Genomic DNA, 50,157 nt, shown 5'->3' on the forward strand with positions numbered 1-50,157 from the left:
TGCTCGCGTGAAAGCCTTTGGCGAAGTACGCCGTGGGCGTTTTATGGCGGAGATTCATCATCCGGAATATCAAATTATTCATGACAATAAACCCCTCGTTTTGGCGGAAACGCTAACGCCTATTTATCCTGCTACAGAAGGATTAAAACAAACGTCGTTGCGTAAATTAATTACGCAAGCTTTGTTGGTCTTAGAGAAAACGCCTTTGGCTGAGTTGTTGCCTGCAGAGTTTAATCCGCACCCTTTTGATTTGAAATCGGCAATTCAGTTTTTACACAATCCGTCGCCGGATGTTTCTTTGGCGATATTGGAAGAAGGTAAACACCCTGCACAACAGCGTCTAATTTTTGAAGAATTGCTGGCATACAATCTCGCGATGCAAAAAGTGCGGTCAGGAATTCAGGAGAATTTTGCGGAACCCTTGTGTGCACAATCAGATTTAAAACAACGCTTTTTAGCACAATTACCTTTCACACCGACCCATGCGCAATTACGTGTTACCCAAGAGATTGAACAGGATTTACAACAAAATTATCCCATGATGCGCTTGGTACAAGGCGATGTAGGATCCGGTAAAACATTGGTCGCGGCACTGGCGGCGTTGACGGCCATTGATAATGGCAAACAAGTGGCATTGATGGCGCCAACGGAGATTTTGGCGGAACAGCATGCCACGAATTTCCGTCGCTGGTTTGAGCCGCTTGGTATTCAAGTCGGTTGGTTGGCAGGAAAAGTCAAAGGAAAGCAACGTATTGCCGAGTTGGAAAAAATAAAAAACGGTGAAGTTCAAATGGTGGTCGGGACACACGCCCTATTCCAAGATGAAGTCGAATTTCATCATCTGAGTTTGGTGATTGTGGATGAGCAACATCGTTTTGGCGTACACCAACGTTTAATGTTGCGTGAAAAAGGTAACCAAGCAGGCGTTTATCCTCACCAACTTATTATGACTGCCACACCGATTCCTCGCACATTAGCCATGACCGTATATGCCGATTTGGACACCTCAATTATTGACGAACTGCCGCCGGGGCGTACACCCATTACGACGATTGCTATCTCTGAAGAGCGTCGCGCAGAAATTATCGAACGGGTCAATGTGGCCTGTACACAAGAAAAACGGCAGGCTTATTGGGTTTGCACCCTAATTGATGAATCGGAAGTGCTAGAAGCGCAGGCAGCAGAAGCTGTCGCAGAAGATCTCCATAAAATCTTACCGCACTTGCGTATTGGCTTAGTCCATGGGCGAATGAAACCCAGTGAAAAACAAGCTGTCATGGAGAAATTCAAGCTTGCCGAGCTAGATTTGTTAGTTGCCACCACGGTAATTGAGGTGGGCGTGGATGTGCCAAATGCCAGTTTAATGATCATTGAAAATGCTGAGCGTTTAGGACTTTCCCAGCTTCATCAGCTTCGCGGACGTGTGGGGCGAGGAAGTACTGCCTCTTTTTGTGTCTTGATGTATAAACCGCCACTTGGCAAAATTTCGCAGAAACGTCTGCAGGTCATGCGTGACACGCAAGATGGCTTTGTGATTTCGGAAAAAGATTTAGAAATTCGTGGCCCGGGTGAAATGCTTGGTACGAAACAAACCGGCATAACCGAATTCAAAGTGGCAAACCTCATGCGTGATCGTAAAATGCTCCCAACCGTCCAATTTTATGCTAAACAATTAGTACAAAAATATCCGCAGCAGGCAGACTTGCTCATTCGCCGCTGGCTGAATAATCGAGAGATTTACGGTAATGTTTAATGCTGAGATGATGGACATATTTTGAAACAACGTATTAAGAGACAAAAGCTGATTTGACAGGTGAATTATGACAGCGTTATCCAAACCTAGAATCCTCTTTTTTGATTCCGGCGTCGGAGGGTTAAGCGTTTACCAAGAAGTCCAAAAACGACTCCCAGATTGTCATTATCTCTATTGTTTTGATAATGCATTTTTCCCCTATTCTGAAAAATCGGAAGCACTCATTATTGAGCGTGTGAATAAAATTTGCACGCACCTTGATCGCTTATATGCCTTAGATCTCATTGTTATTGCTTGTAATACGGCCAGTACCATCGTATTACCCTCATTACGCCAACATTTCTCTATTCCCATTGTTGGCACGGTTCCCGCCATTAAGCCAGCAGCAGAATACTCTTCGACAAAGCATATTGGTTTATTAGCCACAAAAGGAACTGTTAAACGAGAATATATCGATCATTTAATTGAAAAATATGCACAATCTTGTCGAGTTGAAAAAATCGGCAGCACCAAACTTGTCGAACTAGCAGAACGTAAATTACGTGGTTATCCTATTGATTTAAATGAAATAAGAACGGAGTTAAGCGAATGGATAATGATGCCCGATTTAGATGCGATTGTGCTGGGTTGTACACATTTTCCGCTCATAAAATCGGAAATTCAGCAATGCTTACCACAAGTGAGCCATTTCATTGATTCAGGGGAAGCAATCGCTAAACGAATAGCCTTTTTACTAAATGAAGTCAAAGTGCGGTCAAAAAATCATATGATTTCTCAAGTGTTTTATACAAAGCCATTTATCATTGAAGACGACTTATCAGAATGTCTTCATGCGCTTGGCTTTGAACAATTTAGCTTAATCCATATAAACAGTTAAAATTTCGACCGCACTTTTGATTGTGTTATGCCATCACATTATTGGGAGTCAGGTAAAATTTTAGTGGGTGTGACAATTTCACTTGGATAACATCCTAAAATTTTCAACTGGTGGCTAACTTGTTTTAATTCTTCCAATGCAGCCTGCGTGTCAGGATGATGAATATTCGCCTCAATTTCCAAATAAAACATTTCCTGCCATGGTTTCCCATAAATCGGACGGGAAGCTAATTTTGTCATGTTGATATTGTGTTTTTTAAACACCCACAACGCCTCCACCAAAGCACCAGCCTGCTGCCCCGTACTCATTAACAAGAGTGTTTTTGTATGAATTTGTGGCGAAACATTATGCGATTCTTTCGCGATAACAATAAAGCGAGTGATATTGTTTTCTTGGTTGGCAATATTGCGTTTCAGCACAGTCAAACCGTATAACTTTCCCCCTTCTTCGCTGCCCAAGGCGGCAATATTGGGTTTGTTCAATCCGGCAACCAACTGCATAGCATGAGAACTGCTTTCACAATATTCAATATGTACGCGATCTAAACCATGGATAAATTGACTACATTGCTGAATCACCTGAGGATGGCTATATAGGGTATCAATTTGACTTAACTCATGCTGCCCATTGACTAAAACGCAGTGCTGAATAGGATAAGCCAATTCCCCCACCAAAGACAAATCAGTGTGTTGCAACAGATCATAAACTTCGTTAATCGTGCCGGATGTGGTATTTTCCAATGGGAGAACACCATAATCTGCTTCACCGTTTTGCACTTTAGCAAAAACCTGATCAAAACTGGCACAACTTATTTCCACCAATTCTTCTTGGTATCGAGTGGCATAATTTCGTGCTGCCAAATGAGAATAAGATCCTCGCTTGCCGAGAAAGGCAATGTGGATGTTCTCCTCGCGTTGTGAATTCAACTTTTTCTGTAAATAAACTTGTTGCGTCAGCACCGAATCTTCAATAATTTTTTGGAAAATTGCAGTAATATATTGTGGCTCAAGTTGATAATTTTCATTTTCAGAAAATTGCACTAACTCTTGTAACAGCTGTTCTTCACGCACCACATCACGTAATGGCTTCTGTGTCATTTCTTTACTACGCGCCACATCAAACGCAAGACGATGACGCTCGGAAAGTAACTTTAATAAACTGCGGTCAATTTGGGTAATCTGCTGTCGAATTTCACTTAAATCCAATGACATAACTTTTCCTTTATTTGAATACTATTGCGTTTTTCAGTTCAAATTTTTTGGTATCGACGAGGAATTATCAGAAATTTCCTTAACGAATCAGCAACAATAAAGCATTTGCCGGTGCTAAGTTACCATAAAGAAACTGCACCATACTAGGACAATATGCCTAATCTTAGTGCAGTATATAAGACAAGTGGTTTATCAAGCTGGGATTATACTCTAACAACTATTTCGCCCGAGCCGGTGCAAATGTTGAAGAACGTAGAAAACCGTTAGAAACCGTTCCCTTTTGCGCAATCATGCTCTGAAAAAAGCTATTCACTTCTACGCACAATGTAACTTGATAAAGAGGGATCTTCCGTAAATTATTCGTTTCTGAACGAGGAGAAAGATGCTCTAATGTATTCAATGGTTTATATGGCTCACAAGCGGACGAATTACTCACTTTATCATATTGCTTTGAGTCAGGAGAAAAACGTTCCAAAGTCACTTTTGCTTTGTTCGCATTTCGATCGCCAAATAACATCAAGTTTGCTAACTGAATATATTGGTTCAAATCACCATCACTGCTACCAACAACGCTAAAACCGCCGGCAGCACCTTTTGTACCATCCGTTAATACTGCGTTACCGTTGTCACTATACAATTGAACCCTTTCACGTAATATACTCACTAAAGATAGAGAAGTATTATCTAACTTTGCTTGGGTCGAACGCTGAACGACTAAATCGGCTAGGAACGCAAAAACAATAACTAAAATCATCAGCGTAAGCGCAAATTCAATCGTCACTGAGCCTTTTTTACTTTGTCTAAAAGAACTCACTCGATTTAAAAAATTATTATTCATACCGTCTACCATAATTTTGTCGCAAACAAACCTAGCCAACTCTCTGGATGATTAAGGCGTAACAGGAAATTGAGAACGTTGCCATTCCTGCACCATAACAAATTCTCTGGTTAAAACATGTTGAACTAAAGAATTCGGAACAAAGGGCACCGGAACCAAAAACTTATACTTATACACGACCGTATAATAAGCTAATGTCGAACCTTTCCCATCTGTATCATATTGTGTTGCTCCACTCGATGATGGAATTTTTTTGAAGTCTTTATTTAGCAACGCATTGATACAAGATTTCCCTTGAGAACAATTAACATATTTGACATCAACATCATAACCGTTATTTTTATCTAACTGAAGGAAATTTCCTAATGTTGACTTCTCTTGTGCGTTAAGTTGCTTCTGAAGATTATTTTTAAAGACATTCAGATAACTGCCTTTACCATCATATTCATTCTTTGAAATTCTAACACTTTCAGTCACTGCCAAATCCCAATAGCTTGTTGTAATAGCAATCCGACAGAACTCTAGAATCAAACATACGGCAAGGAAATAAAAAGCAATTGTTAACACGAACTCAACAGGGGCTGCACCTCTATTACCTAATACAAACTTCTTTAGTTTCATATCAACGTTCCTGAAAATTATTTTGCAATATAATCTGAAATGCGTTCTGTTTTTCTAAGTGCATCAATTAACGAATCTGGTGAGGTATTCAAATTTTCTTTCAGGATAATATCTTTCGCATAATCAAGTTCATTGTTCTTCACTAAAGCAAAAACTAAATTATGAACCAAACGTTGCTCTCTAATACCATTCAAATATTGCGGCAATAATAAAGAAATTGCATTACGATAATCACCATTAATAATGCTTAACATTGCTAAGTTATTAATTGCAATAACATCATTCAGAAAATACTCGCGAGCTTTATCAAAATTCTCTCTTGCGCTATTTAAATCATTTAAATGCGCATAAGTCACACCGCGTAAATTATAAACTTCACCATTCGTTGGAGAGGATGATAACACCGCATTTTCAACATCCAATGCTTCTCTATAGCGTTTTAGCATATTGAGATTCTTAGCCTGCAAAATCTTTGCCTTTTCAGCCAAAGAACCGCCGGAACTTAAGATAGGCTGCAAATACAATAAAGATGAACTACTATCTCCTTTCTTGTAGTAAGCTTCAGATAATTTATAACGTGTTAATAAATCATCTTCATTTTTTAGAATACTACGATACATTGAAATCAACGCATCATAATTTCGCGTATTTTGATACAAGGTTTCTTTAGTTGTAATGCTTTCATCATCTGTGTAAACTCCAGCATCATCGGTGGAGCCACCCTCAAACATAGATGAACAAGCACTAATAGACAATAAAACACTACAAAATAAAGTTTTTTTGATAAGTTTAAAAGACATTTGGAAATACCCTCAATACGCCAGGAGCTAAAATTAATATAATAATCGGGAACATGATAAAAAGAATCAACGGAACGCTCATTTTAGCAGAAAGAGTCCCTAGTTTTTCTTCTATCGTTAATAACTGTAACTCTCGAATATCACTAGAAAGCTGGATGAGCTGATCATAGATAGACGAACCAAAATTTAAACTTTGTTGCATTACTGTACAAAACATTCTGATTTCAGTAGTCGGTAATGAAATTGCCAAATCTTGTAGTGCCTGCGACATACCTGTCAGCTCAGATTTTCGAATGACTCTCAACATAACATAAGATAAATCCGGATTTAGCTTTTTAAAATCTGTTGCAACCTGTTTTAATGCCGCTTCAATACTCACCCCTGTTTGCACATTAACTGCAACAAGATCAATAAAACTGGTTAAATCATTCATTATTTTTTTAGTTTTGGATTTTAAGACAAAACCGGTAAGAAATCCAGGAACAACGATAATGCCAATAAAAATCAATAAACAACTAATAATTAGGGAAAAACCCTCAGCATCTCGACCAAAAAACAAGTAATATACAAAGAATACTAAAGTCATAATCGCTAATTTTAGCTTAATATTCTTATCAATAATTCCCAAAACCTTTAATAAAGGATTATTATTAATTAATAACAATTCAAGTTCAATTTGCTGCTTTGTCTTATTTTTATTCGCTGCATCAGACTCATTAGCTTCAGAGAATCTACCGGCCAGAATATCTTCATTACGACGAAGGTTCTTACCACCCGAAATTGATATAAATAGTAGAACAAGAGAAAACGCAATAACTAATAGGTAAATTAGAAGTAATTTTACTGTCATGTTGACTTCCTCATTAATCCCCAAATAATCAACATACCAAACGCAACACTACCAAACACATAATATAATATATATCGCCCTGTAGGATCGGTGGTAATAAACTCAAAATTCTCCGGCATTGTAAATTTCATGAAAATAAAGAACCCAATAGGGAAACAAGCCACAATCATTGCTGACATTCTTGCTTCCGATGTCATTGCTTTTTTCTTTTTTTCCATCTTAGTACTATCGGCAATAACGCGTCCTAATCTTGATATAACCTCTTTTATCTGTCCCCCTTTACTCAGATTGGTCCGGATAATCGTAATAAAAAAGTAAAATTCTTTATATGGATAACGTGTATAACTCTCATCAAAAACAGCGATTGGATCCTCACCGATAGCCAAACGTCTATGAATATTTCTGAACTCAGCACCTAACTGCCCTGTCAATTCTTGTCCACAACGTTCCAGCCCTTGTAATAACCCTGCACCGGAAGAAGATGCTGCTATCAAAATCTGAATAACCTCTGGGAATACATTATTAAATACTTTTCTATTACGTCGTTGGCCTAACTTCCATATAAACATAACAAAAGCAAAAACAAAAATAATACTAAAGGTTAGTCTATCAATATGAATATAACTCACATTAATTGCAAAAAAAGCTAAGAATGATAAGACGCTAATTACACTATTCCGCAGAATATTCTTTCGTTGCCCACCTGAAAAATAGAATAACCATAGCGACAACTTAGACTTAATACCTTGAGCAAAGGTTTCTAATTTGTTCTCTGTACTATTATATTCATTAATTTTTTTCTTAGTCACAAACCAACTGGTCAATACATAAATGACTAACAATCCACCGAAGGCTAAAAGAATATAATAAAGTAAAGACATTAGTTCACTTCTCCAAAAATACTTTGCAATTCATTGCTAAGATTAAACACCTGTGCATTTTGGAAAACAACAGAGCGACTTAATAATCCATGATTGATAAACTCACCCATAATTTTCCCATTCGCATCACGGTATCTACTTGCCTTATAACTAAAAATATCCTGTAGAACAACCTGTCCATTTTCCATTCCCATCACTTCTGTGATGTTCATAATTTTTCTTGAACCATCATTGAGTCGGGAAGCTTGCACAATAACATTTACCGCAGATGAAATATTTCTCCGAATAGCCTCTAAAGGTAATGCCGCACTCGACATCATTACCATACTTTCTAGACGTGATATTGCGTCTCTCGGGCTATTCGCATGCAGAGTAGACATTGAGCCATCATGACCGGTATTCATTGCTTGCAACATTTGGAATGCTTCTCCACCACGACATTCCCCTACAATGATACGTTCAGGCCGCATACGCAAAGCATTAATCACCAAATCCTGCATACTCACCTCACCGGTATGCTCCACCCCGGCTAAACGTGTTTCTAGACGTACAACATGAGGTTGCTCTAAACGTAGCTCTGCCGTATCCTCAAGGGTAATAACCCGCTCAGTATGAGAAATATAGTTAGATAACGCATTTAATAACGTTGTTTTACCTGAACCTGTCCCCCCCGATACGATGATATTGACACGAGATCTTGCTGCTATAATTAAAAAGTTCGCCATATCACGCGTCATGGAACCAAAGCTTACCAACTCCTGTAAACTCTTTTTATTCTTACTGAATTTACGAATAGAAATAGACGTACCATCTAATGCAATAGGTGCAATAACGACATTTAAACGGCTACCGTCCGGTAAGCGAGAGTCTACCAGAGGACTACTATCATCAATACGACGACCTACTCGCGCAACCAAACGTTTTGCAATATCTGTCAACTGCTCATTATTGATAAATGTTTTATCTGTTTTTTCAAGAATACCTGCACGTTCCACCCAGATATCATTAGGACCGTTAACTAAAATATCATTTACCGTATCATCTGACATTAATTCTCGTAGTGGACCATAGCCACCGATTTCATCCGCCACCATTTCTGCCATGGCAAGTGCATCAGCAGACGAAATATACACGGAACTTTTATTAGCAACCCGGTTAACAATTTGAATTAACTCATTTACTAATAAGTTTCTGTCAGTTTGAAGCTGATCAATCTTTTCAATATCAAGATTACTTAAAACTTCACTTCTAAAAAATATCTGTTGCTCTTTAGTTAACATTTTTGACTATTCTACTTGTTAATGAGTTTTTCAAGGATTTGAGAAAATAGACTTTTCTTTTCTTTATCACCTAATTTACTATTACGTGAAACGGCACCTATAATTTTCATGGCTAAAGAGTTCATTTCTTTTTTCCCCTCTTTACCAAGATTAATATCTAATACCGTTTTTGTATTGGTATTTTTAATAAATGGTATTACACCATCAATTTGCGTTCCTAATAACACTTGAATATCACTTTTCGCCATTAACTTAGAGGTTTCAAGGCGGCTATCTGATATACAGACAAATGTTCTAATAGGTTTTCCTTGTGAACTACGGATACGCTCGCACTCATCTAAAAACTGTTTGGCTACTCTCAAAGAACTAATTTTTCGTTCTACAACTAATACAACATTGCTGTACTCATTTAAAAAATGAGAAAAATCATCCTTATGCACGTTATAAAGTGCCTGATCGTAAATAATAAAGTTATATTTATCTAACACCGCTTTAGAGAGTTGCTCTAGATTACCATCAAATAAATCAAGATGAGGGGCACCCTCAGTAATACTATTAGACAAACGTTTATCAAATAAAAGGTCAAGATCGTGAGATCCATTTAGCCCTTGAGCTAATAAGGTTGGAACCGCTTTATTTCGTGCGATTTCACTTGCAATATGAGCACTAATTAAGCTTGTACCGATTCCACCTTTACAACCTAAAATAGCAATTTTTACAGTATCTCTTACTCTCGGAATATTGACGCCAGAGACAATTTTATCAGCCATCTGGATTAATTGCGTGTGAGAGTTAAAGTATAAGACACCTTCTCCTAATAATTTTTGAGATAACGAAATAGAATCACTATCACCAACAACACAACACCAAACATTTTGGGGAACAACACTAAAGACATGATCAATAATTGTTTTATTATTTGATTCATTCCCGGCATCAATAATCACGCCTACATAATTTTCCGCAGCAAAAGACAAGCCTTCAGAAGAAACAAAAACATCTCGTTTAACAATTTCGATATTTTCTAAACCTCTCGTACGTAAAACTTGAGCGACTTCGCTTAAGATATTTTCACGTTGAGAAACGACAGCAATAATTCTTGCGTTATCAAACGAAACTGTTTCTTGATCCAGTAATAACATATAAATACCTACTTTAATACTTTAATTGAATACGTTCATTGCTTTTTAGTGCACAAGACGTTTCATTCGGATTCCAAAATACAGACTCTCCATAGCGAGCTCGACAAGTTGCTTTCTTCGCAGCATACTGGCTCACTTCAACATAAAGAGGATAAGTTGTATTTTTATACTTTCCACCCACAATCTGAATAGCATTCTTAGAAATACCGGCTTTAACTAAATCAGTATGTAACGCTTCCGCTTTCGTTTTAGCAGGGGAAGTGTGCCAAATAATTTTTACCTTCTTCTTTTTATTACTACCAATATCACGAATAATGGTATCTAAGAGAATCGTATAATCACGCTCGGTAATCGTTGCTAGAGGATATCGATTAATCAACTCAACCCGATTAAACTCACTATTTTGCGTTGCTTGTGCAACGGAAGCATCTTGAACTAATTCGCTTGATGCAAAAGTATGTAGCGATACAGAAACACCAATCAATGCTAAAAATGTATTAAAAGTTAACTTACTCATTGGATGAACCCACTATTCTTTAAGAAATTGGTTGTTAACGTATTATGGTAGCCATCTTTTAATGGCGTTGTATGGAAATAGCGCTCCATTGTGCCGGTTTGTTCGAATGTTGGATATACGACATCTTTCCCATCAACCGGTCTGACAGTGTTCACTGTCGCCACAATAATCAATTCTTTCTTATCTCGATTTGTTGTTGCGCTGCGGAAGAACGAACCAAGAATTGGAATATCACCTAATACAGGGATTTTATTAATCCCTTCAAGGTCCGTAGCACTAAACAGTCCTCCAATGATGAAACTTTCGCCATCAGCCACTTCAAATAAAGATTTTGATTTTCTCGTATTAAAATAAGGAAGACTGCCATCACTACCAAAATTATAATTGCCGGCAATAGAACTCACGCTTTGATCAAGCACTAAACGAATTCGATTATTTTTCTGCACTTTCGCAGCCACAAATAATTTAACACCGAATTCTTTATATATAATTGTCGCACGGCCATTATTATCACGCTGAACAAATGGTACTTCCCCACCAATTAAAATATCGGCAGTCTCACCTGAAAGCATAGAAATATTTGGTTCAGCCAAAATTTTACCGTTTGATTGATCGTCTAAGGCATTAATAAAGGCCGCAAGTCCCGGTGCAGTAATGGTCAAACCACCTTGTGCACCAGTATATCCACCACCAAAACCAAAGCTTCCGCCAAAGACCGCACTTCCATTTCCACTTAATGGTCCCGTTCCTTGTATATGGCCCCAATTAATCCCCATTGCTTCAGATATTTTTTTATTTACTTCCACAACCGTTAATTTTACATTAACTTGTGTGGCATCACCGACATTAGCATTATCAACCACATTCTCATAGTTGTATTTATCCAAGAATGGGAATGTTTCATCACCTAATTTAGTTTCAATAACTTTTCTTTTTCCGCCCATCGCCTCACCAACAATGCGGTGAACCTCATCACTTTCTTCCTGTGTTTTTGCTTTACCTTCAATCACATAGGCTTTACCGACTTTCTTAACAGAAAGGTTAGAATTCGGGAAACGAGCCTTAAGTTGGTTATTTGTATCATTGATACTACTTACAACCGAATCCACATTTACAGTGTCTGATGTCAAAGGACGACCATCTGCACCAAAAGACGTCACTTCAGCACGCCCTTCATCTTTAGCATAAATAATAAAGGTGTTATCGTCTAAAATTTCATAATCAGCCACATTGGGAGAAGAAACAAAAATGGTGTCTATTTTTTCTTTAGTTTGAACAAGGCGCGTTGCACCTTTTTCCATAGGAAACGTTTGCGCAGAAACTTGAAAAGAAGCAAAAGCACAAAAGATCAACCCTGAAATGATGTGTTTTTTTCTAAAAATAGAATTCAAAGTCGGCATTTTATAGACCTCTTAATTTTCTGATGAATGTGCCACGGGAATCAATATACTGAGACGTATTCTCAGCAGGTAATACGACGAGTTTAGAGTCTTTGTCTAGAGAATAAAAATTCTTTGCCTGTGCGCCTGTAACTTTTAGAGCAATAAATCCGACATATTCCATGTCAGAAGCAAAACCATCATCCGGCTTTCTCAAATTCCCTTCATCATCATCTGTTTTTGGTAATGGGAACGTTTTTGACTGTAACACTAAAACTCTTGGCGCCACCTTAATAAGATTTTTTCGTTCGTTTGAATTTCGAGAATCACTTGCAATCTGCTGGTTAAACACAGACACATAATCCCCTCCACTTACTGTAGTAAGAATATAAGCATCTTCAGGTCGAATATAAACGCGATAGGCCACTTCCTGATTCGGATTTAAACTTGCCGTATAAAAACCAGGGTCATTTGGTGAAAGAAGGGTCTTCGGTGATATGAAAGAGCCGGAAACCAAGTTCTCAGCAACTAAAAAGCCTTGCAGACTATTATTAATCGCTAAATCACGCACATCATTACTGACTAACGGGCTATCAACAGTAACTGTCATTTCGTTGAGTGCATAATCCTCTGCTTGTAACAAGCGACCTTTGTTTACATCGCGTTTCAGCTGAGCAACTAAAATTAGCTTTTCTTCAACTTTCTTTTCTGGCTCTACTTGCTCTGCAACTTGCTGAGCCGGTGTTTCATCGCCGCTAGGCAAAAACATAATACCTGCTATACCCACAAACAGTATGAGCAATGAAATAATTAAGAGAGTTCTATAGTTCATTTTTTTACCCTTTTTGTTTTAATAAAAAGCATTATCAAGCACTAGGCACGCTTGATAATGCCAAATTCGTTAGAAATCCCAGACTAATCGCCACCCCATAAGGCAATCCACGCGCTTTTATTGATTTACGGTAAAAAAGCCAGCCGATAATAATAAGAAATAATCCGGCAATGGCTGTAAAGAAGAAGAAGAAAATTATCTGCTCATAAGGAATCATAAGCATTAACACGGCTATAAGCTTTATATCACCTGCGCCCATCACATGCAACATAAAAAGAACAAACCCGACCACAAGCGCTACAAGTGCTGGAACAAGAAAAATAGATTGGTATTGTAATAAACTGAGGGGAACAACAATAAAAAACAATAGCGCAACAACACGATTACTGATAACTCGGTCTCGGACATCCGTATAACTCAATCTGAGAAGGAGACAAACTAAGACAATGTGTAAAGCAATAATTAGATAATTCATTGTGTCAGGCGCTTACTTTAAGTGAGTAAATAGTGTTCATTACTTCGTTGAAAATATTCAACATCTTCTAATTTAAGAAATTATTAGAATGTCAGCCCCATCACGATGGTCGCCACAGCTATCAGGTCATTTCTAATGGTTGATACTAAACTAGGATACGTATAAAAAGTTGCAACAATCATTGCCGCAACGGCAACCGCAATAAGACCATACTCAGTCGCAGTTACCCCTTTTTCTGAAGACTTAAATTCGTTAAATATACTTTTTAATTTTATAAAAAAAAGATTCACGTTAAAATATCTCCTCACTAAATCAAGTTATTAAAAAGGCCTCTATTAGGAGGCCTTTATATAAACTAAATATGTCTACTAATTAGATTGTAGCACCGCTAACTTTAGTTGTTAAGGTTGAGAATTTAGTTTTTAATGCATCGATGAAGCCGCCTTTGTTGTAGAATACAGCAACGATTAATACTGCGATTGCTACTGCGATTAGACCGTACTCGATTGCAGTTACACCTTCGTTATTTTCTTTGAAAGAACGGATTGCTTCGGTAACTTTAACGTATGCTTTAGTAGTTAATGCGTTTAACATTTTTAATACTCCTAATGTGAGATTTTAGATTTAAAATGAACAAGTCTGTTTGAATTATTAATCAATTCCAGTTCACTTAACCAGCCTACCTAATTAACTGAACGAGGCCTATTATAGTGATTCAAAAATAAAATGCAAACGTTATCGTCAAACCGCAAAATCTCTATAATACATAATAAAATCAAATGGTTAAATGGTATCTTATACACATCAAAACATAACATTTGCCATGTTTTACATAAAATTTACAATTCTAATATTTCATTACGTTTATAGATAAAAAATGATGTTTTTGTGCATAAAAAACCAGCAACTCAAACATAAAAAATCACTGAGTTCTATTCGCGTTCATGCTATATTGGCGCAGCTTTTGGCGGCACACTACGCTTAAATCAAGCTGAACAATCCATATTGCGCCAAAACGCAGAAAGAAAAGTGCGGTCAGAAATCACAATGAATTTAGGAGAGCAGAATGGGTAAGATGATCATTGATTTACAAATCGCTTGCGAACAAGAAACCGGCTTGCCAACCGCAGAACAAATCGAACAATGGGCAACAGCCGCGGTACAACCGCAGAGCGATGAAGTGGAAATGACCGTGCGGATTGTGGATGAAGCGGAAAGCCATGCCTTGAATTTGAATTATCGCGGTAAAGATCGCCCGACCAATGTGTTGTCTTTTCCTTTTGAGTGCCCTGATGAAGTGGAGCTGCCGTTACTCGGCGATTTGGTGATTTGCCGCCAAGTGGTAGAGCGTGAAGCGCAGGAACAAGACAAACCTGTCATGGCGCATTGGGCGCACATGGTAGTACATGGCAGTTTGCATTTACTTGGTTACGATCACATTGAAGATGATGAAGCGGAAGAAATGGAAAGCCTAGAAACTCAAATCATGACGGAGCTGGGCTTTGCAGATCCGTATTTGAGCGAGAAATGAGCCGAGAACTCCTCGTTTTAGTGGGCGAGGATGACTTCCTTGCCCACCAACTAAACCATAACCTTTCGCTTAAAAGTGCGGTCTGGATTGGCGATGTTTCGCCGCACTTTAATTCCCAATCTTATTTTCCTTTTAGCAAAACGAAAAATCTGCTCGGAAGTGAATTGCCTGCCATCATTTATGACGCACGACAAGGCATTCACTTGGATGCCCTTGCTATTGCGGCAGGTACATTGCAGGACGGTGGTCAGCTATTATTGTTGTTTAATCATTGGGCAGATTTAGCCAACCAACCGGACAGTGACAGCCTGCGTTGGTCGGGCGAAAAACACGCCATAAACACACCGCACTTTATCGCCTTTTTGCAGGAAAAAATCGCAAAATACGGTTTTCCTGTTTATCAAAGCACGCCCTTAACGCTTGCCTCGCCGATGCCTCAAAAAGACCGTTCAACCCACTGTCAGCCAACCTTAGAACAAGCCCGTTTATTGCAACAAATGGCGGAAGCCGAGGAAGCGATTTTGATCGTCACGGCAAAACGTGGGCGTGGAAAATCGGCGTTGGCGGGACTCTTTGCCAAACAGCAACTGGCACAAAACCAGCCGGTGATTCTCACAGCCCCGAATAAAAGTGCGGTCAATATTTTCAATGAATTTGCCGGGGTGGACATCACCTTTATGCCGCCTGATGAACTCAGTCAAAACCTCAGCGACGCGCCACAACAATTTACCAACCATTGGTTGTTTGTGGACGAAGCGGCGATGATTCCGCTAGACATCTTATTTCGTCTAACTAAGGCTTTTAAACGCGTTGTGTTGACGACCACCCTTCACAGCTATGAAGGCACGGGCAGAGGCTTCTTATTAAAATTCATGGCGAAAACCGACCGCACTTTGCGTCATTTTGAACTGTTTACGCCGTTACGTTGGCAGGCAGATGACAAACTGGAAGCGTTTATTGACGACCTGCTGCTGTGCGATTGCGAAGATCGTCTGCCACAACCGCCTTATGATGGGGCGCTTACTGAGCAGATCCAAATTTCTCATTGTGAACGGATTCCTCGTGATCAAATGGAATCTGTTTACGGCTTGCTGACCTTGGCGCATTATCGAACCTCGCCTTTGGATTTACGCCGTTTATTGGATGCGCCACAGCAGCAATTTTACCTTGCTCACGCGCAGGATGCCTTGCTTGGTTGCGTATGGGCGGTGCCGGAAGGCGAGTTGGCGGATAAAACGTTAATTCGCCAAATTCGACGTGGCGAACGTCGCCCGCGTGGCAATTTAGTGGCGCAAATGCTGTGTTTCCAAGCAGGGTGGGAAGAGGCGTGTGCATTGCGCTCTCTGCGCATTTCCCGTATCGCCGTGCAACCCAACTGGCAACAGCAGGGGCTTGGACAACGTTTAATTGCCAAGATAAAACAACAGATGAAACAACAGGGCGCAGTGGATTTTCTTTCCGTCAGTTTTGGTTACACGCCGGAACTGTTGGCATTCTGGCAAAAGTGCGGTTTCATTTTGGTACATTTTAGTGAAAGCAAAGAAGCCAGTAGCGGCTGTTATTCGGTGGTGGCGTTGTGTCCCTTGAGTGAGGAAGGGCGAGCATTCGTGCAACAGGCAGAAAAACAATTTCAGCGCAATTTGCCTCTTTCTTTACATCCGTTGGCGACACAGTTTACTCGAACAGAAATAGATTGGACGCTGGATAGCTCGGATTGGCAATTATTAACCGATTTTGCCAATTTTTTCCTTCCGTTATCTTCCGCCTTACCGTCGATTCGGCGTTTAATCAAATCGGCAGGCGAATTGCCTTTCCCGTTGTTAGCGGATTATTGCAAACAGCCGGAAAAAAGACCGAATAAAAAAACGTGGTTAGAAAATTGTCGCTTGGAAGTGAAGAAATGGTTGCAAAAAAATGCCGTCCTTTTATGATAACAATCCCTTAACAATTTAAAAGAAAACAAAAACCAAGGAGACAAAAATGAGCGAAGAAGGCAAAAAAAGTTGGGTGAAACGTGCCTGGGAAGCCTATTCTGATTTCTGTAAAGAAGCCGGTATTGATCAAGGGACTTGCCGTGGCTGCGTGCCTGTGGTGAAGTTTGATGAAGATCCCGAGAAACAGGAAAAGAAGCCGCATGATATTCAACATTCATAATGGGTAGGCTGCGCAAAACGCAGCCTATGGCAATATTATAGGGCTAAAACAAGGACTCCCGATAAAATTAACCCTGCGCCTAGAATTAATTTCATACTGATAGGTTCGCCTAAAACAACCACCCCAAGAATAATCGCAATCACCACACTGAGCTTATCAATCGGCGCCACCCAAGAAGCAGGCGCTAATTGTAAGGCGCGGTAGTAACATAACCATGAAAGCCCTGTTGCCACACCGGACAGAACCAAAAAAACGACCGGTTTGGCGGCAATATGCTGTGGCAGTTGCCATTCATTTCGCATTGTAATAATCGCTATCACAACAAATAAAATGACGACAGTGCGGATAAATGTTGCAAGATTGCTGTTTAACCCTTCTACGCCTAACTTGCCTAAAATTGCCGTTAAACCGGCAAAAAATGCGGAACCGATCGCAAACCCTACCCAATTCATGTTTTTCCTCTAAAGTTTCTATCTATTTTCCAGTATAATGTGCCTGCCTTTTTAACCAGGCTTTTGACCTATAGCCTAGGCATTTTATCACACAATGTTGTACGGCATTGATCCTTTCTTGTGATGTAAACAGGAATTGATCACGCCGTATTCACTACGGATAAACGGATTCATGAATCACAAAATTAAAATTCAAATTGCTTATGCCCTGCCAAATCATTATTATTTAAAAGCCTTTACGGTAGATGACGGCACAATGGTTCAAACAGCAATTTTGCAATCGGGAATCCTAACACAATTCACCGACATTGATTTACGCAACAATAAGGTGGGTATTTTTAGTCGCCCCGTGAAATTGACGGATTTGCTCAAAGAAGGCGATCGTATTGAGATTTATCGCCCACTCCTTGCCGATCCGAAAGAAATTCGGCGTAAACGCGCTGAAGAACAAGGAAAGAAAAATAAATCATCCTGATTGGGAAAGATCGCAAATCTCCCCCAATTTTAAGCGAGTTATTTGGGTGCCATCCTATAAGGTTCAAGTCGCAAGCCCAACCCATAATTATTCAGGCAAACGATTTGACCGCAACCTTGATTCAATTCTTGCTTATCCACGCTTGTCAACGATTCGCCGATGATTAGCCGATGAGCCAGTGAATCAAACCTGTTATTTCACAGCTTAATAAGGGATTCAAAATGAACAAGAACTGCCTTCCATTCGATATTACGCCAGAAATCTTTTTACGTGATTACTGGCAAAAAAAACCGCTCTTAATTCGTAACGGACTACCGGAAATTATCGGTCAACTTCTGCCCGATGATATTTTAGAGCTCGCCCAAACAGATGAAGTTGTTGCACGTTTAGTAAAACAACACGCTGAAGATCACTGGGAACTGCGTAAAGCTCCATTATCCGCACAAGATTTTGAAAATTTGCCTGAGAAATGGTCTGTTTTAGTGCAAAATTTAGAACAATGGTCGCCAACTTTAGGTGCCCTTTGGAATAAATTTAGCTTTATTCCACAATGGCAACGTGATGATATTATGGTGTCTTTCGCGCCACAAGGCGGTTCTGTTGGAAAACACTATGACGAATATGATGTTTTCCTCGTTCAGGCCTATGGTCACCGACGCTGGCAGTTAGGTAAATGGTGTGACCCGACCACCGAATTCAAAGCCGATCAACCGATTCGTATTTTCGATGATATGGGCGACATTATTTTTGATGAAATTTTAGCACCGGGTGATGTGCTTTATGTGCCTTCTCGCTTATCTCATTATGGCGTTGCACAAGATGACTGCTTAACCGTTTCTTTTGGTTTACGCTATCCGAATAGTGCCGATTTGTTTGAAAACATTGAACAAAGCCTTTGCCATACAGATTTGGATGTCAGTGAATTAGCCATTCCGTTCCGACTTGCGCCACCTGTGCAAAACACCGGCGAATTAACCGCTGATTCCGTAAAAGAATTAAAACAGCAATTCTTGCAACAACTTGCACAGTCAACACAATTCGATCACTTATTCCAACACGCCTTGGCGACTACCGTCAGCCGCAGACGTTATGAATTGCTTGCCACGGAAGACATTGCCGATCTTGATGATGTTCGAGAAACCTTTGAGCAAGGCGGAAAATTGCTGCAAGACAATAACTGTAAGTTAGTTTATACCACAAGCCCTCTTCGTCTTTATGCCAATGGCGAATGGTTAGATGAATTAAGCCCTGCTGAAGCGGCAATTTTAAAACATCTCGCCGATGGTAAAGCCGTTGATTATGCTTTCTTGCGTCAATTAGCCGACGCCGATAATACCGTGTCGCTTGACGTATTATTTGACAGCATCTGCAACTGGTTAGATGATGGCTGGGCGTTGTTATACGAATAATCAGTCATGGCCGATAACATTTATTCTGTCAGCCAACTCAATCAATCTGTGCGATTGATGTTGGAAAATCAGCTGGGGACGGTTTGGCTTACCGGCGAAATTTCTAACTTTAGCCAACCGGTTTCCGGTCATTGGTATTTAAGTTTGAAGGACGAAAACGCTCAGGTGCGTTGTGCGATGTTCCGCATGAAAAATCTGCGTGTGAGCTTTCGTCCGACCAATGGAATGCAAGTGTTGGTGCGTGCCAATGTGAGTTTGTATGAGCCTCGTGGCGATTATCAACTGATTATTGAAAGCATGCATTTAGCCGGTGAAGGATTATTAATGCAACAATTTGAAGCATTAAAACTGAAGTTAGCGGCAGAAGGGTTATTTGCCCAACATCTCAAAAAAAACCTACCGCACTTTAGCAAGGCGGTAGGGATTATCACGTCAAAAACCGGCGCGGCATTGCAGGATATATTACACATTTTGCAACGTCGCGATCCCAGCTTAAAAATCATCATTTATCCGACAGCTGTTCAAGGTAAAGACGCCGCCACTGAGATTGCGCAAATGATTGAACTGGCGAATCAACGGCAAGAAGTGGATGTCCTGATTGTCGGCCGTGGTGGCGGTTCCTTAGAAGATTTATGGTGTTTTAATGAAGAAATAGTGGCGCGTGCCATTTTTCATTCTTATCTTCCGGTGATTAGTGCGGTAGGGCATGAAACCGATGTCACCATTGCGGATTTTGTTGCCGATTTACGCGCACCAACGCCCTCTGCCGCCGCAGAATTGGTCAGTCGAAATCAAACGGAATTATTGCAACAACTTCAATACCGCCGGCAACGTCTTGAAATTGCCCTAGATCGTCTCTTTGCAGAAAAGCAACAAAAGCTAAAACAGCTGTCTTTGCGATTACACAATCAACACCCACAGGCACAACTACGTATTCAACAACAGCTCATCACGCAGTTAAGCCATCGGCTGCAACAAAGCTTACGTCATCGTTGGCAAAAAAAGGCGGAAAATCTGACCGCACTTTCAATGCGATTGTATAAAAACCCGCTTCCATTACGCCTACAACAATATGAACAGCAGCTTGCGCAGCTAAAAGTGCGGTTAAATTCTCACATGAATTTAACGCTCAGTCTTCAGCAAAAACAGTTAGCACATTTGTGTGGCAAGCTGGATAGTTTAAGTCCGTTAAAAGTGTTGGCACGCGGCTACTCTATTACACAAAATCAACAAAATTTAACGATTCGTTCGATGAAAGACGTGAATGTCGGTGAACAAATCAAAACCCGACTGCCCGATGGCGATATCATTAGCCAAGTCATCCGATTAGAAGAAAAAGAATGATATTTTGACTTGTCCGCTTGCCAACACCACCACGGAGAGGCATAAATCACGTTTCAAAATAAATGAATCGGATTTTAATTTCATTTCCAACGCAAAGGAAAAATTATGCAACCTACTTTAATTGTAAGAAATCTCGGTATCCAAGATTATCAACATGTATGGCATAACATGCAGGCGTTTACCGATAATCGCACGGCAGATACGCCTGATGAAATTTGGTTAGTGCAACATCCCTCCGTCTTTACTCAAGGTCAAGCCGGCAAACCGGAGCATTTATTGCAACGTACGGAAATTCCGGTGGTACAATCAGATCGTGGCGGGCAAATCACTTATCACGGCTTAGGGCAACAAATTATGTATGTGCTGATTGATATTAAGCGCCATGAGAATTTAAATGTGCGTCAATTAGTGACCGCACTTGAACAATCGGTGGTGAAAACATTGGCGGATTATGGCATTGAAGGCTACCCAAAACCGGATGCGCCCGGTGTGTATATTGATGGCAAAAAAATTTGTTCTCTCGGTTTGCGCATTCGTCATGGTCGTTCTTTTCACGGCTTAGCGTTTAATATCAATATGGATTTAACGCCTTTCCATCAAATTAATCCTTGTGGTTATGCCGGATTAGAAATGTGTCAACTGGCGGATTTCATTGGCAGTGAGCGGGCGGATTGCCACCAAGTTTCCCTCCAATTAGTTAAGCATTTTTCCACGCTGTTAGGGTATAATGTAACAAATCATTAACAGTCTTAGTGAATTACCGTTTAATCTCGTTACCCTTGCCATTTACTCGCAATATAAGGAATTTCAATGGGAACACCTTTTAAGATGGAGCGCGGCGTTAAATATCGTGATGCCGCCAAAACCTCTATTATTCCGGTAAAAAATATCGATCCTAATCAGGAATTACTGAAAAAACCGGAATGGATGAAAATCAAAATTCCCGCCAATGGCGCGCGAATTCAAAGTATTAAATCCGGTATGCGCCGCCACGGATTGCATTCTGTCTGTGAAGAGGCCTCTTGCCCAAACCTGCACGAATGTTTTAATCACGGCACGGCAACCTTTATGATTCTTGGGGCGATTTGTACCCGCCGTTGTCCGTTCTGTGATGTGGCACACGGCAAACCGCTTGCACCGGATCCGGAAGAACCGCGCAAATTAGCGGAAACTATTCAAGATATGAAATTGCGTTATGTGGTGATCACTTCCGTTGACCGCGATGATTTACCTGATCGCGGTGCCGGTCACTTTGCCGATTGCGTACGCGAAATTCGTGCCTTAAATCCGAACATTAAAATTGAGATTTTAGTGCCGGATTTCCGTGGACGCATTGAGTTGGCGTTGGAAAAATTAAAAGACAATCCGCCGGATGTGTTTAACCACAATTTGGAAAATGTGCCACGTTTATATCGTGAAATTCGTCCGGGTGCAGATTATCAATGGTCGTTGCGCTTACTGAAAGAATTTAAAGCCATGTTCCCACATATTCCAACCAAATCCGGACTAATGGTAGGCTTAGGCGAAACCAACGAAGAAATCTTGGAAGTTATGCAGGATTTGCGTGATCACGGTGTTACCATGCTCACTGTCGGTCAATATTTACAACCAAGCCGACACCATTTACCGGTTGCCCGTTATGTGCCTCCGGCAGAATTTGATATGTTCCGCGAAAAAGCACAAGCCATGGGCTTTGAGCACGCTGCTTGCGGCCCGTTCGTCCGTTCTTCCTACCATGCCGACTTGCAAGCCAGTGGCGGATTGGTGAAGTAACGTCCCCATTTAAGAAATAAAACAGATCTGCGCATTAATTCACTCGTCTTAATGCGCAGATTTTTTTATCTATTATCTATGCGTAACAATATAACTCACTGTGTTGACAAAAAATTCTTCCGTCCGGGAATGTCTATTTTCATATTTTTATTTTAGGTTTGGTCGTGCATCAAGATGCACGCTACACACGAAATCGTGAATATCCGAAAGAGTTAAATAAAGTTCCGTAGGCGGTTTGGTCGTGCATCAAGATGCACGCTACGTACGAAATTGTGAATGTCCGAAAGGGTTAAATAATGTTCCGTGCGTGGTTGGTTGTGCATTAAGATGCACGTTACACATGAAATCGTTACGGATCGAAGTTAATAAAAAAGACCGCAAAATTGCGGTCTTTCTAAGTTGGTGCTCTGGGCGAGACTTGAACTCGCACGACCTACGGTCACTACCCCCTCAAGATAGCGTGTCTACCAATTCCACCACCAGAGCTTAATTTGATAAGTTTTATTATTGAGGAATATCGCTATTTTTTGTATCTAACACAGCCGGTGCTTTTTGCTGTTGTTGCTGAATTTCTTCAGCCGTGCCGGATAAATCATCAAATGCACCTTGCTTCACATTATTTTTGTGTGAGTTGATGTTACCAATAACAATACTAATAATAAAGAAAATCGTTGCTAAAACTGCCGTTGTTCTAGAAAGGAAGTTACCTGCACCGGCTGCACCGAACACGGTACCGGATGCGCCACCACCAAAAGATGCACCGGCATCTGCGCCTTTACCTTGTTGTAACAGGATAAAAGCGATAAGGGCAATGGAAACAACCAAATAAAGGATTAACAACGCTGAATACATTTTATCTTCTCTAATTTAGCAAATTCTAATGAAAAATAACGGCGCAGATATTAGCGAATATCTTAGTACTTCGCAAGTTGTTTTATGTATTTTTACGCTATTTGGTGCAAATTCACTCAGTAAAAACATTTTGAAAAACGACCGCACTTTTAACCCTCGTTAACTTTTCTGGGATCTCGGCGCTCGCTTTTTCATATCTTGATTATACCGACTCAACTCGCGTAACGCAGAAAAATTAATATAATGCAATAATTCCGGCAAAAGCTGTGTGAGGTTTTGCATAAATTGCTGATAACTCGCCTGTTTACGGCTAATGCCATCAAGCTGTGACTCCCAATGTGCCGTCATGTCAGGCTGTGTTGCCACATCCGGTAATGCGTTAATTAAGATTCGTCCCGCCTCTGTGCTGTGAATATTACGCCCTTTTTTATAGAGAAAACCACGCTTAAACAGCAATTCAATAATGCCCGCACGCGTCGCTTCCGTGCCTAACCCATCGGTTTCACGCAAGATTTTTTTCAACGCTTTGTCTTGCACGAAGCGGGCAATGCCTGTCATCGCAGAAAGCAAGGTGGCATCTGTAAAGGGTTTCGGCGGTTGCGTTTTTTTACTGACGATTTCGCCCTTTTCACAATGCAGTATTTGCCCTTTTTTGACGACCGGCAGCAGCGTATCTTGCTGTTCATCGTCGCTGTCTTCTTTACCCCAAAGCTGTTTCCAACCGGCAATTTGCAAATTGCGAGCCTGCGCGATAAAAGTCCCTCCGGCAATATTCAAGGTGATTTTACATTTACGATATTCCGCGTCAGGACAGAACTGCATCAAATATTGTCGAGCAATCAGAAAATAAATATTTTGTTCCGCCGGACTCAAACTCACCGGGCGGTTCTTTGCCGTCGGAATGATGGCATGGTGCGCTTCGACTTTTTTATCATTCCAACAACGATTTTTTTGTTCAGGATCAATAATTTCCGGCAAAGGTTGAAATTGCGTTAAATGGGTAGAAATAGCATTCATCACCGCCATGCGATCCGCAAAATGTTCTTTTGGCAAATAACGGCAATCGGAACGCGGATAAGTAATCAATTTATGGGTTTCATACAAACGTTGACAGGTATCCAGCACTTCCTGTGCCGACATACCGAACCGCTTGGCTGCATCAATTTGCAACGCGGATAAGGAATAGGGCAACGGTGCCGTTTCTTTTTCCCGTTTATCCGAATAATCCGTTACTTCCGCCGGTTGGTCGGTAATGCGCTTCACCACATTTTCCGCCAGCGCATGAGATAATACGCGCCCATCCTCGTCTTGATAATCTTCACAGGCTTTGCTCGGCTGCCATAAGGCAGAAAAAAGTGCGGTGGATTTCTTGGGTGTTTTTTCCTCTTTTGAGTCACGCAACCAAGCCAACACTTCAAAGAAATCTTTTGGTTGGAAATGCTCGATTTCTAAGTCACGGCGTACGATAAGGCCAAGTACGGGCGTTTGTACTCGCCCAACAGAAAGCACACCGTTATACCCAGCTTGTCTGCCACGAATGGTGTAAGCACGGGTCATGTTAATACCATAGAGCCAATCGGCGCGAGCGCGCGCTAAAGCGGAGGTGGCAAGAGGAACAAAATCACGATTCGGTTGTAATTTTTTGATAGCTTTTTCTACCGCACTTGGGTTCAAATCGCTGATTAAACAACGCTGAATCGCATTGCGTTTTTCCGGTGGTAAATTGAGATAACTGAACACTTCGTCCACCAGTAATTGCCCTTCACGATCCGGGTCGCCTGCGTTAACGAGGATATCCGCTTGCTGCACCAACTTTTCAACGGTTTTCAGCTGTTTATAGGTTTCTTTTTTCGGAATTAACTGCCACTTTTGCGGCACAATCGGCAAATCCTCTAAGCGCCATTGTTTGAAACGGGCATCATAGGCATTGGGTTCTGCTTGTTCCAGCAAATGCCCTACACACCAGGTCACACAGTCGTTATCACCACATTTGATAAAGCCATCACCGCGTTGGTGCGGTTTCGGCAAAACATCCGCGATAGCGCGTCCAAGGCTTGGTTTTTCTGCTATAAAAAGTCGCATAAACAAGAAAACGCAGAGGAGAGAAAAGATTAGCCGATTTCGCGGCGACCTAAGAAAGAATGGGTCAGCGTGGTGCCATCTACCATTTCCAATTCACCGCCCACCGGAATGCCGTGGGCAATGCGGCTGACTTTGACGTTTTGTTGCAAACACAATTCTGCAATGTAATTCGCCGTAGCATCGCCTTCGACAGTGGGATTTGTCGCCAAAATCACTTCCTTGAAGGATTCTGTTTGTAAGCGGTTCTGCAATAAATCCAAGCCGATCTCTCGTGGGCCAATGCCGTCCAATGGCGACAAATGCCCCATAAGCACAAAATAACGCCCGGAAAATTGCCCGGTTTGCTCAATGGCAAGAATATCTGCCGGCATTTCCACCACACAAAGCAACCCTGAATTTTGACGGCGAGGGTTGTTACAAATAGGACAAACCTCTTCTTCCGTGAATGTACGGCAATGTTCGCAATGCCCAATTTTCGACATGGCTTCCGTCAACCCTTGTGCTAAACGCATACCGCCACTACGGTTACGTTGCAATAAATGATACGCCATACGTTGTGCGGATTTCGGGCCAACGCCCGGTAATACACGTAAGCTTTCGATCAAATTTTCTAACAAGGGACTGGTTTGCATAAGGTTCTCGGTGAATTGACTGAAAAAATAAACCGCACTTTAGTGATAAAGTGCGGTAAGTTTTACGGACGTTTTTTAGAATGGCATTTTGAAGCCCGGCGGCAATGGCATACCGGCGGTGATAGATTCCATTTTTTCTTTTTGCAAATCATCCGCACGACGTACAGCATCGTTGTACGCTGCAGCGATTAAATCCTCTAACATTTCCTTATCGTCTTCCATTAAGGAAGGGTCAATTTCCACACGGCGGCAATTATGCGCCCCGTTAATGGTAATTTTCACAAGGCCGGCACCGGCTTCACCGGTTACTTCTAGTTGTGCGATTTCTTCGCGCATTTTTTGCATTTTTTCTTGCATTTGTTGAGCTTGTTTCATTAAACCGCCCAAACCGCCTTTTCCGAACATAGATTTTCTTCCCTTAATTTACATAAAAAAGTGGTCGCATTTTAGCGAAAAATTTCTGACTTGAAAACGATCAATTTCGGATTAAATTGCGCCCCATGGTGATTCATATTATTATCCGTCCCCTTAAAAATACACAGAAAAATAACCGCACTTTTCAAGGAAAATTATGGAAACCCGACACTACATCACCACGGCCATCGCCATACTGGTCTTACAATTTATGCTGTTCGGTTTTAGCCGTACCCTCGGCTGGCTTTTTAATCTCAACCGCAAGACACGCACCAAGCTAACCATCATCCTATTTTTATTCTTCAATATTTTGGTTTCTACTGCGCCATTGCGTCTGTATGCCGAAAGTTTTCGCGTAAGCGCCTTGCTTCTCACCTTGTTGCTCTTTTCCACGTTTAGCAGTGCCATCGTAGGCATACTGCATCGCTTTTTTAAACCTTGGGATAACGCGCTAAAATTACTCTATCCGATACTCTTTTTAGGGTTTATTGGACTGGGTTTATATAACGCTTACACACCAGTGATACGTCATTATCAAGTCAAGCTGGATAAACCAATGCAACCTTTACGCATTGGTATGGCAAGCGATTTGCATTTAGGGCGTTTGTTTGGTTCAACACAGTTAGATACCTTGGCTGACATCATGCGGCAGGAAAAAGTAGATATTATTTTGCTCCCCGGCGACATTATGGATGATAACGTCAACGCCTATTTAGCAGAAAAAATGCAACCGCACTTTGCCAACCTGCAAGCCCCACTTGGCGTGTATGCCACCCTGGGAAACCATGATTTCTTTGGCGATCAACAACGCATTGAAGCGGAAATGCGCAAAGCGGGGATCATTCCCGTGATGGATGAAAGTGTCGTGATTGATGGACGTTTTACCCTCATTGGGCGCAATGACGACCTCGTTAAAAACAGACCAACGGCGGAGCAATTACTAAAAGGTGTCAATACGGCATTACCGGTGATTTTAATGGATCATCGTCCAACAGAGATTGAACAACACGCCAATTTGCCGATTGATATTCAGCTTTCCGGCCACGCCCATAATGGACAAATTTTCCCGGCAAATTTTATTGTAAAACTGATTTATCGCTTAAGTTACGGCTATGAAAAAATCAATCAAGGGCATTTTTTTGTCACGTCAGGTTATGGCTTTTGGGGCGTGCCGATGCGATTAGGATCACAGTCGGAAGTGATGATTATCGACCTGGTCGGACATTAAAAAAAGAACTATTCTCAATACCGAGTCCTGTGTATAATTTAACCCATTACACTTATGTTTTTATGATGACAGAGGACTCGAAAATGAAAAAATTCGTCAACGCAACTCTTACTTCTCTTTTCCTTATGGCTTCTGTGACGGCAAATGCAGTAACAGTCACCGATGCCAAAGGGGAATTCACTATTGATCAAACCCCAAGCCGCATTGTCGCGTTAGAATATTCTTTCGTTGATGCCCTTGCTCAAGTTGGTGTTAGCCCAGTCGGCGTTGCCGATGACAACGATAAAACCCGCATTTTGCAGGAAGTGCGAGATAAAATACAACCTTGGCAATCTGTCGGTACCCGTTCGCAACCCAGTCTTGAAGCCATTGCCGCATTAAAACCCGATTTAATTATCGCTGATCCTTCTCGTCATACAGCAGTATATGAAGAATTAAAAAAAATCGCCCCGACCATGATGTTTGATTCCCGCCATGAAAGCTATCAGGAGAATCTTGATACGGCACAAAAAATCGGCGATGTTGTCGGTAAAGGCAGTGAAATGAAATTGCAAATTGATAAACACAATAAAATTATCGAAAGCATTGCGCAAAATATCAATGTGAAAGGCAAAAAAGCAATTTTTGGTACTTCCCGCGAAGACAAATTCAATTTACAAAATGACAGTGGTTATGTCGCCAGCTTCCTTGGTGTTCTGGGTTTTAACTCGCCAAAATTACCAAACGCCACTCAAGCCTTTGCTGAAATCAATCTTGAGCAACTAGTGATGGAAAAACCGGACTATATGTTTATAGCCCACTATCGCCAAGAAAGTATCGCCCGCAAATGGGAAGCAGAACCTTTATGGCAAGCCATTCCTGCCGTGAAAGCCAAACATGTATTTAGCGTCAATGCCGATATGTGGGCACGCGGACGCGGCATTACAGCCAGCGAGATCATGGCAAAACAAGTTGAACAATTCGTTAATCAAAAATAATGTTTGGCACAGCTTTTCGTTGGGGCTTGCCCCTACTAGGACTGGCTTTCCTGTTATGGGGAAGCCTGTTTTTATACTACCCTATTGAAATTTCACCATTAGATGCGCTAAACGCCTTTTTCCCCAATGGCGATGAATTGGCCAAGATCACTGTGGTTGATTTACGCTTTCCGCGAGCTTTAGTCGCGATCGCATTAGGCGCCAATTTGGCGGTAGCCGGGGCGTTATTACAAACCATCACCCGCAACCCACTGGCCTCACCAACGCTATTAAGCGTCAATTCCGGCGCAAGTTTGGCTATGGTAACGGCGAGTGCCATTAGCCCGGCCTTATTATCAGGCTATAGCATTGCCTTGGTGGCAAGTATCGGCGGTGGAATCAGCTGGTTGGTTGTAATGTTGATCAGCAACGCGTGGAAAGACAGTAGCGGCGATCGCAGTCGTGTTATTTTGGCGGGGATTGCCGTGTCGTTATTGTGTACTGCCCTCACCAAATTAGTGTTAATTATGTCAGAAGATCATGCCTTTGGCGTAATGAGTTGGCTTGCCGGCGGTATTTCTCATGCCCGTTGGAACGAATGGCACGCTATTTGGCCGTTTCTGCTATCGAGCGCGCTCTTTTGCCTCTTCTTTGCCAGCCGTTTAAATTTACTCAATTTGAGCGACGAATCCGCTCAATCCTTGGGAATTAACCTGTTCCGTCTGCGTTGGTATGCCAATATCATAGCATTATTAATTGTGGGTTCAGCCGTTAGCGTAGCCGGCCCGGTCGCCTTTATCGGTTTGTTAATTCCACACTTAGCACGTTATTGGATCGGCTATGATTTACGAAAATCATTACCCATGTCCATGTTATTAGGTGCCATTTTAATGTTGGCGGCGGATACCGTTGCCCGTGCTGTTGATTTCCCAAGTGAAGTGCCTGCCGGTGCCATTTTGGCCTTAATCGGTGCGCCAATCTTTGTATTATTTGCCAGAGGAAAACACTAATGCGCCGTTCTCATTCAGGATTCCGTGCAATCGGCTTTTACTTATCGGCACTCTGTACGGTCTCGCTATTATTTGTATTAAGCATTCGCTATGGCACTTACACGCTATCCTTTGATGAAATTAGCCAGGCTTTTCACCCCGACGATAAAAACTATTTCACTTTAATGGAATACCGTCTGCCACGCGCGCTACTCGCCATTATTATCGGCAGCGCATTGGCCATTTCCGGGGTGTTGGTGCAAAGTGTCGTGCGTAATCCGTTGGCCTCTCCTGATATTTTAGGAATCAATAACGCTGCCGGTTTGGTCGCCGTTACCGTATTAATCTTCCTACCGAATTTAGCCTTTTACTGGCTACCGATTTTCGCCTTTATCGGCGGTGTCCTGTCTTTCATTTTGTTATGGATGATATGTGGTTTTAATTTCCGCCCGATCAAAATGGCCATTATCGGCGTAGCGCTTTCTGCCCTATGGGCGGCAATCAGCCATTATTTAATGCTAACCAATCCGGTAGAAATCAACACGGCTATGCTTTGGCTAACCGGAAGTTTGTGGGGCAGAAGTTGGGCTTATGTCAATGTCGTTTTGCCTTGGTTGTTGGTGTTATTACCGTTACCGTTTATTTTCTGCCGAGATTTGGACACCTTAGGTTTAGGTGAAAACAAAGCGGCCACCTTGGGAGTAAGCGTAAATAAAACGCAAATCTTGGTATTAGTGCTGGCTGTTGCGCTTTCCACCACAGCCGTCGCCATTTGCGGCCCCATCGCATTTCTCGGCTTAGTTGCACCGCACTTAGCACGCAAATTGGTCGGTGGACGCCACCGCACATTATTGCCGGCGTCCATGCTAATCGGCACGTTGTTGTTACAAATTTCCGATATTTTAGCGCGGGTTATCGATCCGCCAACAGAACTGCCCGCCGGTATTCTCACCGCCATTATCGGCGCCCCTTACTTCTTCTATTTATTGATGAGAACGAAATAATGAGCATTGAGATCAATAAGTTACAATTAGGCTATCAAGATAAAACTATCGTACGGGATTTATCTCTCAGCTTTCCGAGCAACCAAATCATTGCTTTAATTGGCCCGAACGGGTGCGGCAAATCCACAACACTGAAAGCAGTGGCCCGTTTACTCAAGCCTCGCCTAGGAACAATTACTCACAAAGGCAAAGATATTTGGCAAAGCACGCCGAAAGAATACGCCAAACAATTAGCGTTCTTGCCACAACAACATTTGGTGCCGGAAGGCATTAAAGTACGTGAATTAATTGCTTACGGCCGTTCGCCTTATTTGAATTTGTGGGGCAAATTGAGTGATAAAGATGAGCAATTAGTGGCTTGGGCTATGGAACAAACCCACACCACGGAACTGGCAGAACATTTGGTATCGGATTTATCCGGCGGGCAACAACAACGGGTTTTCTTAGCCATGACATTAGCGCAAGATGCAGAGCTTGTTCTGTTGGATGAACCCACCACTTATTTGGATCTCAACCGCCAGGCGGAACTCATGGGCATGATGCGTCAAATGCAACAAAACGGCAAAACCGTCATTACGGTACTCCATGATTTAAATCAGGCTTGTCGTTATTGTGATTATTTAATCGTTCTCAAAGACGGCAACCTTATGGCTCAAGGAACGCCTGACGAAGTGATGACAGAAGGGCTGTTAAAAGAGGTGTTTGATTTAGAAGTAGTGATTCACCGCGATCCAATTAGCCAAACACCCATGTTTATTTTGAAGTAAACAAAAGTGCGGTCATAATCTGGGGGCAAGTATGATAAGTTGCCCCTATTCGCACTTTCTAAAATCATATTCTGTAATCACATTCTATTATGTCATTTCGCTATAAAACCCCATTCATTTTTTGTCTCACTTCCGTTAAAATAGTTGAGAATTGTTTTCAATCACATATACCAAGGAGACTTATGATGTTAAAAAAAGCATTGTTAACACTCACCTGTATTGCGATGGCAACGTCCGCATTGGCAAAAGAGGTTACGATTCCCACGGCACGCGGTGATGTCACGTTAAGTGCGCCGCCCGCCAAAATAGCAGTGTTTGATACCGGCAGTTTGGATACATTGCAAGCCTTAGATGTGAAAGTGGATGGCGCAGCAGATGTGGCAAAACTCCTTCCGTATCTGAAACCAACCTTAGATTCGGCAAAAAATGTCGGTACTATTTTTGAGCCCAATTTAGAGGCTTTAAATGAATTAAAACCAGACTTAATTATTGTCGGCACTCGCACAGCGAAAAAATTTGATGATGTCAGCGCCATTGCAAAAACGATCGATTTAACCGATAACGGCAATAAATTAGTGGAAAGCGGCATTCAACGCATTGACAGTTTCGGCCGTTTATTTGATAAACAAGCGGCAGCAGATAAGTTAAAAGGTGAATTGGAAACCTTATTAAAAGACACTAAAGCCGCCGTGAAAGACAAAGGCAACGGTTTAATTATTTTAGTCAACGGTGGCAAAATTTCCGCATTCGGTAGCGGTTATCGTTTAAGTTTTATTCATGATGAACTTGGCGTACCAATGGCGGATCCGAGCATTAAAGGTACCGGTCATGGCCAACCGGCGAGCTTTGAGTTTATTGAAAAAACCAATCCTGACTGGTTGTTTGTGTTAGATCGCATTTCTGCGATTGGCGAAGAAGGTAAAACCGCCAAAGAAGTGTTGGATAATGAATTGGTTCGTCGCACTAAAGCCTGGAAAAACGGTCATGTCGTTTATCTCAGCAGTGCGTCTTACTTAGCGCCAGGCGGTGCGGAACAATTAAAAACGGACTTAAACGCGATTAAAACCGCTTTCGAGAAAAAATAATCATTGCTTATCGTTCTCTTCATTGTGTCAAACTAAGACAATAATGAAGAGAACTTTTTATTGCCTAAAAAACGCTATGTCGAATATTTTTACCCTAAATCGGATAAATTTTTTCATTCTTGTATTACTCGCCGCATTAAGTATTACCGTGGGCGTAGCCGATTTCCATTGGTCTCAATTTTTTTCTCAACCGGAACAAATGCAAGTACTGTTAGTCAGTCGCTTGCCTCGTACCTTCGCCGTGATTTTAGTGGGCGCGACCCTTGGCGTAGCAGGCATGGTGTTACAAATTGTCTTAAAAAATCGCTTTATTGAGCCGGGTATGATCGGCGCCAGTCAAAGCGCGGCATTGGGAATTTTATTAACCAGCCTATTATTTCCAAGCGCTGCCTTGCTTCTCAAAATGTCCGTCGCCACCGTCTCCGCACTCATCGGCATGGGCATTTTTACCTTATTGTTACAGCAATTACCGCCACATCAACGTCTCATGGTGCCGTTGGTGGGGATTGTGTTCGGCAATATTATTGAGGCGATGACCACCTTTCTTGCCTACGAAACAGACAGCTTACAAACCTTGTCCATTTGGTTTTCCGGCGATTTTTCCGGCATCTTGGCAGGACGTTATGAATTATTATGGCTCACTGCCGCCCTTGCCGTAGTGGTTTATATTATGGCCGATCGTCTGAGCATTACCGGACTGGGGAAAAATATCAGTACCGGCTTAGGGATTAATTATCGTCAAATGACGTGGTTTGCGTTAATTGTAGTAGCGATGATTACCGCGGTAGTCGTAGTCACCGTTGGGCAAATTCCTTTTATTGGTTTGGTTGTCCCCAATATTATTTCCCGCTTAGCCGGTGACCGATTACGCAAAAATCTGCCTTCGGTTGTATTGCTCGGCGCCAATTTGGTCTTGGTTTGTGACATTATAGGTCGAGTCATTAACGCACCTTATGAAGTACCGATTTCGACCATTTTCGGCATTGTCGGCACATTGATTTTCCTCTATTTGTTATTTAAGGGGAAAGCCAATGCAAAATAATCGCGTCATGTTATTACTCGGTGCCCTACTCACGTTTGCTTGCATCTTTTTTATGACCTATCACGCCAATGGTAACTGGGATTTCATTTTGCCGTTTCGTGGAAAGAAACTCTTGTTATTGCTGATGATGGCTTACACCATTGGCATATCTACATTGCTATTCCAAACCTTAACCAATAACCCGATTCTAACCCCCAGCATTTTAGGCTTTGACTCCTTATATTTATTGGTGCAAAGCATTTTAGTGTTTCTCTTCGGCGGGATTGGATTTACACAACTCAATGTGGCCGGCAAATTTGCCTTTGAAACCTTGCTTATGTTGCTTGGCGCACTCCTGTTATTCCATACACTCAGCAAAAACAACAGCGATCTCGCCCGCATGATTTTGGTGGGGATTATTTTCGGTGTGCTTTTCCGCAGTGTAAATAACCTGCTACAGCGCATGATCGATCCCAATGAATTCGCTGTTGCACAAGGATCTTCCTTTGCCAGTTTTAACACGGTGAACCCAACCTTATTATGGATTGGTACTGTCATTACATTGGTCAGCGCCCTGTGGATTTGGCAACAACGTTTTAAATTAGATGTACTCCTACTGGGGCGTGAACGCGCTATCGGATTAGGCTTGGAATATCATCAATTCAGCCGCCAATTACTCATTTGCTGCGCATTTTTAGTGTCAATTTCCACCGCACTTGTGGGACCGATTCTGTTTTTAGGCTTATTGGTGTGTGCCATCGTCAATGCCATCAGCCCGACCATGCACCACAGCATTCGCATCCCAATGACGTTTATGGTGTCGGCGATCACATTAGTAAGCGGTCAAGCCGTGTTCGAACAGGTAATGAAGATGCAGGGTGTGCTTAGCGTAGTTATCGAGTTTGTCGGTGGATTGGTGTTTATTTATTTGATGTTAAGACGGGCAAAATAAAGGAATGTATTGTGATAAAAATTGAAAATATAACCTATAAAATTAATCAGGCGACGATTTTAAATAACATTAATCTCACCATCCCAAACGGTGGTATTACCGCATTGATCGGCGCTAATGGTGCCGGTAAATCCACGCTACTCTCTTTGGTTGCGCGCTTAAATCCGATTCAACAAGGGCAAATTTGGCTAAATGATATGGATATTGCCACCACGCCATCACGCACAATTGCGCAAAACCTGGCAATTCTGACCCAAGATAACGTGATTCATAGTCGCATTACGGTAAAAGATTTGTTGATTTTCGGCCGTTATCCGCACCATCAGGGACGCCCGACGGAAGCAGACAATGCCATTATCCGCGATGCCTTACAACGTTTTGAATTAGCACCCTTAGCTAATCGTTTTCTTAGCGAACTTTCCGGCGGTCAACGTCAACGCGCCCTGATTGCCATGACCTTCTGTCAAAAAACCGATCATGTACTGCTTGATGAACCTTTAAATAATCTTGATATGTTCCACGCCCGCGAGCTCATGCGCTTGCTACGCCAACTGACCGATGAACTGGCACTGACAACGGTCATGGTGGTGCATGACATCAATATGGCGGCCGCCTATGCCGACACCATTGTCGCGATGAAAAACGGTGAAATTGCCATGATCGGCACACCGGAAGAAATCATTACCCAAGAAAATTTAAAAACGGTATTTAATTTAGAGGCGGAAGTGTTGACCCATCAGAGGAAAAGACTGGTCGTACATCATATGTAGTAGATTATTTGAAAAGTGCGGTAGATTTTCATCCTGTTTAAAACAACCGAAAAATCCACCGCACTTTACTCTAAGGAAAAATCCTTATCTTTCGGCTTTTAATAACCCGGAAGATCCTTCCGAATAATCTTTCGGCTGATCGTCCGGCGTTGTTGGTGAAACCTCGCCGGTCACATCAAGCTTATGCTCTTGGAATAAGGCTTTGTCATTTAATTCAGGCAATAATTGAACGGAAGCGCCGGCAAAATACTGATATAAATGTTGATAATCCTGCGCTAGCGTTTTTAATAAATTGGCGCTTTCCGCAAAATGCTTTTCCAGTTGCTGCTTTTGATTTTCCAGCTGTTCTTTCAACACGCGCAACTCCGTTTCGGTTTTCACCTGTTTTTTTACGGAGGCTTTGGTAAAACGCAATAAAAAATAACCCAGCGCCAATCCCACAACTAAACCAAGCAAAGCGGCACGCCACATATCCGGTGTCCAAGATTGCATAAATCACTCCTTCATCATTGAATAGAAAAAAACCGCTATTATCATAGCTTGAACGTTTTTATATTTCTATGGGCAAGATCACATAACGATAATATTATGCATACTGTTTTAGCCACGCTCTCAGTTTTTCCACTTCTTCTCGCCATTCTTCAGTCAGTTGTCGGCACCAAAGGGCAATATTCTCTTGCCATTGTTCTGTCTCGGCATTTTGTGACCGTGACGCGATTTCCTGCAAGCGTTTTAAACCAACAGAAGCCAACGCACCTTTAATTTTATGCGCCGAAGAAAGCACATTGGCTTTCAATGCCGGATCCTGCAAATAGGCTTGATAGGCCTGCTGTAATTCAATGGCGTATCCTGCCATGGTTTGTTCAAATAAGGTGAGATTATCTTGCACAAATTTCACCCCCAGCATTTCCACCAATTCGCCCAACATTTTCGTATCAAAATCGGCAGAGGCTTGGAGTTGCTTGGTGTCGGTGAGTTCAAATTGCGTGATTTCTTCGCCAAAATAATCGAACAGGCACTGATTCAACTCATCCAACGACAGCGGTTTGTGAATGACATCATCCATGCCTTGCGCGACATATTCTTCTTTTTTCTGCACAACATTTGCCGTCAAGGCAATGAGCGGTGGCAGGAAATCATAAGTGCCATTTTCATAGTTTTGGCGGAAGTGATGGGCAATATCAAAGCCTGACATATCCGGCAACTGAATATCCAAAAACACCAAATCATAATAATTTTGCTCAAATTTTGAGATCGCCTGCGCACCGGTCATCGCGACATCAATTTGGTAACCCAATTTTTCCAGCAAGGATTTCGCGACCACCACATTCACTTCAATATCTTCCACCAACAAGATATTAAGCTTTAATGGCAACTTGCTGTCGTTTTCTGACGGACGAAAAGCCTCTTCTGCCTTAAACGTTAACAAAAAGGTGGAACCCTGCCCCATTTTGCTGGTAACGGTTAAATCACCTCCCATTAATTTAGCTATAGCTTTGGACACCGATAACCCAATGCCGCTCCCCAAGGATTTATTACGGTTAGAACTCACTTGATAATATAGCTCAAAGATTTTTTCTAAATCGGCTTCACCAATGCCAATGCCCGTATCCGTTACTCGAATGGCAAATTCATTATTAGCGATTTGCTCAACCGATAAGGTTACGCTGCCTTGTTGGGTAAATTTCACTGCATTGGTAATCAAGTTCCATAAAATTTGATTTAACCGCACGCCATCCAACATCAGCCAGTTTGGCAAGGTTGGCGGGCAATCTAAATGAAATTCAAGACGTTTTTCTTCCGCCATTAATACAGCGAAATTGCTAATGTCATTGAGCAAGGCATAAAAATCCGTTTCTTTGCAATGCAATTCAATACGGCGGGCATCAATTTTTTCTAAATCAATAATATCGCTGAAAATATGCGACAAAGAAATCGCACTGCTATTGATGGTTTTTAAATAATTGCGCTGGCGTTCGGTGGGGTGCTCTTCCAACAAAATGCGGCTTAATCCGATAATGCCGTTTAACGGGGTGCGCAACTCGTGGCTAATCGTTGTCATCAAGGTGGTTTTATCACGGCTAATTTTCTCCACTTTGTCTAACGCTGCCGACAAACGACTTTCGACTAAAAGTCGCTCTTTTACTTCGCTTTTCAGTTCTGAAACAGAATGGGAAAGTGCCTGGCGAGAATATTCCAGCTTTTCCACCAATAACGTAAAAAAATAAATCACAAAAGGTGCTGAAATCATTCCGAATACAATCGAACGGAGCAAATCCTGCCAGTAGATTTTTCCCACAAAAATCAGGCTGAGCACCATTTGGGTGCATAATGCCAAAATCGCCAAGATCATGACGCCTAATAAGGAAAAACGGATTTTCCCTAAACGAACGACCCACTCTACATAGCGATGGGCAAAACTGCCAAAATGTTTGATTTTTTTCATAAGAATCCATAACAAAAAATAATGTGCATTGTACCTGAATTGCGCCATTTACGCGGAAAAGTTTTCTTACTGCACGAAAGTGCGGTCAACAAACACCGTATATTTCGACCGCACTTTTCTGTCAGCAGCACGCAATTCTTCCTAACAAAAGCACGAAAAATCAAGTAGAATACGGCAATTCTATTTTGTTGCAAAAAGGATAAGACCATGGCGCGTAAACCGGCTGAGAAAAATGAACCGGATTTTGAAAATACCTTAAAACAACTGGAAGAAATCGTCTCCCGTTTGGAAAATAACGACCTTTCTCTTGAAGAGGCATTAAAAGATTTTGAACAAGGCATCAAGCTGGCTCAGTTAGGTCAAGAACGCTTACAGCAAGCGGAACAGCACATCCAAATTTTGTTACAAAAAAACGAAAGTGCCAAACTCAGCGATTATCAAGCGGAAGAATAACGGGGCGGCAATGTATCAGTTCTCAGAAGATTTACAGCAAGTTCAGCAGCGAATTAATCACTTTTTAGCAGAGCAATTTGCCCACCTTGATAGCTCGCCGGCGCCTTTAGCTGAAGCCATGAAATATGGCTTATTGTTGGGCGGAAAACGCATTCGCCCATTTTTAGTTTATGCCACCGGCAGAATGCTCGGTGCCGATTTAGCGCAGCTTGATTATGCGGCAGCTGCCATTGAAGCCATTCATGCTTATTCATTGATTCATGATGATTTGCCTGCCATGGACGACGATGAATTACGTCGTGGCCACAAAACTTGTCACATTGCGTTTGACGAAGCCACCGCGATTTTAGCCGGTGATGCATTGCAAGCCTTTGCCTTTGAGATTTTAACGGATATTCCAACGCTATCAGCGGAACAAAAGCTGGCACTCATTAAAACCTTAAGTGCCGCCTCCGGTGTAAAAGGCATGTGCTTGGGACAAAGTTTGGATTTAATATCAGAACACAAAGTCATCAGCCTGCAAGAATTAGAACATATCCACTTAAATAAAACCGGTGCCTTGCTCAAGGCGGCGCTCACTATGGGCTTTATTTGCTCACCTCATTTTACAGACAAGGCTTTAGCACAACAGCTGGAACGCTACGTCACGGCAATTGGGCTCGCCTTCCAAGTACAAGATGATATTTTAGACATTGAGGGCGACAGCGAAACCATCGGCAAAACAGTCGGCTCCGACTTGACGGCAGATAAAAGCACTTATCCGAAATTATTGGGGCTGGAAGGTGCCAAACAAAAAGCCCAAGAACTTTACGAAATGGCATTAGCCGAACTCAAAGATTTACCTTTTGATACCACCGCACTTTATGCGTTGGCGGAATTTATCATTAAACGAAAAAGCTAATCCCCCCCAAAGTGCGGTGGAAATTAGACCTGTTTTTAACGTAGTGATAGATAAATTTTAACGTTGGATTGATTAACCCTTATGCAAAACTACCCCCTTTTATCATTGATTAATTCGCCTGAAGATTTACGCTTGTTAAACAAAGAACAACTCCCTCAAGTGTGTCGAGAGCTACGCGAATATTTGCTGGAATCGGTGAGCCAAAGTAGCGGACATTTAGCGTCCGGTTTAGGCACGGTGGAACTTACCGTTGCGCTGCATTATGTCTTTAAAACGCCTTTCGATCAGTTAATTTGGGATGTGGGCCATCAAGCCTATCCGCATAAAATCTTAACAGGTCGTCGTGACCAAATGTCGACTATTCGACAAAAAGGCGGGTTACATCCCTTCCCTTGGCGTGGTGAAAGCGAATTTGACGTGTTAAGCGTAGGACACTCTTCCACCTCGATCAGCGCGGGATTAGGTATTGCCATTGCCGCAGAACGGGAAAATGCCGGAAGGCAAACGGTTTGTGTCATCGGTGACGGCGCCATTACGGCAGGTATGGCATTTGAGGCATTAAATCACGCCGGCGCGTTGCACACCAATATGTTGGTGATTTTAAATGATAACGAAATGTCTATTTCGGAAAATGTCGGTGCGTTAAACAACCATCTTGCCCGAATTTTCTCCGGTTCGTTCTATTCTACCGTGCGCGACGGTAGCAAAAAAATTCTCGATAAAGTGCCGACGGTGAAAAACTTTATGAAAAAAACCGAAGAGCACATGAAAGGCGTGATGTTCTCACCGGAAAGTACCTTATTCGAAGAATTGGGTTTCAACTATATCGGCCCTATCGACGGACACAATATTGATGAATTAATCGCCACATTGAGCAATATGCGCGATCTAAAAGGCCCTCAATTACTCCACATAAAAACCAAGAAAGGCAAAGGCTATACCCCGGCAGAAAAAGATCCTATCGGTTTCCATGGCGTGCCAAAATTCGACCATTTAAGCGGTCAGTTACCAAAATCCAATGCCACCCCAACCTATTCCAAAATTTTCGGCGATTGGTTATGTGAGATGGCAGAACAAGATCCGAAACTTATCGGTATCACCCCAGCAATGCGCGAAGGTTCCGGCATGGTGGAATTTTCTCAACGTTTCCCGCAACAGTATTTTGATGTGGCGATTGCTGAACAACACGCGGTAACCTTTGCAGCCGGTTTGGCAATTGGTGGCTACAAGCCTGTGGTTGCTATTTATTCAACTTTCTTGCAACGTGCTTATGACCAACTCATTCATGATGTCGCCATTCAAGATCTGCCGGTTCTCTTTGCTATTGACCGTGCAGGCATTGTCGGTGCCGATGGTCAAACTCACCAAGGTGCATTTGATATCAGTTTCATGCGCTGTATTCCAAATCTTATCATCATGACACCAAGCGATGAAAATGAATGCCGCCAAATGCTTTATACCGGCTATCATTGTGGCAAACCTGCTGCCGTGCGTTATCCACGCGGAAATGCCATGGGTGTCACCTTAGAACCTTTACAACCATTGGAATTGGGAAAATCAAAGCGTGTTCGTGAAGGTAGAAAAATAGCCATTTTAAATTTTGGTACGCTTTTACCAAATGCCTTAGTTGCCGCAGAAAAACTGGATGCAACCGTGATTGATATGCGGTTTGTGAAACCGTTGGATGTCGCCCGTATTAACGAGATTGCCAACAGCCATGAACTTATTGTGACATTAGAAGAAAATGCGATTCAAGGCGGCGCCGGAAGTGCGGTGGCGGAAGTATTGAATCAGCAACAACACCAGGTGAAATTATTGCAATTAGGTTTACCGGATTTCTTTATCCCTCAAGGATCGCAAGCAGAAACGCTCACTGATTTAAAATTGGATGCTGCAGGCATTGAACAGCAAATCGTGGATTTTCTGGCTGAGAATTAGCACTCTCAATCAAAAACGACAGAGGATTCAACTTCTGTCATTTTTCTTTTTGGTCGCTATTGAAAAAAGTAAAGAAATTTTCGCTTTTCGTTGAACTATTTTTCAGATGTTCAGTCTTAACAAATGCTAGTGCGCTGCAAATGCAGTCGTCTTTTAACGTTTTCTTATATTTAAGACCTCCCCGCTATTCAGAAATTGGATAGCGGTTTTTTCTTTTTTGGGAAAAGGGAAACAAGGAAAAGGAAAAAGTGCGGTCGATTTCTGACGTATTTTACGCCAAGTCAAGGAACAATAAAAAAGCCATTAATACTGTATTAATGGCTTATTAATGTTGAATTTTTGAGTTTGCGCTTATCGGCTGCCTTCTTCAATCACACGTGGAAACAGAATATTATTTTCTGTATGAATGTGCATCATTAAATCATCCATAAATTCTTTAATGCCGCTATAGAGTGCGCGCCAAGTATTGCAAGCATCTGCCGGTGGCGTTAAGTTATTGGTCAAGGCTTTTAGCACCTCTAAATGTTCGCCATGTTCGGCGTGTTCATGTTCCATCACCTGAATCGGCATTCTTGCCATGGCGTAATTGCCCATTTTGATCATTGGAAATAAAATTTGCTCTTCTTTCATCATATGGCTGCTTAAATCGGCATAAACATTGTGTAATTCAGCTGCCACACCGACTGGGCAATCATCACGATCGCCATGTACAGATTCTACGCGTTCAGCCAGTACAATAAGCTCTTGTAGCTGAGCACGATGACGCTCATGATAACGATGAATAATATGATCGATGATCTCGGCATAAGGTGCAGTCAACCAACGTTGCTCATCGTCTTGCTGTTTACTCTCTTGTAGTTCGGTTAAACGTGCTTCGATTTCCGCTAAATTTAAATTTTTCTCAGCAACCGCAGCACCCAAGGTATCCGCACCACCACAACAAAAATCTAAATCGTATTCACGTAAAAGTGCGGTAGATCCCGGAATCGAAATCGCAATTTCACTTAATTTCTTATCGGCAAAAGACATTCTAATTTCCCCCATAGTGTGTTAATAACAAAAAAACCTATCAAAATAGTAAACTATTCGCTAAAAAGATAAAGGGCTTTTTTAAAAAAATTTGTTTTATATGATTCAGGTCAAAGGTCATACCTTAAAATGGGAAGACGGAAAAAGTCGAAAAGCGGTATCCTAAATAGCATCACTTTACAAGGAAACACCATGAACCGTTTATTGACCACGCTATTTGCCGTCTGGCTACCTCTTTCAACCCTTGCCTTAGAAAAAGAAGCTCGTGAAATGCCGAAAGGCGGAATTGATAAAGCCCTATTGGGACAAATTTTATTTTTTGACAATAACCTTTCTTTTCATGGTAATCAAAGCTGCTCCAGTTGTCACAGCCCGGATACCGCTTTTGTTGACTTACGGGAAAACAGTGCAGACAAAATGGTCTCCCAAGGCGATGATCCAAAACTGTTCGGCACACGCAATGCACCAACCATGCTTTATGCCAGCTACGCGCCCGAATTTCATTATGATGAAAAAATTCAAGATTATGTAGGCGGTCAATTCTGGGACGGGCGTGCCAAGAACGTCGCCGAACAAGCCGGTGGCCCCCCAATCAATCCGGTGGAAATGGGGATGCCGGACAAACTTTCTGTGGCTAAACGGATCTACAATACACCGATGTATTTCATGCTCTTAACCCAACATTATGGCGAAGCCACGTGGGACAGCGTAGATAGCGTTTATGCTGCGATGGAAGATGCTCTTGCCGTATTCCAAAAAGAAAAACGCTTATTACACCCTTTTGATAGCAAATACGACAAATCGTTGCAGGGCAAATATGCGATGACTGCGCAAGAAAAGCGCGGTCAGCAGTTATTCTTTGATAACACCAAAACCAACTGCAGCAACTGCCACCAAGCGCAGCATGCCGAACACAAAGAGGAAACCTTCACCAACTATCGCTACTACAACATGGGTGTACCGAAAAATCAGCGTTTAATCGCGCATAATCAGCTCAGCCAGGATTTTATCGATAACGGCTTGTTGGATAACCCAATGGTCAAAGGCGATCAACGCCAAAAAGGCAAATTCAAAGTGCCGACCCTGCGCAACATTGCCGTCACCGCACCGTATATGCACAACGGCGTGTTTAAACATTTGCGCACCGTGTTGGAATATTTCGATCATTTCAACAACCCGGCACGTAAACTCAACCCTGAAACCCAGCAACCTTGGGACGCACCGGAATATGCTGCGACAATGAATCAGGACGATCTTAAGGCGCCAGCGTTAAGCGATGAACAACTAGACGACCTTGAAGCCTTTTTGAAAACCTTAACAGATGAACGCTACGAAACGTTGCTGAGACAATCTGAAAAACGCCCGTCAAAATGACCACACTTTTCGCGCTTTACCTTGACAGGCGCTTAGTCGGCATGAAACGCCTCGATACTGGGAAGACTAACTCAAAATTGAGGCGATTAATCTCTTCCGCTTGTTCGCACTACTAACCGTTGGCGGACGATTTCAAACAAACAAACACCGGTCGCAACGGATACATTGAGAGATGAAACCGAGCCGGCCATTGGAATGCTAATAAGTTGATCGCAATGTTCTCGGGTTAAGCGGCGCATGCCTTCGCCTTCTGCTCCCATGACTAGCGCCAAGGTACCGGTGAGCTTGGTTTGATAGAGGGTTTCAGTGGCTTCACCGGCGGTTCCAACCACCCATACATTGTGTCGCTCTTGTAGATCACGCAGGGTACGGACAAGGTTAGTCACTCGAATAAGCGGGACATTTTCTGCTGCGCCACAGGCGACTTTTCGCGCAGTAGAATTGAGTTGCGCAGATTTATCTTTCGGTACAATCACCGCACTTACGCCCGCTGCATCTGCCGTTCGCAAACAAGCACCAAGGTTATGTGGATCGGTGACGCCATCTAAAACCAATAATAAAGGCGCGTTGCGTGTCTCGAGTAAACGATCCAAATCATGCTCATTTAATTCCGGTAATGAGTGCACTCGCGCAATAATGCCTTGATGTACTTCGCCTTCTGCTTTTTTATCCAAGGTTTGACGATTTAAAAATTGAACGGAAATGCCAAGTCGTTGAATTTCATTAATCAAAGGCTGTAAGCGTTGATCATCTCTGCCTTTTAATGCTAATACTTCAATTAAACGTTCCGGGTGATTAGAGACAAACGCTTTGACTGCGTGGATGCCATAAATTGTTTCACTCATGTTTTTTCTTTACCTTTTTCGTTTTGGCGGCTTTGGGGTTCATTTTAGAAACGTGACTTTTTTTGACCGCACTTTTGTTTATTTTTGCCTTTTTGTTTGTTGTTTTCTTGGGCGCTTTAACTTCCGCTTTCTTTGCTTTGGTTCGTGCCGTTTTACCACTACGTCTTGGCTTGCGTTCACTTGAAATTAAAGAAAAATCAATCTGTTTTTGCTCTAAACTCACCGCTTCTACGCGCACTTTCACCGCATCACCGAGTCGGAAAATCATGCCGCTATTTTCACCAATAAGGCGTTGTTTCGGCATATCGAATAAGTAGTAGTCATTCGCCAAACCGGAAATATGCACTAAGCCATCGATAAACAGATCATTCAAACGAACAAAGACGCCGAAACCGGTCACGGAAGAAATGACACCATAAAATTCTTCGCCTACATGATCTTGCATATATTCGCATTTTAGCCAATCGGCGACTTCACGGGTGGCATCGTCGGCACGGCGTTCTGTGGAGGAACAATGTGCGCCAAAGAGATCCATTTCCTCAAGTGGATAATGATATCCGCCGGTGTCGGTAGTTTTACGTTTAGAACCCTTTTGTTTCGCCAATAAATATTTGATGCCTCGATGTAATGTCAAATCGGGATAACGGCGAATCGGCGAGGTGAAATGAGCATATTCTTCTAGCGCCAACCCGAAGTGACCGATGTTGTCGGCGCTGTAAACCGCTTGGCTCATGGAACGTAACAACATGGTTTGAATTAATTCGTGATCAGGGCGTTGTTTAATCTGTTCAAGTAACTGTGCGTAATCCATCGGTGTCGGTTTATTACCACCGGATAGGCTCAAGCCACATTCTGCCAAGAAACTGCGGAATGCCGTGAGTTTTTCTTCACTTGGTACAGCATGAATACGGTACAGCGCCGGTTCTTGATGTTTCTCCATGAAGTTGGCAGACGCAATATTTGCCAAAATCATACATTCTTCAATGATTTTATGGGCATCATTACGCACGACCGGCTCAATCCGCTCAATGCGACCTAAGGCATTGAAAATAAATTTGCTTTCAATGGTTTCAAATTCGATGGCGCCGCGCTGTTGGCGAGCTTTTACCAACGCCTGATACATTTCATGCAGGTCTTGTAAGTGAGGGACTAAGGACGCATAACGTTCACAAAGTGCGGTGTCTTTTTCCAATATTTTTGCCACTTTGTTATAGGTTAAACGGGCGTGGGAATTCATCACTGCTTCGTAAAATTGATAGTCTGTCATTTTGCCTTTGGCAGAGATCGTCATTTCACACACCATGCATAAGCGATCCACTTGCGGATTTAACGAACATAAACCATTGGAGAGTTTTTCCGGCAACATCGGCACGACGCGATTTGGGAAATAGACGGAATTGCCTCGATTATAGGCCTCCGTGTCCAATGCGCTTTTCGGTCGAACGTAATAGCTCACATCGGCAATGGCCACCCAAAGTTTCCAGCCTTTGCCTTGTTTTTGGCAAAATACCGCATCGTCAAAATCGCGTGCATCTTCGCCATCAATGGTCACTAACGGCAAGTTACGCAAATCTACACGACCACGTTTAGCCTCTTCAGGCACGTCTTCAGCCCATTTTTTAAGTTGTTTTTCCACCGCACTTGGGAAACTGTGGGGAATATCATGCTTACGAATGGCAATTTCCACTTCCATGCCCTTCGCCATATTGTCACCGAGCACTTCTGTGATTTTGCCGATAGGTTGGAAAAACGGCGCTGTGCGCGGATGGAGTTCCACCACTACGACTTGCCCCATACGTGCACCAAGGCGGGCGTTATCGGGGATTAAAATATCGCGGGTAATACGGCTGTCGTCCGGCATCACATAGCCAATGCCTTGTTCGATAAAAAAGCGACCGACAATTTGCTTTTTATTGGCTTCTAATACGCGCACAATGCGCACTTCCGGACGACCTTTGCGGTCAAATCCGTTAGGTTGCGCCAACACATAATCGCCGTGCATGACTTTCTGCATTTGCACGTTGGGAATGAAAAAGTCTTCTTTTTTTCCTTCGACTTGTAAAAAACCGAAGCCTTCTCGATGTCCAATCACCATGCCTTTAAGCAAATCCAGTTTTTCCGGTAAGGCATAACATTTGCGTTTGGTGAACACCAACTGACCGTCATTTTCCATGGCGCGTAAACGACGGCGCATAGCTTCTTGTCGTGTCTCGTCAGTGATGCCCAGCGCAACAAAAATTTCTTCTTTCGTCATGGGCGCATTATGCGTGCGGATAATCTGCAAAATAAATTCCCGACTGGGAATGGGGTTGTCATATTTGGCTAATTCTTTTGCATAATTCGGATCTTGAGGAGGGGATTTTTTGGCCATAGTATTTTAATTTATCGAAATGAAAGTGCGGTTCATTTTAAAAAGATTTTCTTATTAGGCAAGGAAAAATGTGATTGAGGCGACATTTTTTAGCTTTTTCTCAGCAACCCTAAAACTGACTTGCTATAATCCTTTTTAGTTAATATTAAGTTGAGGTCGTTATGAGCGATATTGCGATTACCATTAGCCTACTCGCTTTGGTTGCCGTGATCGGTTTATGGATAGGCCATTGGAAGATCAGAGGCGTCGGTTTTGGGGTAGGCGGCGTGTTATTCGGCGGCATTATTGTGGCGCATTTTACCAATCAATATGGATTGGCATTGGATACGCACACATTACATTTCGTGCAAGAATTCGGCTTGATCCTGTTTGTTTATACCATCGGGATTCAAGTCGGTCCCGGATTTTTTTCCTCGTTGCGCCGTTCTGGATTAAAACTGAACGGTTTTGCATTTTTGATTGTCTTGCTGGGTGGGCTGACTGTGGTTTGTATCCACAAATTAGCCAACGTGCCTTTAGACATTATTTTGGGAATTTACTCCGGTGCGGTGACTAACACGCCTTCTCTTGGCGCTGGGCAGCAAATTTTGTCGGAACTTGGGGTCAACAGCACCACGGCAACCATGGGGATGGCATATGCCATGGCGTACCCTTTCGGTATTTGCGGCATTTTGCTGACTATGTGGTTAGTGCGTTTGTGTTTCCATGTAAAAATTGATGAAGAAGAACAACATTTTCAACGTGAAAGTGGACAAGACAAAGAAACCTTGACCACAATGGACATTAAAGTCACAAATAAAAATTTGGATGGTTTGCGTTTAATTGCCGTGCCGGGATTTGGCGCCGGCGATGTGGTTTGCTCCCGTTTAAAGCGCGGGGACAGTATGTGTGTCCCGAAAGCGGATACGGAAATTCATTTAGATGACGTATTGCATTTGGTAGGGGAAAATGAAGCCTTACAAAAAATGCGATTAATTATTGGCGATGAGCTTTCCGTTAAAATGACGACCGCCGGTGGCGATATTCGCTCCGAGCGGGTGGTAGTGACCAGCGAGAAAGTCTTAGGGAAAAAAATCAAATCCCTTGGTATCCACCAAAAATACGGTGTCGTGATTTCCCGTTTAAACCGTGCCGGTGTGGAATTGGTGCCGACCGCCAATACGACTTTGCAGTTCGGTGACGTATTACACATGGTCGGGCGCACCGATGTGATGAACAATGCCATTTCGGTGATCGGCAATGCGGCACAAAAATTACAACAAGTCCAAATGCTACCAGTATTTATCGGCATTGGCTTGGGTGTGCTTTTCGGCTCTATTCCTTTTTATATTCCCGGTTTTCCGGTGGCGTTAAAATTGGGCTTAGCCGGCGGGCCATTAGTGATTGCCCTGATTTTGGCGCGTATTGGGACGATTGGTAAGCTATATTGGTTTATGCCGCCAAGTGCTAACTTGGCATTACGCGAGTTGGGGATTGTCTTGTTCTTGGCCGTCGTTGGGTTGAAATCCGGCGGCAGTTTTATGGACACCTTATTAAACGGTAGCGGGTTGGAATGGATGGGTTACGGCATCATTATTACGTTAGCGCCATTACTCATGACTGCGGTTATCGCCCGTTTATACAGTAAATTGAACTACCTTTCTTTGTGCGGCGTGCTTGCCGGCGCCATGACTGATCCTCCGGCATTAGCGTTCGCGAATGCGATTAAAGAAGACAGCGGTGCCGCAGCGTTATCTTATGCCACGGTGTATCCGCTGGCGATGTTCTTGCGGATCATTTCGCCGCAGCTATTGGCCTTGTTACTGTGGAGTTTCACATAACGAGAAACGCGCATTTTTATGACCGCACTTTGTTTCACAAGATTTTATGGGGGCAAAAGTGCGGTTGTTTTTTAGGTGATTTTGGGTCGTTCACTTCACAGAACAGGGAAGATCCAGTAAAATAAGCCGATTTTTTGCTAATACAAAAGGAAAAAAGATGAGCCTACCTATTTATAAAAGAATTTTGTTAAAACTCAGCGGAGAAGCCTTACAAGGCGACGAAGGTTTCGGCATTGATGCGTCTATTCTTGATAGAGTGGCGCTAGAAATCAAAGAACTGGTTGAAATGGGTGTGGAAGTGGGTGTCGTCTTAGGCGGTGGAAACTTATTCCGCGGCGCTAAATTGGCTAAAGCAGGGATGAACCGTGTGGTCGGTGACCATATGGGGATGCTTGCTACCGTCATGAACGGTTTGGCAATGCGTGATTCGCTTTTCCGTGCGGATGTGAATGCAAAATTAATGTCAGCATTTCAATTAAACGGCATTTGTGACACTTACAACTGGTCTGAAGCGATCAAAATGTTGCGTGAAAAACGCGTTGTGATTTTCTCCGGCGGTACAGGCAGTCCGTTTTTTACCACGGATTCAGCTGCGTGCTTACGCGGTATCGAAATTGAAGCGGATGTTGTGTTAAAAGCAACGAAAGTGGATGGTGTATATGATTGCGATCCGGCAAAAAATCCAAATGCCATGCTTTATCCGCACCTTACTTACGCTGAAGTGATTGATAAAGAATTACAAGTGATGGATTTAGCGGCTTTCACACTGGCTCGTGACCACGGTATGCCGATCCGCGTGTTCAATATGGGTAAACCGGGCGCGCTACGTCGCGTGATTACCGGCGAGCAAGAAGGCACACTCATTTGTGCAAAAGACTAGTTTAACGGTTTGATTTATTTAATAGAGAAGGAATTATCGTGATTAACGACATTAAAAAAGATGCGCAAGACCGCATGGAAAAAAGCCTTGAAGCGTTAAAAGGCCATATTGCAAAAATTCGTACCGGCCGTGCGCAACCAAGTTTGTTGGATGCCATTCAAGTGGATTATTACGGCTCTGCGACACCATTACGTCAATTAGCCAACGTGGTAGCAGAAGATGCCCGTACTTTAGCGGTAACTGTGTTTGATCGTTCATTGATTCAAGCGGTAGAAAAAGCCATTTTAACCTCTGACTTAGGCTTGAACCCATCTTCTGCCGGTACAACGATTCGCGTGCCACTTCCACCATTAACAGAAGAACGTCGCCGTGATTTGATTAAAATTGTGAAATCAGAAGGCGAGCAAGGTAAGGTAGCGATTCGTAACGTACGCCGTGACGCGAACGATAAAATCAAAGCTTTGCTAAAAGACAAAGAAATCAGTGAAAACGATCAGCACAAAGCTGAAACCGAGATTCAACAAATTACCGATAAATTCATCAAAAAAGTTGATGAAGTGTTAGCGGAAAAAGAAAAAGAATTACTCGATTTCTAATCATAAGAACAGGTTAACATCAGACGCAGTGCCTTACTGCGTCTTTTCTTATATGGGCGGATGAGGCTTTCATCCCGTCCGAAAAATTGACAAAGTGCGGTCGAGATTTTATGCAAAAAAAACAAAAGGTCGTGATTCTTGGCGCGACAGGTTCCATC

Annotated in this window: 50 protein-coding genes and 1 tRNA gene (1 of these 51 cut by a window edge); 26 read left to right on the top strand and 25 right to left on the bottom strand. The window is 42.4% G+C overall.

Annotated features, from left to right (window positions below):
* A protein-coding gene (gene recG / locus Q0203_RS03925; protein WP_297929703.1) for an ATP-dependent DNA helicase RecG crosses the window boundary here: on the top strand, positions 1-1,753 show its 3' portion. 329 nt of this gene lie to the left of the window's left edge; the window shows 1,753 of its 2,082 coding nt (coding positions 330-2,082); its start codon lies beyond the left edge, outside the window; it ends in the stop codon at positions 1,751-1,753.
* A gap of 67 nt (positions 1,754-1,820) precedes the next feature.
* Positions 1,821-2,630, top strand: coding sequence for a glutamate racemase (gene murI, locus Q0203_RS03930; protein ID WP_297929704.1), 810 nt, complete (start codon positions 1,821-1,823; stop codon positions 2,628-2,630).
* A gap of 38 nt (positions 2,631-2,668) precedes the next feature.
* Here murI and pheA read toward each other — a convergent pair whose 3' ends face one another.
* From pheA to Q0203_RS04000, 14 genes are all read right to left on the bottom strand, one after another.
* Entirely contained in the window at positions 2,669-3,841 is a 1,173-nt protein-coding gene (gene pheA, locus Q0203_RS03935) for a prephenate dehydratase (protein ID WP_297929707.1), read from the bottom strand.
* A gap of 217 nt (positions 3,842-4,058) precedes the next feature.
* Complete coding sequence (gene tadF, locus Q0203_RS03940; protein ID WP_295975759.1) at positions 4,059-4,679, bottom strand: tight adherence pilus pseudopilin TadF; 621 nt, start codon at positions 4,677-4,679, stop codon at positions 4,059-4,061.
* Positions 4,680-4,730: 51 nt separating this feature from the next.
* Positions 4,731-5,300 (bottom strand): TadE family protein, encoded by a 570-nt coding sequence (locus Q0203_RS03945; protein ID WP_295975756.1) that lies wholly within the window; start codon positions 5,298-5,300, stop codon positions 4,731-4,733.
* 17 nt (positions 5,301-5,317) lie between these two features.
* Complete coding sequence (locus Q0203_RS03950) at positions 5,318-6,100, bottom strand: tetratricopeptide repeat protein (RefSeq protein ID WP_297929709.1); 783 nt, start codon at positions 6,098-6,100, stop codon at positions 5,318-5,320.
* On the bottom strand, positions 6,090-6,950 hold the full coding sequence (locus Q0203_RS03955) for a type II secretion system F family protein (protein WP_297929711.1): 861 nt from the start codon (positions 6,948-6,950) through the stop codon (positions 6,090-6,092). The genes Q0203_RS03950 and Q0203_RS03955 overlap by 11 nt, the downstream gene beginning before the upstream one ends.
* Positions 6,947-7,831 (bottom strand): type II secretion system F family protein, encoded by an 885-nt coding sequence (locus Q0203_RS03960; RefSeq protein ID WP_297929713.1) that lies wholly within the window; start codon positions 7,829-7,831, stop codon positions 6,947-6,949. The genes Q0203_RS03955 and Q0203_RS03960 overlap by 4 nt, the downstream gene beginning before the upstream one ends.
* Complete coding sequence (locus Q0203_RS03965; RefSeq protein WP_297929715.1) at positions 7,831-9,111, bottom strand: CpaF family protein; 1,281 nt, start codon at positions 9,109-9,111, stop codon at positions 7,831-7,833. The genes Q0203_RS03960 and Q0203_RS03965 overlap by 1 nt, the downstream gene beginning before the upstream one ends.
* 11 nt (positions 9,112-9,122) lie before the next feature.
* Entirely contained in the window at positions 9,123-10,253 is a 1,131-nt protein-coding gene (locus Q0203_RS03970) for a pilus assembly protein (protein ID WP_297929716.1), read from the bottom strand.
* Between the two features lie 13 nt (positions 10,254-10,266).
* Positions 10,267-10,770, bottom strand: a complete 504-nt coding sequence (locus Q0203_RS03975; protein WP_295975742.1) for an RcpB protein — start codon at positions 10,768-10,770, stop codon at positions 10,267-10,269.
* Positions 10,767-12,170: a type II and III secretion system protein family protein gene (locus Q0203_RS03980; RefSeq protein WP_297929718.1), complete on the bottom strand. Its 1,404-nt coding sequence runs from the start codon at positions 12,168-12,170 to the stop codon at positions 10,767-10,769. Before Q0203_RS03980 ends, Q0203_RS03975 begins: the two co-directional genes overlap by 4 nt.
* Position 12,171: 1 nt before the next feature.
* On the bottom strand, positions 12,172-12,981 hold the full coding sequence (locus Q0203_RS03985; RefSeq protein ID WP_297929719.1) for a flp operon protein C: 810 nt from the start codon (positions 12,979-12,981) through the stop codon (positions 12,172-12,174).
* Positions 12,982-13,015: 34 nt separating this feature from the next.
* A complete protein-coding gene (locus Q0203_RS03990; RefSeq protein ID WP_297929721.1) occupies positions 13,016-13,456 on the bottom strand; it encodes a prepilin peptidase in 441 nt (146 codons plus the stop codon).
* 83 nt (positions 13,457-13,539) lie between these two features.
* Positions 13,540-13,746, bottom strand: coding sequence for a Flp family type IVb pilin (locus tag Q0203_RS03995; protein ID WP_297929723.1), 207 nt, complete (start codon positions 13,744-13,746; stop codon positions 13,540-13,542).
* A gap of 82 nt (positions 13,747-13,828) precedes the next feature.
* On the bottom strand, positions 13,829-14,050 hold the full coding sequence (locus Q0203_RS04000) for a Flp family type IVb pilin (protein WP_297929725.1): 222 nt from the start codon (positions 14,048-14,050) through the stop codon (positions 13,829-13,831).
* 472 nt (positions 14,051-14,522) lie between these two features.
* Between Q0203_RS04000 and ybeY the strand changes: the two genes are divergently transcribed.
* From ybeY to Q0203_RS04015, 3 genes are read left to right on the top strand one after another with little or no spacing between them, the layout of a single operon-like run.
* On the top strand, positions 14,523-14,987 hold the full coding sequence (gene ybeY / locus Q0203_RS04005; RefSeq protein ID WP_297929727.1) for an rRNA maturation RNase YbeY: 465 nt from the start codon (positions 14,523-14,525) through the stop codon (positions 14,985-14,987).
* Entirely contained in the window at positions 14,984-16,918 is a 1,935-nt protein-coding gene (locus tag Q0203_RS04010; RefSeq protein ID WP_297929729.1) for a GNAT family N-acetyltransferase, read from the top strand. Before ybeY ends, Q0203_RS04010 begins: the two co-directional genes overlap by 4 nt.
* A 49-nt stretch (positions 16,919-16,967) precedes the next feature.
* Positions 16,968-17,141, top strand: coding sequence for a DUF5363 domain-containing protein (locus Q0203_RS04015; protein ID WP_297929731.1), 174 nt, complete (start codon positions 16,968-16,970; stop codon positions 17,139-17,141).
* Between the two features lie 35 nt (positions 17,142-17,176).
* Here the strand turns inward: Q0203_RS04015 and Q0203_RS04020 are convergent, their stop codons facing one another.
* Positions 17,177-17,593 (bottom strand): EamA family transporter, encoded by a 417-nt coding sequence (locus Q0203_RS04020; protein ID WP_295975719.1) that lies wholly within the window; start codon positions 17,591-17,593, stop codon positions 17,177-17,179.
* Positions 17,594-17,765: 172 nt separating this feature from the next.
* Here Q0203_RS04020 and Q0203_RS04025 point away from each other — a divergent pair, with 172 nt between their 5' ends.
* The 5 genes from Q0203_RS04025 (at position 17,766) to lipA (ending at position 22,594) form a co-directional block, all read left to right on the top strand.
* Positions 17,766-18,068 carry an RnfH family protein gene (locus Q0203_RS04025; protein WP_021615654.1) on the top strand — a complete coding sequence of 101 codons (303 nt, stop codon included), beginning with the start codon at positions 17,766-17,768 and terminating at the stop codon, positions 18,066-18,068.
* A gap of 221 nt (positions 18,069-18,289) precedes the next feature.
* Positions 18,290-19,477: a cupin domain-containing protein gene (locus Q0203_RS04030; RefSeq protein ID WP_297929733.1), complete on the top strand. Its 1,188-nt coding sequence runs from the start codon at positions 18,290-18,292 to the stop codon at positions 19,475-19,477.
* A 6-nt stretch (positions 19,478-19,483) separates the two neighbouring features.
* Positions 19,484-20,821 (top strand): exodeoxyribonuclease VII large subunit, encoded by a 1,338-nt coding sequence (gene xseA, locus Q0203_RS04035; protein ID WP_297929735.1) that lies wholly within the window; start codon positions 19,484-19,486, stop codon positions 20,819-20,821.
* 105 nt (positions 20,822-20,926) lie between these two features.
* Positions 20,927-21,565, top strand: a complete 639-nt coding sequence (gene lipB, locus Q0203_RS04040) for a lipoyl(octanoyl) transferase LipB (protein ID WP_209363062.1) — start codon at positions 20,927-20,929, stop codon at positions 21,563-21,565.
* A 66-nt stretch (positions 21,566-21,631) separates the two neighbouring features.
* Positions 21,632-22,594 carry a lipoyl synthase gene (gene lipA / locus Q0203_RS04045; protein WP_297929737.1) on the top strand — a complete coding sequence of 321 codons (963 nt, stop codon included), beginning with the start codon at positions 21,632-21,634 and terminating at the stop codon, positions 22,592-22,594.
* Between the two features lie 400 nt (positions 22,595-22,994).
* Here the strand turns inward: lipA and Q0203_RS04050 are convergent.
* From Q0203_RS04050 to Q0203_RS04070, 5 genes are all read right to left on the bottom strand, one after another.
* Positions 22,995-23,080 (bottom strand) — tRNA-Leu (locus Q0203_RS04050).
* A gap of 18 nt (positions 23,081-23,098) precedes the next feature.
* Positions 23,099-23,446, bottom strand: a complete 348-nt coding sequence (gene secG / locus Q0203_RS04055; protein ID WP_297929739.1) for a preprotein translocase subunit SecG — start codon at positions 23,444-23,446, stop codon at positions 23,099-23,101.
* Between the two features lie 159 nt (positions 23,447-23,605).
* Positions 23,606-25,528, bottom strand: a complete 1,923-nt coding sequence (locus Q0203_RS04060) for a DNA topoisomerase III (protein WP_297929741.1) — start codon at positions 25,526-25,528, stop codon at positions 23,606-23,608.
* A 29-nt stretch (positions 25,529-25,557) separates the two neighbouring features.
* Positions 25,558-26,160, bottom strand: coding sequence for a recombination mediator RecR (recR, locus tag Q0203_RS04065; RefSeq protein WP_297929742.1), 603 nt, complete (start codon positions 26,158-26,160; stop codon positions 25,558-25,560).
* Between the two features lie 75 nt (positions 26,161-26,235).
* Entirely contained in the window at positions 26,236-26,565 is a 330-nt protein-coding gene (locus Q0203_RS04070; RefSeq protein ID WP_290521825.1) for a YbaB/EbfC family nucleoid-associated protein, read from the bottom strand.
* 166 nt (positions 26,566-26,731) lie between these two features.
* Between Q0203_RS04070 and Q0203_RS04075 the strand changes: the two genes are divergently transcribed.
* The 9 genes from Q0203_RS04075 to Q0203_RS04115 all read left to right on the top strand — a co-directional run bounded on the left by Q0203_RS04075 (position 26,732) and on the right by Q0203_RS04115 (position 35,346).
* Complete coding sequence (locus tag Q0203_RS04075; protein WP_297929744.1) at positions 26,732-27,802, top strand: metallophosphoesterase; 1,071 nt, start codon at positions 26,732-26,734, stop codon at positions 27,800-27,802.
* 83 nt (positions 27,803-27,885) lie between these two features.
* A complete protein-coding gene (locus Q0203_RS04080; protein ID WP_297929746.1) occupies positions 27,886-28,779 on the top strand; it encodes a Fe(3+) dicitrate ABC transporter substrate-binding protein FecB in 894 nt (297 codons plus the stop codon).
* Positions 28,779-29,768, top strand: a complete 990-nt coding sequence (gene fecC / locus Q0203_RS04085) for an iron-dicitrate ABC transporter permease FecC (RefSeq protein WP_297929748.1) — start codon at positions 28,779-28,781, stop codon at positions 29,766-29,768. Before Q0203_RS04080 ends, fecC begins: the two co-directional genes overlap by 1 nt.
* Positions 29,768-30,751 carry a Fe(3+) dicitrate ABC transporter permease subunit FecD gene (gene fecD, locus Q0203_RS04090; RefSeq protein ID WP_297929750.1) on the top strand — a complete coding sequence of 328 codons (984 nt, stop codon included), beginning with the start codon at positions 29,768-29,770 and terminating at the stop codon, positions 30,749-30,751. Before fecC ends, fecD begins: the two co-directional genes overlap by 1 nt.
* Complete coding sequence (gene fecE / locus Q0203_RS04095) at positions 30,751-31,518, top strand: Fe(3+) dicitrate ABC transporter ATP-binding protein FecE (protein WP_109082741.1); 768 nt, start codon at positions 30,751-30,753, stop codon at positions 31,516-31,518. Before fecD ends, fecE begins: the two co-directional genes overlap by 1 nt.
* Positions 31,519-31,703: 185 nt before the next feature.
* Entirely contained in the window at positions 31,704-32,603 is a 900-nt protein-coding gene (locus tag Q0203_RS04100; RefSeq protein ID WP_297929776.1) for an ABC transporter substrate-binding protein, read from the top strand.
* 76 nt (positions 32,604-32,679) lie between these two features.
* Positions 32,680-33,645, top strand: coding sequence for an iron chelate uptake ABC transporter family permease subunit (locus Q0203_RS04105; RefSeq protein ID WP_297929752.1), 966 nt, complete (start codon positions 32,680-32,682; stop codon positions 33,643-33,645).
* Positions 33,635-34,576: an iron chelate uptake ABC transporter family permease subunit gene (locus Q0203_RS04110; RefSeq protein WP_297929754.1), complete on the top strand. Its 942-nt coding sequence runs from the start codon at positions 33,635-33,637 to the stop codon at positions 34,574-34,576. The genes Q0203_RS04105 and Q0203_RS04110 overlap by 11 nt, the downstream gene beginning before the upstream one ends.
* Positions 34,577-34,587: 11 nt before the next feature.
* A complete protein-coding gene (locus Q0203_RS04115; protein WP_297929756.1) occupies positions 34,588-35,346 on the top strand; it encodes an ATP-binding cassette domain-containing protein in 759 nt (252 codons plus the stop codon).
* A gap of 84 nt (positions 35,347-35,430) precedes the next feature.
* Here the strand turns inward: Q0203_RS04115 and Q0203_RS04120 are convergent, their stop codons facing one another.
* Together Q0203_RS04120 and Q0203_RS04125 are read right to left on the bottom strand one after the other, a co-directional pair.
* Positions 35,431-35,838: a YhcB family protein gene (locus Q0203_RS04120; protein WP_297929758.1), complete on the bottom strand. Its 408-nt coding sequence runs from the start codon at positions 35,836-35,838 to the stop codon at positions 35,431-35,433.
* A gap of 94 nt (positions 35,839-35,932) precedes the next feature.
* Positions 35,933-37,792: an ATP-binding protein gene (locus tag Q0203_RS04125; RefSeq protein WP_297929760.1), complete on the bottom strand. Its 1,860-nt coding sequence runs from the start codon at positions 37,790-37,792 to the stop codon at positions 35,933-35,935.
* Between the two features lie 207 nt (positions 37,793-37,999).
* Here Q0203_RS04125 and xseB point away from each other — a divergent pair, with 207 nt between their 5' ends.
* From xseB to dxs, 3 genes are all read left to right on the top strand, one after another.
* Positions 38,000-38,245 (top strand): exodeoxyribonuclease VII small subunit, encoded by a 246-nt coding sequence (gene xseB, locus Q0203_RS04130; RefSeq protein ID WP_021615675.1) that lies wholly within the window; start codon positions 38,000-38,002, stop codon positions 38,243-38,245.
* A 10-nt stretch (positions 38,246-38,255) separates the two neighbouring features.
* A complete protein-coding gene (gene ispA, locus Q0203_RS04135) occupies positions 38,256-39,146 on the top strand; it encodes a (2E,6E)-farnesyl diphosphate synthase (protein WP_297929761.1) in 891 nt (296 codons plus the stop codon).
* A gap of 81 nt (positions 39,147-39,227) precedes the next feature.
* On the top strand, positions 39,228-41,084 hold the full coding sequence (gene dxs / locus Q0203_RS04140) for a 1-deoxy-D-xylulose-5-phosphate synthase (protein WP_297929763.1): 1,857 nt from the start codon (positions 39,228-39,230) through the stop codon (positions 41,082-41,084).
* Positions 41,085-41,435: 351 nt separating this feature from the next.
* Here the strand turns inward: dxs and ytfE are convergent, their stop codons facing one another.
* Entirely contained in the window at positions 41,436-42,113 is a 678-nt protein-coding gene (gene ytfE / locus Q0203_RS04145; protein WP_209363092.1) for an iron-sulfur cluster repair protein YtfE, read from the bottom strand.
* Between the two features lie 192 nt (positions 42,114-42,305).
* Here ytfE and Q0203_RS04150 point away from each other — a divergent pair, with 192 nt between their 5' ends.
* Positions 42,306-43,487, top strand: a complete 1,182-nt coding sequence (locus tag Q0203_RS04150) for a cytochrome c peroxidase (RefSeq protein ID WP_297929765.1) — start codon at positions 42,306-42,308, stop codon at positions 43,485-43,487.
* A gap of 86 nt (positions 43,488-43,573) precedes the next feature.
* Here Q0203_RS04150 and rlmB read toward each other — a convergent pair whose 3' ends face one another.
* Together rlmB and rnr are read right to left on the bottom strand one after the other, a co-directional pair.
* Positions 43,574-44,332, bottom strand: a complete 759-nt coding sequence (gene rlmB / locus Q0203_RS04155) for a 23S rRNA (guanosine(2251)-2'-O)-methyltransferase RlmB (RefSeq protein WP_297929766.1) — start codon at positions 44,330-44,332, stop codon at positions 43,574-43,576.
* Positions 44,325-46,703, bottom strand: a complete 2,379-nt coding sequence (rnr, locus tag Q0203_RS04160; RefSeq protein WP_297929768.1) for a ribonuclease R — start codon at positions 46,701-46,703, stop codon at positions 44,325-44,327. The genes rlmB and rnr overlap by 8 nt, the downstream gene beginning before the upstream one ends.
* A 161-nt stretch (positions 46,704-46,864) precedes the next feature.
* Between rnr and Q0203_RS04165 the strand changes: the two genes are divergently transcribed.
* The 3 genes from Q0203_RS04165 to frr all read left to right on the top strand — a co-directional run bounded on the left by Q0203_RS04165 (position 46,865) and on the right by frr (position 49,999).
* The gene (locus Q0203_RS04165) at positions 46,865-48,523 is read left to right on the top strand and encodes a putative transporter (RefSeq protein WP_297929770.1); all 1,659 of its coding nucleotides are present in this window, start codon (positions 46,865-46,867) and stop codon (positions 48,521-48,523) included.
* A gap of 157 nt (positions 48,524-48,680) precedes the next feature.
* Entirely contained in the window at positions 48,681-49,403 is a 723-nt protein-coding gene (pyrH, locus tag Q0203_RS04170; protein ID WP_021615685.1) for a UMP kinase, read from the top strand.
* Between the two features lie 38 nt (positions 49,404-49,441).
* On the top strand, positions 49,442-49,999 hold the full coding sequence (gene frr / locus Q0203_RS04175) for a ribosome recycling factor (RefSeq protein ID WP_006716863.1): 558 nt from the start codon (positions 49,442-49,444) through the stop codon (positions 49,997-49,999).
* Positions 50,000-50,157 lie beyond the last annotated feature (158 nt).

This window comes from uncultured Aggregatibacter sp., from assembly GCF_938046485.1.
Lineage (GTDB): Bacteria > Pseudomonadota > Gammaproteobacteria > Enterobacterales > Pasteurellaceae > Aggregatibacter.

Bases quoted from the DNA above. Each gene is read 5' to 3' on its own strand.
- Q0203_RS03960 (WP_297929713.1), bottom strand. From the start codon at position 7,831: ATGTCTTTACTTTATTATATTCTTTTAGCCTTCGGTGGATTGTTAGTC.
- Q0203_RS04105 (WP_297929752.1), top strand. From the start codon at position 32,680: ATGTCGAATATTTTTACCCTAAATCGGATAAATTTTTTCATTCTTGTA.
- Q0203_RS03945 (WP_295975756.1), bottom strand. From the start codon at position 5,300: ATGAAACTAAAGAAGTTTGTATTAGGTAATAGAGGTGCAGCCCCTGTT.
- Q0203_RS03955 (WP_297929711.1), bottom strand. From the start codon at position 6,950: ATGACAGTAAAATTACTTCTAATTTACCTATTAGTTATTGCGTTTTCT.
- Q0203_RS03980 (WP_297929718.1), bottom strand. From the start codon at position 12,170: ATGCCGACTTTGAATTCTATTTTTAGAAAAAAACACATCATTTCAGGG.
- Q0203_RS04020 (WP_295975719.1), bottom strand. From the start codon at position 17,593: ATGAATTGGGTAGGGTTTGCGATCGGTTCCGCATTTTTTGCCGGTTTA.
- Q0203_RS04000 (WP_297929725.1), bottom strand. From the start codon at position 14,050: ATGTTAAACGCATTAACTACTAAAGCATACGTTAAAGTTACCGAAGCA.
- dxs (WP_297929763.1), top strand. From the start codon at position 39,228: ATGCAAAACTACCCCCTTTTATCATTGATTAATTCGCCTGAAGATTTA.
- fecD (WP_297929750.1), top strand. From the start codon at position 29,768: ATGCGCCGTTCTCATTCAGGATTCCGTGCAATCGGCTTTTACTTATCG.
- xseA (WP_297929735.1), top strand. From the start codon at position 19,484: ATGGCCGATAACATTTATTCTGTCAGCCAACTCAATCAATCTGTGCGA.
- Q0203_RS04150 (WP_297929765.1), top strand. From the start codon at position 42,306: ATGAACCGTTTATTGACCACGCTATTTGCCGTCTGGCTACCTCTTTCA.
- tadF (WP_295975759.1), bottom strand. From the start codon at position 4,679: ATGAATAATAATTTTTTAAATCGAGTGAGTTCTTTTAGACAAAGTAAA.
- Q0203_RS03975 (WP_295975742.1), bottom strand. From the start codon at position 10,770: ATGAGTAAGTTAACTTTTAATACATTTTTAGCATTGATTGGTGTTTCT.
- Q0203_RS04030 (WP_297929733.1), top strand. From the start codon at position 18,290: ATGAACAAGAACTGCCTTCCATTCGATATTACGCCAGAAATCTTTTTA.
- ispA (WP_297929761.1), top strand. From the start codon at position 38,256: ATGTATCAGTTCTCAGAAGATTTACAGCAAGTTCAGCAGCGAATTAAT.
- Q0203_RS04080 (WP_297929746.1), top strand. From the start codon at position 27,886: ATGAAAAAATTCGTCAACGCAACTCTTACTTCTCTTTTCCTTATGGCT.
- murI (WP_297929704.1), top strand. From the start codon at position 1,821: ATGACAGCGTTATCCAAACCTAGAATCCTCTTTTTTGATTCCGGCGTC.
- Q0203_RS04075 (WP_297929744.1), top strand. From the start codon at position 26,732: ATGGAAACCCGACACTACATCACCACGGCCATCGCCATACTGGTCTTA.
- Q0203_RS04100 (WP_297929776.1), top strand. From the start codon at position 31,704: ATGTTAAAAAAAGCATTGTTAACACTCACCTGTATTGCGATGGCAACG.
- Q0203_RS04025 (WP_021615654.1), top strand. From the start codon at position 17,766: ATGAATCACAAAATTAAAATTCAAATTGCTTATGCCCTGCCAAATCAT.
- Q0203_RS04125 (WP_297929760.1), bottom strand. From the start codon at position 37,792: ATGAAAAAAATCAAACATTTTGGCAGTTTTGCCCATCGCTATGTAGAG.
- rlmB (WP_297929766.1), bottom strand. From the start codon at position 44,332: ATGAGTGAAACAATTTATGGCATCCACGCAGTCAAAGCGTTTGTCTCT.
- lipA (WP_297929737.1), top strand. From the start codon at position 21,632: ATGGGAACACCTTTTAAGATGGAGCGCGGCGTTAAATATCGTGATGCC.
- Q0203_RS03950 (WP_297929709.1), bottom strand. From the start codon at position 6,100: ATGTCTTTTAAACTTATCAAAAAAACTTTATTTTGTAGTGTTTTATTG.
- Q0203_RS03985 (WP_297929719.1), bottom strand. From the start codon at position 12,981: ATGAACTATAGAACTCTCTTAATTATTTCATTGCTCATACTGTTTGTG.
- Q0203_RS04070 (WP_290521825.1), bottom strand. From the start codon at position 26,565: ATGTTCGGAAAAGGCGGTTTGGGCGGTTTAATGAAACAAGCTCAACAA.
- Q0203_RS03990 (WP_297929721.1), bottom strand. From the start codon at position 13,456: ATGAATTATCTAATTATTGCTTTACACATTGTCTTAGTTTGTCTCCTT.
- Q0203_RS04120 (WP_297929758.1), bottom strand. From the start codon at position 35,838: ATGCAATCTTGGACACCGGATATGTGGCGTGCCGCTTTGCTTGGTTTA.
- ytfE (WP_209363092.1), bottom strand. From the start codon at position 42,113: ATGTCTTTTGCCGATAAGAAATTAAGTGAAATTGCGATTTCGATTCCG.
- fecC (WP_297929748.1), top strand. From the start codon at position 28,779: ATGTTTGGCACAGCTTTTCGTTGGGGCTTGCCCCTACTAGGACTGGCT.
- Q0203_RS04165 (WP_297929770.1), top strand. From the start codon at position 46,865: ATGAGCGATATTGCGATTACCATTAGCCTACTCGCTTTGGTTGCCGTG.
- Q0203_RS03970 (WP_297929716.1), bottom strand. From the start codon at position 10,253: ATGTTATTACTGGATCAAGAAACAGTTTCGTTTGATAACGCAAGAATT.
- rnr (WP_297929768.1), bottom strand. From the start codon at position 46,703: ATGGCCAAAAAATCCCCTCCTCAAGATCCGAATTATGCAAAAGAATTA.
- secG (WP_297929739.1), bottom strand. From the start codon at position 23,446: ATGTATTCAGCGTTGTTAATCCTTTATTTGGTTGTTTCCATTGCCCTT.
- fecE (WP_109082741.1), top strand. From the start codon at position 30,751: ATGAGCATTGAGATCAATAAGTTACAATTAGGCTATCAAGATAAAACT.
- Q0203_RS04110 (WP_297929754.1), top strand. From the start codon at position 33,635: ATGCAAAATAATCGCGTCATGTTATTACTCGGTGCCCTACTCACGTTT.
- Q0203_RS03965 (WP_297929715.1), bottom strand. From the start codon at position 9,111: ATGTTAACTAAAGAGCAACAGATATTTTTTAGAAGTGAAGTTTTAAGT.
- Q0203_RS04060 (WP_297929741.1), bottom strand. From the start codon at position 25,528: ATGCGACTTTTTATAGCAGAAAAACCAAGCCTTGGACGCGCTATCGCG.
- Q0203_RS04010 (WP_297929729.1), top strand. From the start codon at position 14,984: ATGAGCCGAGAACTCCTCGTTTTAGTGGGCGAGGATGACTTCCTTGCC.
- xseB (WP_021615675.1), top strand. From the start codon at position 38,000: ATGGCGCGTAAACCGGCTGAGAAAAATGAACCGGATTTTGAAAATACC.
- pheA (WP_297929707.1), bottom strand. From the start codon at position 3,841: ATGTCATTGGATTTAAGTGAAATTCGACAGCAGATTACCCAAATTGAC.
- Q0203_RS04015 (WP_297929731.1), top strand. From the start codon at position 16,968: ATGAGCGAAGAAGGCAAAAAAAGTTGGGTGAAACGTGCCTGGGAAGCC.
- lipB (WP_209363062.1), top strand. From the start codon at position 20,927: ATGCAACCTACTTTAATTGTAAGAAATCTCGGTATCCAAGATTATCAA.
- recR (WP_297929742.1), bottom strand. From the start codon at position 26,160: ATGCAAACCAGTCCCTTGTTAGAAAATTTGATCGAAAGCTTACGTGTA.
- pyrH (WP_021615685.1), top strand. From the start codon at position 48,681: ATGAGCCTACCTATTTATAAAAGAATTTTGTTAAAACTCAGCGGAGAA.
- ybeY (WP_297929727.1), top strand. From the start codon at position 14,523: ATGGGTAAGATGATCATTGATTTACAAATCGCTTGCGAACAAGAAACC.